Genomic DNA, 57,671 nt, shown 5'->3' on the forward strand with positions numbered 1-57,671 from the left:
GTGGATATAGCTGGAGCAGGCTTCACGGTAATGCGCCAGTTCGACGGGATCGTAGATCGGGTCGAGCAGCTTGAGGCGTGAATTGTCCTTGTATTTGTCGCGCAAGGCGATGCCGTACTCGCTGCGGTCCCAGTTGCCGATGATCGTATAGCGGTGCATGCGCGACGCGAGCACGCCCTTGATCAGCAGCTCGATGTTGTTTTCCGGTTCGATGCGGCAGATCGTCAGCGCGGACCGCGCTTCCATCGGCGTCGGCACGCGCAGCACGTGGTCGCCCGGATAGGCGATGCACGCGGTCTTGCCGGGGAAATGCGCGGGCAGTCCATCGTTATCGATGATCACCTCGTGCGCGAAGCGCTGGCTCAGGTAGTCGATTACGCGCAGGAACAGGCGCTTCGGTTTCGAGAACTTGCCCCGCTTCCATTCGACGCCGTCGACGTTAACCAGCAGCTTCTTGCCGGTCAGCGCGCACAACAGGCGGAACAACGGGAACCACATGCCGCCCGAGACACCGAGCACGACGATGTGGCTGGCGCGCGGGAAGACCGCGAAGAAGGCCAGCAGGTCGTGCAGGATGGAAGCGGCGCCGTTCGCCGGGCAGTTGATGAAGACGCGTTCGACGCCCTGGTACAGGGGGTCCTGGTTCTGGCCCTGGTAGGCCGGACGGGCGCAGGTCACCATCACCGACTCGGTCCGGCCGAGCATGTAGGGCGTGGTGTGTTCCAGGAAAGCTTCGAAGCCGCCGTAGCGGTTCGGGATGCCGACGCTGCCGATGAAGGCGACGCTCGGCTTACGACTCGAGCGCAAGATGATACCCCTTCAATGTCATTTCGGCAGCCTTGTGCCAGGTGTATTCGGAGCGGATCCGTTCCTGCAGGCGCGGCTGGGGCGGCGCCGCCAGCGCGTCCACCAGCGCCTGGCGGATCGAGGCGACCGATTCGGGATCGCAGTAGTGCGCCTCGTCGCCGAAGTAGTCGCGGGTGTCGCCTTTTTCGGTGATCACGAGGTTGCAGCCCATGGCGCCGGCTTCCAGCGAGGACAGGCCGGGCGTCTCCATCCAGCTGACCAGGGCGTGTACTTTCGCCGCCGCATAGTACTGCGCCAGCTCCGCGTGCTGGACCTGGCCCACGAAATGCACGCGGTCGGTCGCTTCGCGCTTGATGGCGTCGTAGTAGGCCGTGTGGTTGGGGGCGGGCTTGCCGATCAGGACCAGGTCGACGTCCAGGTCCTTGACCGCGCGCACCAGCTCGAGCTGGCACTTGCGGCCCTCGATCCTGGCCGCGCTCAGGACGCAGCCTTCGAAACGGCGCATCGACTCGGGCACGACCACCTTAGCGGGATCGAACACCGTCTCGTCGACGGCGTTCGGCACCACCACGAAAGGCTTCGGGCGCGATTGCGGGAAGTCGGAATGCACGCGCCCCATCTCGCTGGCCGAATTCGGCAGGAACACGTCGGACAGGGCCGCGACGCGGCCGCACAGGCGCTTGTAGCCCAGGCCCGCGACCAGCAGACTGCCGCGGCCGAACTCGCCGTTGGCGAGCACGCGCGCCACCACCTTGAGCCGTTCGACTTGCCAGGGCGAGACGTTGCGGCTGACGAAACCCGCCAGGCCGGGACGCGCCTTGCGCTCGTACTCAGTGTACAGGCCATAGATGGTCGACAAGGCCACGCGGCGTCCCTGCCGCTTGGCGTTGGCCGCCTGCATGTACACCTCTTGAGGGCGCATCAGGTTGAACAGGTGGACCAGGTCGTAGTTGTCGAGCTTGGGTTCGAGTTCGGTCGAGATGTCGACCGTGACGCCGAGCGTCCTGAGCAACTCTGCGGTCTTGGTCAGCTGCACCGTATCGCCACCCGGGACACTGAACAGCGTCGAGCGCGACTGGAATAGTACTTTCATTATTTACCTGTGAGATCGGGTTGCGGCTGGATCGCCGCGGCGTGATGGGCTTCGAGTGCCTGACGGATGCGGAAGCTGGCCTTGCCGTCGCCGTAAGGATTGTGGGCGGCGGCCATCCGGGCGTACTGCGCCGGATCGTCGAGCAGTTCGGCGGCGCTGGCGACGATGCGGTCGGCATCGGTGCCGACTAGGCGCACGGTGCCGGCCGCGACCGCTTCCGGGCGCTCGGTATTGTCGCGCATGACCAGCACCGGCTTGCCGAGCGAAGGCGCCTCTTCCTGGATGCCGCCGGAGTCGGTCAGGACCAGGTCGGCGCGCTTCATCAGGTAGGTGAAGGGCACGTATTCGAGCGGATCGATCAGGAGGACGTTGTCGGCGTCGCCGAGCAGGCGGCGCACCGGTTCCTGGACGTTCGGGTTCAAGTGCACCGGATAGACGATTACGGTGTCCTTGCGCTCGGCCAGCCGGCTCAGGGCCAGGCAGATGTTCTCGAAGCCGCCGCCGAAGTTTTCGCGGCGGTGGCCGGTCACCAGGATCATGCGCCTGGACTTGTCGATGAAGCCGAAGCGCGCATCGAGGGCCGCGTTCAGCTCGCGATCGCGCTCGAGCCGGTCGATCACGTCGAACAGGGCGTCGATCACGGTGTTGCCGGTGACATGGATGGACGCGGGTGCCACGCCTTCGGCCAGCAGGCTGGCGCGCGACTGCGCGGTCGGCGCGAAATGCAGGGCCGCCAGGCGTCCGACCATGCGGCGGTTCATCTCTTCCGGCCAGGGCGAATAGATGTCGTTGGTGCGCAGGCCCGCTTCCACGTGTCCGACCGGGATCCGGGCGTAGAACGCGGCCAGGGCGGCCGCCATGGCGGTCGTGGTGTCACCGTGGACCAGTACCATGTCGGGCCGGCAGTCGGCCAGCACCGCGCGCATCTCCAGGATCACGCGCGCTGTAATATCCGACAGGTCCTGGCCGGCGCGCATCAGGTTCAGGTCATAGTCCGGAGTGATCGCAAACAGGCGCAGTACCTGGTCCAGCATCTCGCGGTGCTGGGCGGTGACGCACACCTTGACGTCGAGCATTTCGCTGCGGCGCAGTTCGCTCACCACGGGCGCCATCTTGATGGCTTCAGGCCTGGTGCCAAAAACGATGAGTACAGTTTTCATTTAAAAAGATTTCTTAGTCAACTACATAGATCCGCCCGGCTGCGTCAAGGGCTTAGAGGCTGGGCTCCGCTTGCTGCGCCGTCCCGTGTCGTGCCCGCGTGGTCGGATCCGTGCCGCAGTGATAAAGCAACACCAGCGCAAGCAGGGTTGTCACCTGCGGCGAGAACAGCACATGTCCGGCCATGAATGAGTGGATCAGAATTCCGAAGACAGCCAAGCTGATTTCTGCAGGAAACCGGCGCGGACCCGCCTGCCGCAACAGCATGCCGACCACGCCAGCGTAGATCGCGCATCCAACCAGCCCGTAGGCCCCGAGCATGTCGAACACGTCCATTTCAAACGTCGTGCCGTCGTCCGGTGCAAGCATCATGGGAATCACCGACAAGTCGCGCATGTACACCTCGCCTGCGCCGAACAACAGGAACAGCCAGTTCAGGCTGTGTTCCAGCAGCTGGGGGAAGATCGCGGAGATGTATTCCTCGCGCCCGCGGAAAAGAAACGCGACCAGGCCTTCGTCGAGCAGCGCAGCAAAGAAGGTGCTGCGAGCGAATGTTTCAATCGTTTCGAGATTGTCATATATCAATCGCGTTATGGCAATACAAAGTCCTGCCAACACGGCGAACATGAACATCCTCCCTGCCCTTCCACGGCGCATGAAGGCACGGTATACCGAAAAGGCCGACACCGCGGTCGAGATCAGCGAAGATTTCGTGAACACGTGCAGGCCCGCCAGGACGTATATCAAGAGCTGCAATGCGGCCCCGATTATCAGGCTGCGGGTGTGCCGCACGATGTCGGCGCCGACGAAGGGCGCCGTCAGAATCAGCATCAGACCGACCTCGTTGGCGCCAATCATGAAACCCTTCCCACCGTCCATGTCGGTGCCCCGTCCTCCGATGACGCCGCCCAGGCCAGTCACTTCTCCGACGAACAGGGACGCCAGGATCAGCCAGCCATACACGAGAATGCAGCCGAGCAGCTCGGCGCGACGCAAGCGCCCCTTGTTTATCTGGTCGAGCAAATAGGCGTACAGGAGCGGAAAAAACAGCAGTCTGAGCGTCGACCCGCCCTGCATCGACAACACGCGCTGGTCGAGGAAGATCAGATAATCCACGAGCAGGCGCGCAACAAAATACCCGATGGCGCCAAGCCAGACCAGGCGCGTGCCGACGCTCAATGCCGAGGAAGCGAACAAGTAGATCAAGAAGAATGCCACCACGCCGCTTTTCAACAGCTGGGCCACTGGGAAGCCCTGCGCCAGACCCCCGAACGTGTCTGCGATCGCGAGTAACCAGAGCAGTTGCGGAGCGCGCAAAACGCTTGCGCTTGTGGCTTGCGGGGGTGGGGTAAGGACAAACATGCTCGACTATCGCAAAATCAATGGCGTACGTATTCGACGAAGTGCTGGACGTGATGCTCCAGCGAGTAACGCGCCAGCACCTTGGTGCTGGCCGCAACCTTCGCCGCCATGGACGGCGGATCGGCGTCCAATTCGGCGAATGCGGCGGCAAGTTGCGGGATCGCATTTTCCTCGACGAACAGCGCTTGATCGGTATCCAGCACCTGCCTGTAGATCGGCGAGTCCCAGGCGATTACCAGGCGCCGGGCGCCGATCAGTTCGAGCAGGCCGTTCGACACCCCGCCTCCGCCCGATTCCTTCGAATAGGTCAGGCATACGCCGGCATCGATCGTTTCCAGGTACGTCAGCATGCGTTCGTTCGGCAAGGGCCCGAGATAGCGCACGACTTGGGGAAACCTGGCTGCGGCCTGCTCGGCCAGCGCGCGTAGCGGCCCGTCGCCGACAATGTCGAACACCAGCCGCGACGGTCTGCCGCTCGCGAGGTAGGCCTCGATCGCATCCAGATAGCTTCGCAAACCTTTCTCTTCGCTTAGGCGGCCGATATACGATACGGTCTTGGCATCGGTATCGAACGCTGTGCGCGTAATCGCCGCGTACTTCTGAATGTCCAGGGCGTTCGGGATCGCTTCGACGTGGCGGCCAGTAAATTCTTCATAAAACGCCTTGGTATCGAGCCCGTTCGAAATCACGCGGTCCGCGCAGCGCAGGAACAGTTTTTCGAAGCCGCTGATCGTCCCCTTGACCAGCGGTCCATGGCGATGGTTGATTTCCTTGACCCATACGCCGCGAATCCAGGCGACCAGCATGGGCGGGCGCAGGCAGGTGCCGCGCAGCAGAGCGAGGATCGCGCCTTCGTAGAAGGTCCCGATCGCCAGCACGGTATGTGCGTCGGCGGGCTGTTGCCGCAGGCGGCGTGTGACGTGCAAGCAGAAGACCGCGATTCGCTTAAGCGACACGAGCTTGCCGGCACCGAAAGGAATGCGTGTCTCGATAAAGCGCACGCGCGGATCGGCGACGCAAGGGAGCTTATCATGCCGATCGGTGTCGATGTCTGCCACGTAGTGGACATCGATGTGCCGGTACTCACCCGCCCCAGCCAGGCGGGGCAGAACGTTGTTCAGCCAGGTTTCCCTGCCTCCGCCATGGCTGAGCAAGGCGGAAAACATCACGATGCTGAGCCTGGATTGCCCGGCACCGCCGGCCCGACGCGGGGAATAGGCGTGCGCGGCCGGATTGCGGGCCGACAGCACCTCGCGGTAGATGCCGCTGATGGTGTCGGCAAAAGCCGATGCCGAAAAGCGTGCGAGCGCGTCGGCGCTGATCCGCTTGCGATCAAACCGCATATGCTGCTCGCGCATCGCGCGCAATGCGGCCGCCAGCGCGCCCACCGAATGATCGGGCGTGATCATACCGTTTTCGGCGGTCACGATGTCGGCCGGCCCGCCGCTCGGGGTTGCCACGACAGGCACCCCGAGGGCCAGCGCTTCGATGACGACGACGCCGAAGGTTTCGCGGATGCTGGGCAGGACGAAACAGTCGGCGGAGGCGAGCTCAGCCGCCACCTGGTCGCGGCCGAGGAAACCGAGAAAGTCCACTTGCTGAGCGATACCGAGGGTGCCGGCCAGCTCCTTGAGCTGCGGCCCCAGCGCCCCGGCACCACCGATTCTGAGCGCCACGTCGGCGCCGCGAAAAGCCTCGGCGAAGGCGCGGATCAGCAATGCGTGATTCTTGTTCTCGTCAAGGCGCCCGATGCTCAGGAACGTGAACTTCTCGTGCCTGCCGGCAGGCGGCGGCGGTGCCAGGTCGATCACGTTGGGCACGACGATAAAGGGTTCGGGCAGCGCCTCGAACAGATCGTTCATCCTTTGCGCCAGCGAGCTGCTAACCGCGATGTTCCTCGCACTGTTGCGCAGTGTCTCCTCGAAGCGGGCGTGCAGCTCGCGCGGATAGGTATCGGTGACGAAACTGCTGCTGTGCTCTGTCAGCACGAAAGGGATATTGTGACGCCGCCCGATCTCGGCAGCGGCCAAGCCTGCATATTGCAGGTTGTGCGCATGCAGGCAATCGGGCCGCCCTTTCTCGCGGATATAGGTTTCAGCTGCCTCGACCAGGTTCCTGATGTTGATGCGATGGACTTTTTCCGGCGTTGTGAAACGCAGGGGCAGCCAGCTTTTGCTGAACTTGCGCACCACCATCCCGCTGTCGGTGAGCTCGCGCCCCGGCCGCCCACGGAATGTGAGCACGTCCCGCAAGGGCAGCAGACCACCGCTGACCACCCCCACCGTCGCGCCGTGACGGCTCAACGCCGCGACTTGGTGCTGCTGGAAGATGCCGCCTAGCGGTACTGTCGGGATCAGGTAGGGCTCCGAGCTGAAAACCAGAATATGCATGTCGGGCTTCTGGCTCAAGCGAATGCTTTGCGCAAGCGGCGTAGCACATTGGCGCAGAAGTCCCATAGCGGCTGCTCGGACGGATAGGCGGTGTGCGCGATCTCCGGACGGGCGATGTAGGCTGTCAGGTCGGCTTCGCCCCAACCCATCTTCTTGAGGAAATACTGACGGTCCTCATTCAACTGGGCGAGACTTGGATAAGGAATTTTCTCGAGATCGGCCAATGCAGCCGCCCGGTCCATCTGGCCGGAGGCCACCAATGTGCCCAGATGCAGTTTGCGTTTGTCGACGCCAAACTTGTTCGGCAGGATGTAGCCTTGATAGAAACGGGTGAAGATCGATTCGTAGTGCTTGTAGGGGTAAGGCTTGTAGCCATACTCGTCCTGCAGCTTACGCAAGACCTCCGCTTTGTTATACGGCATCAGATCGAGAATCGAGGTCCAGCGGATACCGTTGACGAAGCGGAAGCGGAAGAAGTCGATGGTACCGATGGCGGGGAAGGTGCTCAGCCGGATGTTGGCGAAGCGTTTCGCGATCGCACGAATATTCTTTTTGTCGAACTTGTTCCAGTTCCAGCCGGTGGGCATGCGCATGCCTTCCGTCGACGAATTGGTGCCTGCCAGAATATAGCGGATACCGTACTTGGCCGCTTCGCGGTAATTCACCGCGACTGCCGCGTTGTCGTACAGGAGTTCGACGTCGAGCACATCCGCATCGAAGAAGGACTGCATCAACTTCCGGTATTCATGCCAGTCGATCACGTGGGTGTGCAAATCCACGCCGAGACGCTGGACGAGCGATGCGATGTTGTGCTGAGCCAGTTCGGAGTTCCAGCCGTTATCCATGTGGACCGCAAGCGGGCGCAGGCCCAGCTCGATCGCACGCACCAGTACCCACGAGCTGTCGACACCTCCCGACACGCCGACGATGCAGTCGTACGGTTTACCAGCGCCGGCCTTTTTGACTTTCGCAACCAGATCCGCAAGCTTGGCGTCCTTGCGGCCGTCGACGTCGTTCAGAATGTGACCGCATTGCGCCAGATACTCGGTGCAGTAGTTGCATACGCCATCCGCATCGAAGCTGATGTGCGGGACGCTGCTGTCCATGATGCAGCGCGAGCAGATTGTTTTTGATTCCGTCATTTCTTTGCTCCAACAATTTTTTCCAGATCCTCGTAGCGAGGATACGTAATCAGTACGGCCCGGTGCGGTCCGTGAAAGACGAACAACGCGCCTGCCGACACGGCCGAGGCGCCCGCTTCGATCGCGGCCTTGAAGTCCTCGAGCTTGCCGGCGCCGCCGGCCGCGATCAGGGGCACTTCGACCAGGCCGCAGGCCTGGCGGATCGAATCGATGTCATAGCCGCCGAGTTCGCCGTCGTTGTCGACCGCGTTGAGCATGACTTCGCCGGCGCCTGCCTCCACGCCGATGCGCATGAATTCGGTCCAGCCGCGCGACTCGTTGGCGCCGGTGCGCGCGTTGTACAGGCGGGTGCGGCGCAGCCAGTCACGCTTGATGTCGACCGACAGGACCACCGCCTGGCTGCCGAAACGGTTGGCAATCTGGGTGATCAGGGCAGGGTTCTCCATGGCCGCCGACTGCAGGCAGATCTTCTCGACGCCGCAATCGAAGATGCGCGCGGCCGCGTCGAGCGTGCGCACGCCGCCGCCATAGCACAGCGGCATGAAGCATTCGCCGGCGATCTCGTTGATCAAGGCGAAATCGGGCTCCCTGCCCTGCTTCGACGCCTGGATATCGAGCACGATCAGCTCGTCGACCTCTTTTTCGTTGAAGATCCGGATGGCGTTGACGGGATCGCCGACGTATTTCGGGTTCTTGAACTTGCGGGTCTTGACCAGGCCGCCGTTCTGCAGCAGCAAGGTCGGGATGACGCGGTTATTCAGCATGGTCCCACTCTAAAAAATTCTTGATCATCGCCATGCCGAATCGGTGGCTTTTTTCGGGATGGAACTGGGCCCCGAACAGGTTGTCCTTGGCGAAAGCGGAGACGAAGCTGCCGCCGTATTCGGTGGTCGCGATCACGTCTTCCGGATTGCTGCAGCTGACGCGGTAGGAATGGACGAAGTAGTAGCGGGTGCGCTCCAGCTCGTTGTCGAGCAGGCCGTTTTCGCGCTTGAGTTCGAGCGTATTCCATCCCATGTGGGGGATGGGCAGGCGGGTTGCCTGGTCAAACTCGAACTTCTTCACTTCCGCATCGATCCAGCCGAGGCCCGGCATCACGCCTTCGTCGCTGCGCTTGCACATCAGCTGCATGCCCAGGCAAATGCCGAGGATCGGGATGCGGCGCACCAGCGCCGCCTCGTTGAGCGCCTCGACCAGGCCCTTTTCGGCCAGCTGGGCCATGCCGTAATCGAAGGCGCCGACGCCCGGCAGGATCGCGATCTGCGCGGCGTCGAGCTCGCGCGCGGTGGAGACCCGCTGGGCCTTGCCGCCGACCTTCTCGATCATCCGGATCACCGAGCCGACGTTGCCTGCGCCATAGTCAATTACTGAAATCATAGGTTTTCTCTCTCTCAATCGGTCTGGGCGGCGGCAGTCTGCTGCACAGGCGGCGCTGCGGGCTTCCTGCCGCGCCGCAAGCCTGCCCCCAGCTCGGCCAGGACGCTACGGTTCAAGACCAGGCAGGCGATGGCGACCAGCTGCCAGGCGCAGGTCCAGAATACGGAAAACTGCTCCCCGCTCAGTGCGAACAGTACCGACACCAGGGTAATCACGCCCAGGGGCAGGTACAGCTTGCTGCGGCGCATCGGGGCCCAGGCGCGCATCGAAATCTCGCTGCGCATGACCAGCATCGCGAAGAATGCGATCGCCGTGGATACCGCGGCGCCGGTGGCGCCGAGCGGCGGGACCAGCAGCAGGTTCCCGCCCAGGTTGATCGCGCCAGCCAGCAGTGCGCTGAACATCACTGGCACGTTCTTGCGCACGATGCCGGCCCCGATGCCGCTCACTTCGGCGGTCGCGTACAGAACCGGCGGCACCATGCAGGCGCACAGCAGGTACTGGACCGCGCCATAGTGGGCGGGCAGCAGGAAGCGCAATGTCCAGCTGAACGCGCCGGCAAGCGCGATTAGGGTGCTGCCGAGCGCCACCAGCTTGTGCGCGACCGCCTCGATCCGCGGGCCGCAATCGGGTTCGTCCGCCCACCGGTAGGCGGTCGGTATCCAGATCGTGGTGAACAGAACCGACAGCGTGCCGGCCACGGAGGCGATGCCGACGGCGATCGAATAATTGCCCAGCTCCGTGAAGCTGCTGAGGAAGCGTAGCGAGACCTTGTCGAGCGCTTCCACGCCCCAGAACGCGAGTCCCGACACCATCAGCGGCATTCCGTAGCGCAGCAGGTCGCCAGCGCCAAAGACATTGCCCCCGGCGGCGGCGCGGCCGAGCCAGACGTGGCGCGTATTGAAGGCGAAGATCAGCATCGCCGCGACGATGCCGGCCACATGGGCCGACAGCAGCTGAGGCAGCCCGCGCTCGCCGCCCGCCAGATAGATGAACAGCAAAATGCCCAGGAAGATCAGCTTGGGCAGGAGCTGGCTCATCGAGAACGCGAGCCCGCGCTCTTCCATCCTCAGGATCAGCGAAAAATAGCGCGAGCAAAAGGCGGTGGCGATGGTGAGGACGATCACCCCGGCCAGGCCGGCGCTGTCCACTCCGACGACGGCTCGGGCCAGGCCCTGCGGGTCCAGCGCCAGCGCGGCGGCCGCCCCCAGGGCGAGCAGCAGGAGGCCCGGGCCGATCGCCATGCGGAACAGGGCGCGGCCATCCTTCGCCTGATGGTACTCGCGCAGATAGCTCTGGTCCAGGCCGAGGCCGAAGACGATGATCGCCAGGCTGGTGACGGTCTGAAGCATGGCGATACGGCCGATATCGGCCGCACCGAACATCCAGGTCGACACGGGCAGGCTGACGGCGCCAAGCACTGCGGCGCCGACCGGACCGACCGCAAACCCGAGTATTTTGCTTCGCTTCATCTCGTCTTCAGGAAGTGGATACCTTCGCCAGGCGCCGGCCTTACTTGGTGCTCGCCACCAGCGTCTTGACGATCAGCGCCATCGTGGCCTCGTCCAGGTCCGGCGACATCGGCAAGCTCATCACTTTCTGAGCGAGCTTGCGGGTGACCGGCGTGTCGCCGACGACCGACATGTCCTTGTAGGCCGGCTGCTCGTTGAGCGGAATCGGATAGTGGACCGCGGTCGGTACGCCGCACTCGCTCAGCGCAGCCTGGACCTGGTCGCGGTTCTCCACGAACACCGAGTACTGCGCGAACACGCTGGTGCGGTCGGCGCGCTGCTGCACGCGGCTGATGCCTGCCTCGTCGAGCATGCGGTTGTAGAGCGCGCCGAGTGCCAGGCGCTGTTCGACCTCCCACTCGAAGCGTTCGAGCTTGGCCAGCACAATGGCGCACTGCAGCGTGTCCATGCGGCCGCCGACGCCGACGCGGGTATGGACGTAGCGGCGCTCCTGGCCATGCACGCGGATCTCGCGGCAAGCCTTGGCGATCGCGTCGTCGTTCGTGAAGATGGCGCCGCCGTCGCCGTAACAGCCCAGCGGCTTGCTCGGGAAGAAGCTGGTGCAACCGATCGACGACAGGTTGCACGATTTGCGACCCTTGTAGTCGGCGCCGAAGCTCTGGGCCGCGTCTTCGATGACCGGCAGGTTGCCGTGGCGCGCAGCGATCGCGTTAAGTTCGTCCATGTCGGCAGGCTGGCCGTACAGGCTGACCGGCATGATGGCCTTCGTGCGCGGCGTGATCGCCTGCTCGACCAGGGTCACATCGATATTGCCGGTATCGGCCTCGACATCGACGAACACCGGGGTGGCGCCGACCAGGGCGATCACCTCCGCGGTGGCGGCGAAAGTAAAGGCCGTAGTGATGACTTCATCGCCGCGGCCGATACCCAAGGCCATCAGGCTGATCAGCAGCGCCTCGGTGCCGCTGGAGACGGTGATGCAGTGCTTGGAGCCCGTGTAGTCCTGCAGCTTCGCTTCGAGTTCCTTCACTTCCGGGCCCATGATGTACTGGCCGTGCTCGAGCACCGCGTTGATGCGTTCCTGGATCCGCGGCTTGAGCGCCTCGTACTGGCTCTTCAGGTCGATGAAGGGAATTACTGGGCTTGGCATGTGCAGGCTCCGTTGTCGAGTTTATAGAGATTTCCGGTTTGCGGGCAGCGCGCCTCGGCCGTGCCGGTCAGCGGCAGCTCGAGGCGCTCGCCGTGCTGGCTCATCCAGCCGACCTGCCGCGCTGGCACGCCAACCATCAGCGCATAGGGCTTGACGTCCCGGTTGACCACCGCGCCGGCGCCGATAAATGCATACTCGCCGACGGTGACACCGCAGACGATAGTGCTGTTAGCGCCCAGGGTCGCGCCGCGCTTGACCACGGTACGGCGGTACTCATGCTTGCGGCTGACGGCCGAACGCGGGTTGTAAACATTGGTGAACACCATGCTCGGCCCGCAGAACACGTCGTCCTCGAGAGTCACGGCGTCGTAGATGCTGACGTTGTTCTGCACCTTGCAGTTGTTGCCGATAACGACATCATCGCCAACGAAGACGTTTTGGCCGAAGGAGCAGGCAGCGCCAATACGGGCCTTGCCGCTGATGTGTACCCAATGCCAGATCCGGCTGCCCGCGCCGATCTGGGCGCCTTCGTCGACGATCGCGGTCGGGTGGACGGTATAGTCGCTCATACTCAGAACTCCAGCGGCAGCGACACGGTCTTGCCGTCGCGTGCGGACAGGTAGGCGGCGATCAGCAGTTCCAGCGACTTCAAGCCTTCGCGGCCGTCGGTTTCCGGCTCGGCATTGCCGCGCATAACGTCGATCACATTGCTGTAGTACAGCGGGTGGCCGAAACCATAGACCGATGTGGTCTCGTAGTTGGCGTCGTTGATCTGCTGGTCGTAGTCGCAGGGTTCGGCGAACTCCCACAACTGGATGTCGTTAACCGCCACGCCGCCAACACGCACCGTGCCCTTTTCGCCGAGGATGGTGATGCTGCCTTCGAGGTTCTTGGGATAGGTCAGCATGGTCACGCTCATCGAACCGAGCGCGCCGTTGCGCCACTTGACGTTGAGGACGCCCGTGTCTTCGACTTCGATGTCGCGGGTCGTGCTCATCATCGCCTGCACCTTCTCGACCGGCCCGATCAGCCAATCGAGCAGGTCGACGTAGTGGCTGGCCTGGTTCATGAAGGCGCCGCCGTCGAATTCCCAGGTGCCGCGCCAGCCGCCCTGGTCGTAGTAAGACTGGGGGCGGGTCCAGAACACGTTCAGGTGGACCATGTGGATCTTGCCGAATCGTTTTTCTGCTACGGCGCGCTTGAGCAGTTGCAGCGTGGTGTTGCGGCGGTTCTGCTTGACCACGAACAGGCGCACGCCGGCTTCGTCGCAGGCGCGCACCATACGCAGCCCATCGTGCCAGCGGGTCGCCATCGGCTTTTCGGTCATCACGTGCACCTTGTGGCGCGCGGCGATGACGGCTTGCTCAGGATGGGCGCCGCTCGGTGTGCACAGCACCACCATGTCGAGCTTTTCCTCCGTCAGCATGTCTTCAAGGTCGCCATAACCCGGGACGCCGTATTTATCGACGTGCGCGGCCAGCGTCTTCGGATCGATGTCGCAGACGGCGGCCAGCTCGACGTGCTCGGCGTGTTTTTCGAGGGAGGCGAAGTGATTCGACGAGATCCGGCCGCAGCCAACGATGGCAATACGGATCTTCCGGCCGACGATCGGCGTGTAATGGCGCATGGGAGGTACCTTGAACTGATGTTATTTAAAGACGGAAAACAGTAAAGCCGGCATCGGCTGCAGCTTCCTGGTTGTAAAGGGCCTTCACGTCGGCCAACACTGGCTTGTCGCCACGGCAATAGCGGCGCAAGGTGGCGGGCGTGAGCACACGGAAATCGTCGTGGCCAACCGCGACGACCAGTGAGTCGACCGGCCGGTCGGCATCCACCGTCCCCAGTTCCAGGCCATATTCATGCCGGACCTCGGCGGCGTCGGCCCATGGATCCATTGCGACGACCTCGACGTTCCACTTCTTCAGCTCGTTGATCAGATCGATGACCTTGCTGTTACGGATGTCGGGGCAGTTTTCCTTGAAAGTGACGCCGAGAACGCCGACAGTGCTGCGCGCGACATCGATGCCGTTCTTGAGCATCAGCTTGATCACGTTGCGGGCGGCGTAACGTGCCATGTTGTCGTTGATACGGCGGCCGGCAAGAATCACTTGCGGGTGGTAACCCACTTCCTCTGCCTTGTGGGTCAGGTAGTATGGATCGACACCAATACAATGTCCACCGACCATGCCCGGCCGGAAAGGCAGGAAATTCCACTTGCTGCCCGCAGCTTCGAGGACCTGAGTCGTGTCGATGCCGAGCCGCTCGAAGATCACAGAGAGCTCGTTGACGAGTGCAATGTTCAGGTCGCGCTGGGTGTTCTCGATCACCTTGGCCGCTTCCGCCACCTTCAGGCTTGCGGCCGGGAAGGTGCCTGCAGTGATGATGGAAGCGTACAGGCCGTTGACGGCTTTCGCAACTTCCGGGGTCGAGCCGCTGGTGATCTTCTTGATCTTGGTGAGCGTGTTGACCTTGTCGCCAGGATTGATGCGCTCAGGACTATAGCCGCAGAAAAAGTCGCGGTTGAAGCTCAGGCCAGACATCTTCTCGAGCACGGGAACACATACTTCTTCAGTACACCCAGGGAAGACGGTCGATTCGTAGATGACGATCGCGCCCGGGCCGATGGCCTTGCCGACGGTCTCGCTGGCCTTGATCAGCGGTGTCAGGTCGGGGCGATTGACCTTGTCGATCGGCGTCGGAACAGTCACGATGAAGATGCCGCATTCAGTCAGCTCGGCCGGATCGCAGCTGTAGCGCAGTTGGGTCGAGGCGGCCATTTCCTCGGCAGTGACTTCCAGCGTGCTGTCCTTACCCGACTTTAGTTCGTCGATCCTCGCAGGATTGATGTCGAAGCCAAGCACGGGCCGGATCTTGCCGAACTCGACTGCAAGCGGCAGGCCGACATAACCCAGGCCCAGAATCGCGATCTTCTTTTTACTGATGTCCAAAATTTACTACTCCACGTTCACGTATTTTGCTTCTTATCAATGCACATGTGCCAGTCGGGCGGATACATTGCATCTGTCCTTGCGCCAGGCTCAGCTGTTTCGCGCCTGCCTCGCCTCTTCCTTGCCTACTTCCAGCTCGAGCGCGTCGATCTCCGCTTTGAGCGCGTCGTATTCGTCCAGCTTGCGTTTCAAAAACACACTGGCGAGGGCCGCTTTCTGAGCTATCCCATGCGGCGTCAGTATGTACACGTAACCAAACTTGTTCCTGCTGTGGCTGAAGTTCTGCATCTTGACCCAGCCCTTTGCGATCAGCGCTTTAAGGCAATAGTTCAGGCCGCTTACGCTGACACCCAGGCGCTCCGCCAGTTCCCGCTGAGTGAGGTCCGGATCGTCCTGCAAGATGCGCATAACCCGGAAATAGGTATCCTCTTGCCTGCTAGCTTGTCGACTACTCATCGGATGCCTGTGTCTACGGGATAGGCCAGTGCACGAAACACCGCCGCTCAGGGATGCGAGGCCCTGCCGGGCGATAAATATCACGGCGCTCAATGTTTGTTCGAAGTTGAACAATTCTACGCTGTCCACGGCGAACTGAACACTTACAAACGAAATTTATTTATCGGTTACAAGGTTTCACCGCCTTGCAAACGATGGCGCCAGCTTTACTTTCCGCGGAACTGCCGCTTGAATTCTTCCCACTGGCGCGCTGCGCCGGGATCCTGCAGCGCGCGCTGTTTCAGGTCCAGGAACAGCACCGCGAGCATCGTCGCAGCCAGCGCCAGGATGGTCAGCGTGACCACGAAGAGCGCACGCTTCGGTTTGATCTTCCGCTCCGGCTCGATGGCGGCATCGAGCACCTGAATGATGGCTGGATCCTTCGCCTCATCCAGACGCGCGACCTCGTACTGCTTGGCCAGCAGTTCGTAAAGCATCTGGTAATACTTCACGTCCCGCAGTAGCTGGATATTTTCGACACCCTTGCCCTGAATTTCTCCGCCCTCGGCGCCCGGGCGTCCGTTTTCCAGGCTCGACAGTTCTCTGCGCAGGCTGGCCAGTTCTTCCGCGGCGCGCCGGTAGTCCGGATGCGATTCGGTCACGAACGGACGCATGGCGTTCAACTGGATTTCCTTGGCCGATGCCTGGGCCCTGAGCCGCGCCACGGTTTCCACCACAGCCTGGCTTTGCATATCCACACTAACGACGCCGCGCGTGTCGAGCACCGATTTCAGTGCCACCTCCGACTTGGCCAGGTTATTTTTCGCAAGCTCGAGCTGGCGCTCGAAGAACAGGCGGCGCTGCGAGGACTCGGTAACGGCCAGGACCTTTGTCAGGGACAGCAGTTCCTCGACGTAGGCATTCGCCAGCGGAGCGACCAGCTTCTTGTTCTCTCCCTCGACCTGGATGCTGATCATCCCATCCTTGCCGGTCACGATCGCGGTATTTGCCTCAAGTGCCGCGCGAATCAGCTGCGGGGACTCCTCGCCGTATTCCTTCGCCAGGCCGAAACGCGCAATGAGCTTGTCCGCAATCGTACGGCTGCGCAGCATGCCGACATACAGTTCGTTCGGACTCTTCAGTCCCGCCACGCCGGCGGCCGCACCTGCCATGCCGCCCAGTTGCGACAACAAGGCTGCGGCACTGGATTGGGCTTGCTGCGGAGGGAGCAATTTCGTTTCGGCACGATAAATATTGGGCAAGGCGATGCTGATTGCCGCTGCCACCAAGGCGACCACGAACGGGACACCGACGATTAGTTTCCTGGACCGGGCAAGCGCCGTCATAAGACCCAGCGGACCCGATGCGCCTGACTGGTCGGTCTCGCTAGCTTGCGATGCGGCCATTTGAGTTTGATTCATATTCCTGAGTCACTAATTTTCAGCTTGCCGATGTGGAGCCGGCCGCTGGCCGGCGCATCACACGCCTCAATCTTTCAAGGTCTTGATCGCTGCCGCGCCCAGACCGAAGTTGGCGAAGATCTGCGCCCATTCGCGGGTACCCTTCGTGAACTTGGTCCACGCGGTTTCCTTGTCAAATTTTTCAGGGATGACAATGCTATCGCCAGGCATGACCTCCATGCTGCCGACACCCGTGGACAGCCAGCCGCCCGTCGCATTCGTCACCACCGTGCCGTCGACGCGGATGACGAACACGTTATCGATGTCGGCGTCGGCGGTCAGGCCGGCGACACGCAGATAATCCTTCACGCGGCTGTTCGTACGCCACAAGGGCGATGCTTCCGCGTTAACTGCACCGAAGACATGCACGAACTCGGGACGCGAGGGGATGACTAGACGGTCGCCATTAACGAGCTTAATTTGCGGCAGACGCGTGAACGACTTTTCCTGAGGCTCGATACCAAAAGCGATACGGCCAGTCGGCTTGAGCTGGCGGAAGCGGCGGATCGCTTCTTCGGCGATCTGCATTTCCACCTGGCGCTGCGAAGCGGCAGCCGCCGCGTCCGCGGCACTCATAGCCCCAATATTTGCAATGCCCTTCGCCTGCTGCGAACGAAGCTGCGCCTCGAGGCGGATCGCAGCCTTTTCCAAATTGATTTCCTGTTCCTTGCGTACCTGTTCGCGGTAAAACGCCGTACCGAACAAATAAGCATTGGATGTCGGACCACCGGCTTTGGCAAGCAAGGACTGCAAGGTTTCGCCCGCACTCATCTGGTAGACCCCGGGCACATTGACCTCCCCTTCCACGCGCACGAGCACACGCCGCTTGTCCATCGGCACAGCCACGTCATCCTGGGAAAAGATCGTGACAGTATCACCCGGCTGCAGCTGAACATTGTCCGGTCCATTCGGCTGACTAAAGATGTTTCCGAGGTGGAAAGGAATCAGTTTGACCGACAAATCTTGGCGGTTGACACGTTCGACGACAGCATACTCCCAGTTGATTTCGTCGATCAGGTTGCCAATACGCGCAGCGATGGAATCGGAGTGATCGATGTCGATAGGCCGCTCATCCTTCGCCCTGACCGCATTATTCTGGCGGCGCACCGATTCGCGGCTGATGAGGTATTCCTTGCTAGGAATGAGGTCGCTCACGCGCATGCCTTCGCGGAAAGGCGCGCGCACCGGCTGGTCAACATTCCCGCGCAGAACCACTGCATTGGAGAAATCCGGTGTAATCGACGTGACATTCAACAAATCGCCGCTCTTCAGCGTGCGCTTCAGACCTTGCCCATCGAGCGCGAACTGCTCAACGCTGCGTGGACGGTTCCGGTTAGGGTCGATCCGCTCGAGGAACGCGCGGCGCGGGTCAGCCAGCACCGGCAGCCCGCCTGCGATGTCAAGCATGGATTCGACGGATTCGTTGTTCGATTTGAGTTCGTAGATGGCGGGAGCATTCACTTTGCCAACCAGTGCGACAAAGCCTCCAGCTGGAGGGATATAGATAGAGTCGCCATCCTGGAGCAGGATGTCACCGGATTTGTCGCCTTTGGCGATAAACGCATACAGGTCGAGCTCCGCCACCATCTTGCCGGCCCGCTTGACCTGCACGTGACGCATGCTGCCATTGACATTGGGGCCGCCACTAGCGAACAGCCCCGTGACCAGGGTGGACAGACTCGACACGGTGTACGTCCCCGGACGCTTGGCCTGACCGACCACATACACTGTGATGGCTCGCAACTGCCCGAAATTGACGCTGATCGTCACCCCCTTGTACAGGCGAGCAACGGCGCTGCGGATCACGGCTTCAGCGTTGCCGGCCTTGATACCTCCAAGCTCGATCGTGCCGATGGTCGGAATGGTGATGGTCCCATTGCGGTCGATGGTAGTCCGAAAGTCGATATCGATCGTTCCCCAGCCGCGGATCATCAGTTCGTCGCCGGGACCAAGCGGGTGATCAGCCGGAACCGGGGCGTTCGAAATGGGCGCGAAGGTCGAGCGCGTGTTGGCAAAGAACTCGGAGCCGTAAATCGGCAGCACCTTTCCAGTGTTATCGAGAACAAATTTCTGGAAGTCGCTCAACTCATCCCTCTTAAAGCGCATCTGGCCCGGACGCTGGAAGCCACGCTCCCGTTGCTGGAGCAACTCGGACTTCTTGAGGCTCTTGCCCTGCTGCAACCCAGTCTGACGTTCCGCGCGCCCGGTACGATCCAACCTGCCAGACTGGTCGTAGTCCCCACTCCCCACTTCCTCGCCGTACTCGTCGTACTGCTGATACTCATCATACTGACGCGTCCGCCCCTTTTCGTCGACGAAACCCTCACGTCGATCCAGTTGATCCGCTGCGCTGCGGCTGTCGCCTTCGCCGGCCACGCCAGCATTCGTAATGCTTAATTTACGAGACTGCGTCGATACCGATGGCGTGACCGGATAGTCCTGTCCGAACAGATCGCTGGATTGACTCGACTGCTGGGCATGACCCGCAATGGAAGTGATGGCCAGAGCAACGGCCAGGACAGTACGATTGATCTTGGACATCGGTTACCTAGTGAGGAAAGCTGAGGGCGCTACTTTAAGAGAACACGAGATGATACCGCAAAGCCATTAGGGTTTGGAAATAATTTATTACCAAAGTCGCACAGGATTGACGCTCAAGTGACTAGACCAAGCTGTTGTGCTTTCAGCCTCAGTCTTTTCGCGTGAGAATTGGTGATTTTTATAAAAATATGTATAAGAATACACAAGAAAAGCGCTCAGCATTAGGACGAGAATACGCTACAGTTTTATAAAAATCAGCCACTTAGCTCACCACATCTGCTTATGAAAAGATGAAGGGCCAAGAACAGCATTGCGCAAAAAAGGCGAGTATAGACTGTTATTTCTTACCACTTGATTATTCGCTTTTATTCTCGAGGCGCGGCAAACAAGACTAAAATCGGGAACAACTAAAAAACCGCAAAGCCAGCAAAAAAGGGCCTACCCCGGAAAGTCGTATAGATTTTGCAAATCGAAATCATGCGCAGCAAAAGTCGGAGACAATGCAGGCTTTGTCCGCCCGCTCTCCTGCAATTTACCTTGCGGCATGGCGGCTGAGAGGCTTGATATCGAATTCTTCCACTGCGACAGTTGGAGCGACCCGCACGACGCGCGGTTTGATCGATGCTACCCATGCATAGGCGGCACAGTATACGAGGAAACTCGCAGCGGCAGCCCATGCCAGGAACACCGGGGTATCAAAGTACCCTGTCGAAGCCAAAGCTGGGAGCGCGGCCACGCTCCATACGAAAGGCGATACCGAGGCATTGCGCAGCGGCGCAGGTAAGGCACGGAAATAATGCGAAGATATATTTGTCTTGATTAGGCTGTGCAAGTGCCGGCTGTCCGGCATTCCCGGATGATGGCGGCACCACAGCCGGCGCAAAATAGTAAACAGGGTTTCAAAAATCGGATAGGCGCAAGCAAGGAATGGGGCCCACGGCGAGACCGTTGGATTTCGATGGACCAGCATTACCGACATCCAGGCCAGCAAAAAGCCGAGCAGGTAAGCCCCGCCGTCGCCAAGGAATAATTTACCGAACGGGAAATTCACCAGGAAGAAGCCGGCCGTGACGGCGCAGATCAGGAAGCACAGCTGCGCCAGGTGCGCGTCGCCACACCCGAGTGCGATCAGCCCCAGCGCGCCCATGCTGATCATCAGTGTCCCGCTGGCCAGGCCATTGAAACCGTCGATGATGTTGAGCGCATTGGCGACGCCGCCGACCGCGAAGGCCGTGAACAGGACCGAGAACGGCACCCATGCCAACAGGGCATCCAGCGGTCCGACACCGATATGGCGCAGGCTGGCGTCGGTCAGCCACCAGCACAGCACCCCGCTGGCCATCGTGGCCAGCAGGCGCGCCCGCACCGACACGTTGCGCGTCAGGTCTTCGACCAGTCCGAAGCTGAAGGCGGGCAAGCCGGCCACCAGCACCGGAAACAGCAATTCCTGCTGCGGCTCGGGCAGAAGCGCCAGGGCCAGCCACAGGCCGGCGAAGATGGCCGCGCCACCGATGCGCGGTGTCGGGGTGATGTGGAATTTCTGGACGCCGTGGGTGGCGTCGAGCGAGTAACGTCCGTGCCAGCGCTTCGTCCAGACGAGCAGAAGCGAGCAGACCAGGGTCGCGGCGAATCCAATTCCGAAGCTATCGACTGGCAGGGCAAGATTGTTCATAGAATCACTTTTTGTTATCCCATCAATTCTAGCGCAGACTGCGAAAGCAGCAGCCAAATCGTGCGGCGTCGCGCAACACGCCAAGACCTGGATCATCGCCGACGTTGCTGGGGCGTAAGCGGCTGATTCTAGCGAGTTTGCGATCGTACAATCAACGCGCCCGAAACATCTCCTACTATTTACAGACAATTTGTTACATATTTCCACTGGGAAATCTAGGGAATGAGGCAAAAAGGAGACACGATGGGCTCTCTTACCCGCTGTTTGTCACTCTTCTGCCTGGCGGCCAGCATGGCGCCAGTGCCTGCCCTCGCTCAGCAGCCCGCCGGACTGCTCGACGCCCGCGCCCGCCTGCTGGAAGCGGAAACCCGGCAAGCCATTGCCGAGGCCGAGCGCGCCGAGCTGCTGGCGCGGCTCCCGCCGGCGCAAGCCAAGCCCCTGAGCGGCGCCGTCGACACCCGCCAGTTTGGCGCCGCCGGGCTGGCGCGCGCCTTCGACCTGGCCCTCGAGCTGGCGCAAGAGGTCTGCGCCGTCCTGCCGGCGGACCGCCCCACCCTGCTCTACGACCCGGCCACGGCCCAGGGCATGATGGCCGCGCGCGCGGTCGAAGCCGCCCTGGTGCGCCTGAGTGAGGACCTGGCGGCGCGCAACCGCGAACTGGCACTTTATATCGAAGCCCACACGCCGGCCGAGGGTGCGCCGCGCGCCCTGCCGCTGGCCTGGTTGGCCGTGCCGCCGGCCACCCTGCGCGCCGCCGCCGACCTGGCCGCCCTGTTCAAGGGCGACACCACCCTGGCCGGCATCGGCTACGGAGACGGCGCACGCGCCCTGTTCGCCAGCGCCATGGCGCGCAGCTGCCCGGCGCGGCTGGCGGGCCTGGGCGGCGGCTATCTTGGTGAACTCGACTGGTCACGCCACGAGCGCCTGCTGGGAAGGGTGCGCGCCCTCGGCGGCCACCGGGCCACCCTGGCCCAGCATGCGGAAACCCTGGCCCGGCTGGCCGGGGGCGCCAAGGGAGAGCTCAAGAAGGAATTGGCGGCGATGGAGGATGCCGTCCGCGCCCACCTCAAGTCGGTCGACGCCTTCGTCGACTCGCTGAAGGCGGGGGAAGCGAGCGACAAGAGCCCGCTGTTCGTGGCGGCGCGCTACCTGGGGCAGGCGGAGCGCAGCGAAGGAGCGCTGGTGCTGGACGTCGACGTGCGGCTGGAGGGCATGAGCGTGGTGCGCGACAACTTGTTCACGGGGCAGAAGCTGGCGCTGTCGGGGGTCGCTTTCCTCTGGTACCGGCTGCACGAAGCGGACGGGAGGCTGGTGAAGGCGGACGCGCTAAGGCGGATCACGCGGCCGGTGGAGGTGCGCCTCGGTGGGGATCGTGCTGGAGATGGGTTCTGGGCGGCTGCGCCGAACCGGTGATAGCGATTTGCCGGCAAACTTGGATCCCGGCCTTCGCCGGGACGACGCTGTTTTAGAGTGCGGAAATACGGCGTAAACAACTTCGGACACGTTGCTCGGCACGTCGTCCCAGCGCAGGCCACCAGCGCCAATTACTTCTCCAAACGCTTCACCACCTGCTCGATCGCCCCAAAAATCGACTTCCCCTTCTCATCCAGCATCTCGATCCGGATCGTATCGCCAAAGCGCATGAAGGGCGTCGAGCCCGCCCCATCCGCGATCATCTCCAGGCAGCGCTTCTCGGCGATGCACGAATACCCGCGCGATGCGTCCTTGTTCGACACCGTCCCCGAGCCGACGATGCTGCCGGCGCGCACGTTGCGGGTCTTGGCCAGGTGCGCGACCAGCTGCGGAAAGTTGAAGACCATGTCCACGCCCGCATCCGGCTGCCCCACCAGGTGGCCGTTCCACACCGAGCGCAACGGCAAATGCAGCTTGCCGCCGCGCCAGGCCTCGCCCAGCTCGTCCGGCGTCACCGCCAGCGGCGCGAAGCTGGTGGCGGGCTTGGATTGCAGGAAGCCGAAGCCCTTGGCCAGTTCGTCGGGAATCAGGTTGCGCAGCGAGACGTCGTTGGCCAGCATCAGGAGCCGGATCTGCTGGTGCGCTTCGTCCGGCGTCGCGCCCATGGGCACGTCACCCGTGACCACCGCCACCTCGGCCTCGAAGTCGATGCCCCACTCCTCACGCGCCAGCACGATGTCGTCGTGCGGCCCCAGGAAGTCGTCGCTGCCGCCCTGGTACATCAGGGGATCTTCCCAGAACGAGGCCGGCATCTCGGCGCCGCGCGCACGCCGCACCAGCTCGACGTGGTTGACGTAGGCCGAGCCGTCGGCCCACTGGTAGGCGCGCGGCAGCGGCGCCATGCAGCGCGCCGGGTCGAAATCGAAGGGGCGGCGCGCCCTGCCCTCATTCAGCTGGCGCGAGAGTTCGTCGAGCTGCGGACCGATGAAGGCCCAGTCGTCGAGCGCGGCCTGCAGGGTCGGCGCGATGCCGTCGGCGATGTGGGCGGTCTTGAGGTCGCGCGACACCACGGCCAGCTGGCCGTCGCGGGTGCCGTCGTTGAGGGTGGCTAGTTTCATGGGCGCTCCTGTTGGCGGGAGCGCCATTCTACGGGCCTCTTCAGTACTTGACCACTACGCCGGCGCCGACGCTGCGCTGGAAGTAGTTATAGTCGATCATGCTCTGGCCGTAGCCCGAGAACCAGTGCAGGTAGCCCTTGAGCGGGCCGGCCAGCGGGAAAGTCCAGCCCAGCTGAGTGGCGCCTTTGTCGGTGTGGAAGTTGTGGCGCAGCAGAGCCGACACTTCGTGGCCGCCCTCCAGGCGCCAGCTGCCGGCCAGTTCTCCATGCCCCAGGTAGTCGGCGATGTCCGGATTGTTGTCGTCTTCCAGCGATTCGTTCACGCGCTTCCACACCTTGGCGGTGACCGACAGCGGACCGCGCTCCAGCCCGACCTGGGCGTAGAAGCGGTTCCAGCTGCGCGACAAGGTCGAGGACTGGCCATTCGACTGGTGTACGAAACCGAGGTTCAGGAAGCGCAGGTTGGTGCCCAGGATGCCGACGTTCAACGGCATCACCGCCATCACTTCGGGCTGGTAGTTGGTCTCGCGGAAGGGGCTCGATGCTTCGTCGTTGGTCGCCTGCCAGAAGCTGTTCTGGGTATAGCCAAACCAGATGTCGACCGGCTTCTCGAACAAGGACTCGACTACTTTCATCTTGAAGCCGAGCTGAAATTCCAGTTCGGCCTTGGACAGGCCCTTGTTCAGGCCCGAGACGCGCCGAAACGGCAGGTAGGGCGCATCGTTGGGACGGTAAGTGCGCGTACCGATCAGATAGTTCGGATTGTGCGGGCGGAACGCGAAGACGCCGCGCTTGTCCCTGGGATCCAGCTCCCAGTGGCCACTCATCGTGTAACCGTTGGCCGCTTCGACCGTCGGGTCGACCGAGGCCACGGGATCGACCTCGCCCGTGCGCGGCGGCCCAAAGGCCGAGCTGGAGGGCGCGGCGCCGGCAGGACTCGCCGCTGCAGCGGCTTGGGCAGCAGCTGCGGCCGCAGATGCGGAGGACTGTGCCGATGCCAGGCGGTCGAAGCAGGCCAGGCGCTGGGCGTTGTCGAGGAGCGGCGTGCAGTCCGCCATCGACTGCGGCTGGCCCTGGGCCAGGGCGGAACTTGCAAACAGGAGGGAAATCAGGGACAGCGTGGGGCGTTCAAGGTGCATGGATGCTTCTTTTCGATAAGACAATAGCGCGGCGACCCTGTCCGGGCCGCCCTGATCTGTGAGTGTCGCGGAAATTGCTTATCGATGTCGCACGTGTTGCAGCCGTGCATTCACGGCTGCCGGGCCGGCGCCGCTCAGGCGGGCACGAGCATGTCGAGCTGGGCCTGCTCCAGGAAGCACCATTCGCCTTCGCGCAGGCCGAGGGCGTCCAGGGTCAGGCCGCCGATCTGGGAGCGGTGCAGCGCGCTGCAGTGGTTGCCCGCTGCGGCCAGCATGCGCTTGACCTGGTGATACTTGCCCTGCTCCAGCACGATCTCGAGCTGGTGCTCGCCACGCGGGATGCAGGAGACCGCCTTCAGCGGCGCCGGTTCGTCGTGCAGCTGCACGCCGGCCAGCATCTGTTCGACCAGGGCATCCGTGACCGGCTCGGCCGTGGTCGCCTGGTAGACCTTGGGCACGTGGCGCTTGGGCGAGGACTGGGCGTGGATGAAGGGGCCGTCGTCCGACATCAGGAGCAGGCCGGTAGTGTCGTGGTCGAGGCGGCCGACCGGCTGCACTTCACGCCAGGTGAACTGCTCCGGCAGCAGGGTCAGCACGCCGGGATGGTGACTGGGCTTGCGCGAGCACTCGTAGTTGGCCGGCTTGTAGAGGGCGATATAGACGTGCTCGCGGTAGCGCCATTCCTCGTCGAAGACGGTCAGGACCAGGTCCTGGGTGTCGAAAGTGGCTTTGAAATTGTCCTGGATCTCGCCGTTGACGGCGACATCGCCGTCCTCGATCAGGGCGCGGCAGTATTTGCGGGTACCGAAACCCTGGGATTGCAGGATGCGGTCAAGGGAGAGTTTACTCATGGGGCGAGACTTTAACAGAAGGGCTGGGGGTGGGAAAGGCGCTGCTGGGTGAGCAGACACGCGCCCGCCCGGCAGCACGTCGTTCCGGCGTAGGCCGGAACCCAAGCTTGCGTGCATTACTGAGAAATCAAACGTAGCCCCAGTTCACAAAACTTGGGTTCCGGCCTTCGCCGGAACGACGGGCTGGAGACACGGGTGGCCGATGTGCTCACTCGGCTCAACAGCACACCCATCCGCTTTCGCGCACCACTCCCCCGCCCAGCATGCAACCGTTCATTTGATAAGCGTCAAGCACCCCAAATTTCCGGTTGATAGACTTCAAAGCGTTAGGAATTTCCCTAATCGCTCTCCGGAATATTTACTCGACATATAGGAAGGCAATGCGCAAGCAGAGGACCACTACCGTGAACGACAATCTCGACACCGGACACCGACAGCCTTCCGCAGCCGAAGCCCATCAGGTACGGCAGCGCGTGGCGTCCAGCCATGCAGCGCTCTTTCCCACCCGGCTGGCGCTGGCGCGCTGGCGCCGTGGCGGCGATCTTCCCCATCTGCATGAGGGCAGCCCGCCCCTGCGCGCCGCCTGGTATGCGCGCGCGGTCCGCGAGCACCAGGCCTGGCTCGACCGCGGCGGCTTCGCCCAGCATGACGATTTCTGCCCCTTGTCCTCCGCTTCCCCGCAGCCGGAACCGGCACGCCCCGCCCTCGACGGCGACGCCCAGCACCTGGGTACCTGCACCTGACATGCATATAAATGGAAACGACGGCCGAAGCCGTCGTTCCCAATCCCGAGGGGGAATCACAACCATGAGGAATTGAATTCACTCGAAACTGCACGGCAGGTGCAGCGGGTAGCGCTCTTGCGTATCGTCCGATAACGAACAGGCTGGATTTAAGGGTATCGTCCGCCGCGGCAGCAACTACACCCTCACTATAGTCTCTTTGTCACCGGATGCAAGCAAAATCCAGTACAACCGTACTCGGTGTCTCTATTCTTAATGCAACTTCGGCAGGGTCCCGCGGGTCGCCGCCTTGACCGCGTTTTCGCCGACCGCCGCGCCGAATTTCTTCAGCACGCGCTCCGGCAAGCCTTCGTGCGCCGTATAGTCGACGATATCCTCGGCCTTGACGATGTCGCGCGCCACCGTGTCGACGGTGCCGAAGCCGTCCGCCAGTCCCATCTCGACCGCCTTGGCGCCGGTCCAGTACAGGCCGGAGAAGGTTTCCGGCGTTTCCTTCAGGCGCTTGCCGCGGCCGGCGCGCACCACCGAGATGAATTGCTGGTGGATCTCGTTGAGCATGGCCTGGGCATGCGCCTTGTGCTTGTCGGATTGCGGGCTGAAGGGATCCAGGAAGCCCTTGTTTTCGCCCGCCGTCATCAGGCGCCGCTCGACGCCCAGCTTGTCCATGGTGCCGGTAAAGCCGAAGCTGTCCATCAGCACACCCACCGACCCGACGATCGAGGCCTTGTTCACATAGATCCGGTCCGCCGCCGAGGCGATGTAATAGCCGCCCGAGGCGCAGATCTCGTCCACCACCACGTACAGCGGCTTGTCCGGATAGCCGCGCTTGAGGCGCTGGATCTCGTCGACGATGATGCCGGCCTGGACCGGGCTGCCGCCGGGGCTGTCGATGCGCAGCACCACCGCGGCCGAGCCGGAATCGGAGAAGGCCTTGTTCAGCGAGGGAATCACGGTATCGGCCGCGCCGCTGCCTTCCGCTTCGATCTCGCCGTTAATCTCGATGAGCGCCGTGTGGCGGCCCAGGCTTTCGTCGCCGGTGCCGCCGAAGTTGAAATCGTAATAGGCCCACAGCGCCAGCAGCGCCACGAGCAGGAAACTGAGCTTGAAGAAAATACCCCAGCGGCGAGCCGCACGGCGCTCCTGCACGGTGGCGAACACCAGCTTTTCGAGCGTCTCGCGCTCCCAGTTGCTGACCGTCGGGTTGGCGGCAAGGCGGCTGTCGCCCGGGTGATCGTTGCTCGTGTGATCGCTCATAAACTCTGTCGTTGTCTGAAGTTCGCCGCAATATTCTATAGTGGGGCCCGGATCTGCTGATCCGGCTGCCAGAAAATCTTTCCATCCTGCTCGACCACGCCGATCGGCAGCAGCCGTCCGCCGCGGCAGGGGCCGCCGGCGCAGCGTCCGCTTTCCGGCTCGTACACGGCGCCGTGCGTCGCGCACATCAGGTACAGGCCGCTCGATTCGAAGAAGTCGCCCTCTTTCCAGTCGAGTTCGATCGGCACATGGGCACAACGGTTCAGGTAGGCATAGGGTTTACCGGCGAAGCGCACCACGAAGCCGGTCGCCGGCTGGCCATAGACCAGCACCGGAAACCTGATTCCCCTGCCGCCATCGACCAACTGGTCGGCATCGCACACGAACAGGCCCGCTTCCGCGCTCATCGCTACGCGTTTTCCATCAGCCAGCCATGCAGTTCGGGGATCGAGCGCGCCGAATACAAGGGCTTGCAGGCCTGCAGCTGCTGGACCGGATGGGCGCCGAATTCGACCGCGATCCCCGAGGCGCCGGCATTGTTCGCCATCATCAGGTCGTGCGTGGTGTCGCCGATCATAACGGTACGGCGCAGGTCCTGCCCCAGCTCCCTGGTCAGCTCTTGCAGCATCGCAGGGTGCGGCTTGGAAAATGTCTCATCCGCGCAACGGGTAGCGTCGAAGGTCGACAGCAGGCCGGCCGCGTTCAGGGCGCGGTTCAGGCCCACCCGGCTCTTGCCCGTGGCCACGGCCAGGAAATAGCCTTCGCCGGCAAGTTCGCTCAACATCTCGCGAACTCCCTTGAACAGCACCAGTTCATGATCCTTCGTCAGGAAGTGATAGCGATAGCGCTCGACCATGCGCGGGTAGAGCGCCGGCTCGATGTTCGGCATCACCGCCTGCATCGCTTCCGACAGGCCGAGGCCGATCACGTGGGCCGCCGAGGCGTCGCTGGGAACCGGCAGGCCCAGGTCGCGCGCGGCCGACTGGATGCACTTGACGATGGTCGCCGTGCTGTCCATCAGCGTGCCGTCCCAGTCGAACACGATCAGATCAAATTGTTTTCTTGCCATGTCATGCGGCGGCTCGAGGCCGCCGGTCCCTTATAGTGTGTGGTCATCGCAGAGGGATGAAGCTCATGCGATCGGTTGCCCCAAGCTTACCAAGAATTTCTCGCACTCCGCCGGGAGCGGCGCGCGCAGGCTCAGCGGCTTGCCGGTGTCCGGATGGGTGAAGGTGATCTGCCAGGCGTGCAGGAACATACGGCGCAGCGGGCCGCGGCCCTCGCCCGCCTTCTGCAGCTGCTTGTTGAGCGCGAAATCGCCGTACTTCTCGTCGCCCAGGATCGGGAAGCCGGAGGATGCCAGGTGCACGCGGATCTGGTGCGTTCGCCCGGTCTTGAGCTCGGCTTCGAGCAGGGCGACATCCTGCCACTTGCGCTTCAGGTTGAAGATCGTGTGCGCTTCCTGCCCGCCCGACTGCACCACCACGCGGCGCTCGCCGTCCGGGGTGGTGAACTTGTGCAGCGGCAGCTTGACGTGCTGGCGCTTGTTGACCCAGTCGCCATGGACGGCGGTCAGGTAGCGCTTGTCGGTCAGGCCGTCGCGCATCTGCGCATGCAGGTTGGTCAGGGCGGTGCGCTTCTTGGCGATCAGGAGCAGGCCCGAGGTCTCGCGATCGAGGCGGTGCACCAGCTCCAGGAACTTGGCTTCCGGACGCGCGGCGCGCAGCTGCTCGATCACGCCATACGACACGCCCGAGCCGCCGTGCACGGCGATGCCGGCCGGCTTGTCGATGACGAGCAGGTGGCTGTCCTCGTACACGATGGCGAATTCGGCGCCCGGCGCGGCCTGGGTGCTGGCCTTCTCGGCCAGGCGGATCGGCGGAATCCGAACCACGTCGCCCTCGCCCAGGCGGTACATCTGGTCGATACGGCCCTTGTTCACCCGGACTTCGCCCGAGCGCAGGATGCGGTAAATATGGCTCTTGGGTACGCCTTTGCAAACACGCAACAGGAAATTGTCAATTCGCTGACCGGCTTCTTCTTCGGTGATGGTCACGAACTGCGCTTGGAGTGCCGGCTGTGATGAAGGGGGAACAACATCGTTTTGTATTGCCATTCTCTCTGTCTTCCCAGAAATTCTCTCTAAGTCCTTCATTTTGAATATATAATCGACAGGCGGCGGTCAAACCTCTGCTGGTGTAAGAAATAAAACGATATTTTACACAGGGGCGCGTTCCACCGGCCCCGCCAATGGCAAATTCGGTGGAAAAATAGTGTACGCACACCTAGATGGCGGATCAGGGTTGCACCTGCAGTTGTAATCGGGTCGCGCGTCTGGGTGCAGGATTGGATTGTTTGGATTGTTAAGGATAAGTACCGGCAAGCGGCCCGTGGCGGCTCGCCGGATGATGGTGTCGATAACGCTTGTCGTTTTCGCCCGACCCGATGTAAGCCTCATCCTGAAGGCTTGAGTCAAGGCAGATTGATTTGAAAAAGCTGGAAAAACCCTAGCGGGCGGCCACCGATTGGCCGGCACGCAGTCGCGCGAGGAGCGCGGCGGGCATCGCAGGCCGACAAGCGGCAACGCGCAACACGGTTTTTCCGGAGAATTCATCGCCTGAGTATCGAAGTCCAGGTTTGTTCGCTGGCTAAGGTTTGGCTGGTTGTTGCGCACCGCCCTCCCGGCGCTGTGCCAGTCCCGAAGGGATGGCAGGCGTCCTGGTCGAGGTTGCGGAGTGCGAAGGCAATGACGTTCGGCTCCATTCGCGCCCTGTTGCGGGCAGCGACGCATCGCGTCGCCGCGCCGTACGCCCCGGGCATTACTCCCTCCAACGCTCCCATCTTCGCGTATTCCCTGTACTTCGCCGTCCGCAAGGACGGCAATGACACGGCCCCAGGGTCGCGGAGTTTATAAAAATGAAACGTATGTTGTTTAACGCTACGCAGCAAGAGGAGCTGCGCGTAGCGATCGTCGATGGCCAGAAACTGATCGACATCGATATCGAAACGGCCGGACGCGAACAGCGCAAGTCGAATATCTACAAGGGTGTCATCACCCGCATCGAACCCTCCCTCGAAGCCTGCTTCGTCAGCTACGGCGAAGACCGCCACGGTTTCCTCCCCTTCAAAGAAGTTGCCCGCTCTTATTTCCGTGACGGCGTCGACGTCCGCAACTGCACCATCAAGGAAGCGCTGCGCGAAGGCCAGGAAATCATGGTCCAGGTCGAGAAGGAAGAGCGCGGCAACAAAGGCGCGGCGCTGACCTCCTTCATCTCGCTGGCCGGCCGCTACCTGGTGCTTATGCCGAACAATCCGCGTGGCGGCGGCGTCTCGCGCCGCGTCGAAGGCGAAGAACGCCAGGAACTGCGCGAGACCATGGACAAGCTGGACCTGCCGCAGGGCATGTCGGTCATTGCCCGCACCGCCGGCATCGGCCGCACCGTCGAAGAACTGCAGTGGGACCTGAACTACCTGATGCAGCTGTGGCGCGCGATCGAAGGCGCCGGCAAGTCGGCCCCGGGCGCCTTCCTGATCTACCAGGAATCCTCGCTCGTCATCCGCGCCATCCGCGACTACTTCCAGCCGGACATCGGCGAAGTCCTGATCGACACCGACGACATCTACGAGCAGGCCCAGCAGTTCATGAGCCACGTGATGCCCGACATGGCGCACCGCGTGAAGCGCTACAGCGACGACGTGCCGCTGTTCTCCCGTTTCCAGATCGAACACCAGATCGAAACCGCCTACGCGCGCACCGTGCCGCTGCCGTCGGGCGGCGCGATCGTGATCGACCACACCGAAGCCCTGGTTTCCATCGACGTCAACTCGGCCCGCGCCACCCGCGGCTCGGACATCGAGACCACCGCCTTCAACACCAACTGCGAAGCGGCCGACGAAGTCGCCCGCCAGCTGCGCCTGCGCGACCTGGGCGGCCTGATCGTGATCGACTTCATCGACATGGAAGTGGCCAAGAACCAGCGCGAAGTGGAACAGCGCCTGAAGGACGCCCTGCACCATGACCGTGCACGCGTCCAGATGGGCAAGATCTCGCGCTTCGGCCTGATGGAACTGTCGCGCCAGCGCCTGCGTCCGTCGCTGTCGGAAGGCTCCCACGTGACCTGCCCGCGCTGCTCGGGCACCGGCCACATCCGCGATACCGAATCGTCCGCCCTGCAGGTGCTGCGCATCATCCAGGAAGAGGCGATGAAGGAGAACTCGGCCGCGATCCACGTGCAGGTGCCGGTCGACGTCGCCGCCTTCCTGCTGAACGAAAAGCGCGGCGAAGTGCTCAAGATCGAGAACCGCCACCGCATCACCGTGATCCTGATCCCGAACAAGCATCTGGACACCCCGCACTACAAGCTCGAGCGCATCAAGCACGACGACCCGCGCCTGGAAGACGCCGCCGCCAGCTACACCCTTGCCGAGTCGGCCGACACCGACATGGCCTACGCCAAGCGCCAGAAGGAAGAGCAGAAGCCGCGCCAGGAAGCCGTGGTCAAGACCATCACCCCGGCCCAGCCGGCCCCGATGGTGGACCGCAGCGAAACCGCCAAGCCGGCCAAGCCGGTCGAGGCGCCTGCCGCCGCCGCACCGGCGCCGGCCGCCGCGCCGGCAGAACAGGGCTTCTTCGCCCGCCTGCGCAACTTCTTCCTCGGTGCGCCCGCAGCGCCCGCCCCGGCCCCGGCGCCGGTGCTTGCCGAGAAACCCGCCGCTCCGGCTCCTGCCGAGCGTGGCGGCGACCGTGGCGGCCGTGGCCAGCGTTCGCGCAATGGCCGCTCGGGCGGCAAGCAGCGTGAGGAGCGCGAACCGCGCGAGGCACGCGAGACCGTTGCCAAGGGCGCGGTGAGCGAGGACGCCGCCAAGGCGCCGGAAGCCGACACCCGTCCGCCGCGCAAGGAGCGCAAGGAACGCCAGCCGCGTGAACCGCGCGAGCAGGCCGAGGCCACGGCAGGCGCCGAGCAGCGTCCGGAGCGCGCCGAGCGTGGCGAGCGCAAGGAACGCGGCGAACGCCAGGAACGCGCACCGCGCCAGCCGCGTGAGCGTGGCGAACGCGCTGCCGCACCGGCAGCCGAAGCCAAGGTGGAAGAACTGAAGCACCCGGTCGCCGTGCCGGAAAGCGAACTGTCGACCTCGACCCCGCACGGCGACGTGCTGGAGCATGCCGTGAAAGTGGCCGTCACCGGTCCGGACGGCGAGGAGCTGGACGCCGAAGGCGGCGACGAGCCGCGCCGCCGCCGCCGCCGCGGTGGCCGCAACCGTAACCGCCGCGACCGCGACCAGGCCGAGGGCATCGAGACCGCCGAAGGCGCCGCGGAAGCGCCAGCCTTCACGCCGGTAGCGGACGTGGAAGCCGCCAAGGTGGCTGCCGAGTCCAGGAAGCCGGCTGCCGTGAAAGGCGAACCGGGTCCGTGGCCGTTCCCAACCGCCGCATCGATGGCCGCTGCTGCCCAGCCGAAAGCTGACGTGGCGCCGGCACCTGCTCCGGTTGCCGCTGTTCCGGCCCCGGCTCCGGTGGAAGCACCGGCCGCAGCGCCTCAGCACATGTTCCCGACCTCGGCATCGATCGCCGCTGCCCGTGCCGCGGCTGCCGCAGCCGAGCAGGCTGCCGCAGCGCCGGCGCCGGTTGCCGAAGTTGCGCCTGTCGCTGCTCCGGCCCCTGCTCCGGCGCCGGTCGTCGAAGCTGCTCCGGTGGCTGAGCCGGTCGCCGCGCCGGTGGTGGCCCCGGCTCCGGCTCCGGCCGAAGCGCCGATGGACCTGAACGACCTGCTGTCCAAGGCTGGCCTGCAGCTGGCCTCGACCGATCCGGAAAAACTGCGCGCTGCGCAGGAAGCTGCCGCCCAGGCCCCGGAACCAGTGCGTCCACGCCGCGTGCGCAAGCCGCTGCCGCCGCCGGTGGATGAGCCGCTGATCCAGGTGGATACGCGTCAGTGATGCTGATGTGATTTAAAAAGGGAAGCTTCGGCTTCCCTTTTTATTTTGAGCTGGGGGTGTGCGAGAGAACTTGGGTCCCCGCGAAGGCGGGGACCCAAGTTCGCACCGCAGCCCGTCACCCTACCGAAATACCAACACGCTAATATACCCGGATGCCCTCCCCCATCCCCTTCCGCACCGCCCTGCTCTACTGGCTCAAACTCGGCTTCATCAGCTTCGGCGGCCCCGCCGGCCAGATCGCGCTGATGCACAGCGAACTGGTCGAACGCCGCCGCTGGATCTCCGAACAGCGCTTCCTGCACGCCCTGAACTACTGCATGCTGCTTCCCGGCCCCGAAGCCACCCAGCTGGCCGTCTACATCGGCTGGCTGCTGCACCGGACCGCCGGCGGGATCGCGGCCGGCCTGCTGTTCATCCTGCCCTCGCTGCTGCTGCTGATCGCCCTGTCCTGGATCTACCTCGCCTTCGGCCACCTGCCCGCGATCGCCGGCGTCATGGACGGCATCAAGCCCGCCGTGGTCGCGATCGTGATCGGCGCCGCCTGGCGCATCGGCAGCCGCACCCTGCGCAACGGGGCATTGAGCGCCATCGCCGTCGCCGCCTTCATCGCCATCGCCCTGCTCGACCTGCCATTTCCCCTGATCGTGCTGGGCGCCGCGCTGCTGGGCCTGGCCGGCGGACGCCTGTGGCCGCACCGCTTCCAGCCGGGCGGCGCCCACCCGGGCGAAAGCAGGCACTACGGCCCGGCCGTGCTCGACGACGACACGCCCACGCCCGAGCACGCGCGCTTCAGCCTGCGCCGCCTGGCAACCAGCGCGGCCATCGGCTGCCTGCTCGCGCTCGCGTCCTGGCTGCTGCTGGCCCTGCTGTTCGGCCCCCAGGGCACGCTGGCGCGAATGGGCTGGTTCTTCACCAAGGCCGCCCTGATGAGCTTCGGCGGCGCCTATGCCGTGCTGCCCTACGTGGTGCAGGGCGCGGTCGACCAGTACGGCTGGCTCAGCGCCCACCAGATGATCGACGGCCTGGCGCTGGGCGAGACCACGCCCGGCCCGCTGATCATGGTCAATGCTTTCGTGGGCTTCGTGGGCGGCTGGACCCACGCGCTGTTCGGTCCGGACGCCCTCGCACTGGGCGGCATCGCGGGCGCGCTGGTGGCGAGCCTGTTCACCTTCCTGCCCTCCTTCGTGTTCATCCTGGCCGGCGGCCCGCTGGTCGAGTCCGGGCGCGGCAACCTGCGCTGGAGCGCCCCGCTCACCGCCATCTCGGCCGCCGTGGTCGGCGTGATCGCCAGCCTGGCGGTGTTCTTCGGCCAGCATGTGTTCTTCGCCGGCGGGACAGCCCAGCCGGCGGCGATCGCCATCGGCGCGGCCGCCAGCGTGGCGCTGCTGCGCTTCAAGGTCGGGCCGATCAAGCTGATTGCCGCCTGTGCATTGGCGGGGCTCGTGCTATCGTATTGGCATGGCTGAAAAAATTGTCCTGATCAACGACCTGCGCTCGCCAGCGCTGGCGGTGCCGGCCGCGCCGGAGGAGCCCAGCGGGTTGCTCCTGGATGCGCTCGGCCGGCCGCTGCACGACCTGCGCATCTCCGTCACCGACCGCTGCAATTTCCGCTGCGTCTACTGCATGCCGAAAGAGGTGTTCGACAAGGACTATGCCTACCTGCCGCACAGCGCCCTGCTTTCTTTTGAAGAAATCGCGCGCGTGGCCAGGGTGTTCGTGGCGCACGGGGTCGAGAAGCTGCGCCTGACCGGCGGCGAGCCGCTGCTGCGCAAGGACCTGGAGCGCCTGATCGCCATGCTGCGCACCATCCCGACGCCCTCTGGCCGCCCGCTCGACCTGACCCTCACCACCAATGGTTCGCTGCTGGGGCGCAAGGCGCGCGCGCTGAAGGATGCGGGCCTGGACCGCGTCACGGTCTCGCTCGACGCGCTCGACGATGCGATGTTCAAGCGCATGAACGACGTCGACTTCTCGGTGTCCGACGTCCTGCACGGCATCGACGCGGCGCACGCCGCGGGCCTCGGCCCGATCAAGGTCAACATGGTGGTCAAGGGCGGCACCAACGACGGCGAGATCCTCCCGATGGCGCGGCACTTCAAGGGCTCGCCCTTCATCCTGCGCTTCATCGAATACATGGACGTGGGCGCCTCGAACGGCTGGAACATGCAGGAAGTCGTGCCCTCCAGCGAAGTGGTGCGCCGCATCTCCAGCGAACTGCCGCTGGCGCCGATCGATCCGAACTACAGCGGCGAAACCGCCGCGCGCTGGCGCTACCTGGACGGCGGCGGCGAGATCGGCGTCATTTCCAGCGTCACCCAGGCCTTCTGCCGCGACTGCACGCGCCTGCGCCTGTCGACCGAGGGCAAGCTCTACACCTGCCTGTTCGCCACCCGTGGCCACGACCTGCGCGCCCTGCTGCGCGAAGGCCGCTCGGACCTCGAGATCGCGGGCGCCATCGCGCAGCTGTGGAAGGTGCGGGCGGACCGCTATTCCGAAACGCGCACCGTGGATACCAGTGGCCTGGCGAACAGCGCGCGCAAAGTCGAAATGTCGTATATCGGCGGATAATACAATGGACAAGAATCTGATCAGCGGCCTGATCCTGGCCGGCGGGCGAGGCTCGCGCATGGGCAACGTCGACAAGGGCCTGCAGCCCTTCCGTGGCTCGACCATGGTGGCGCAGGTGCTGGAGCGTCTGGCCCCGCAAGTCGGCAGCGTGGGCATCAACGCAAACCGCAATCTCGACGCCTACGCCGCGCTGGGCGTGCCCGTATGGGCCGACGAGACGCCCGACTTCGCGGGGCCGGTGGCCGGCCTGGAAGCGGGCCTGCGCCATTGCGCTACGCCCTACCTGCTGGCGGTGCCCTGCGACTCGCCCTTCCTGCCGCATGACCTGGCCGAGCGCCTGTTTGCGGCGCTGAACGAGAACGAAGCCGACGTGGCCTTCGCGGCCACGCAGGAACCCGGCATGCGCCCCCAGCCGCATCCAGTGTTCTGCCTGGTGCGAAGCAGCCGCCTGCCTGTGCTCTCCACCTACCTGGCGGAAGGCGGACGGCGCGTGGACGGCTGGTACAAGGAATTGAAGTCGGTCGAGGTGCTGTTCGAGGATGCGGACGCCTTCCGCAACATCAACACGCTCGACGAGCTGCAGGGCCTGGACGACACCCTGCCCCCGACCCTGGCGAAGGTAGCCAGCTGCATCGACGGCTACGATCCCGACGCCCTCAGCGTGCGCGGCGCCCAGCGCATCATCCGCGACTTCGTGCAGCCGGTGCACTCAAGGGAAATGGTCGCCCTGCGTGCGGCGCTCGGACGGGTGCTGGCGCGCGACCTGGTCTCACCGATCAACGTGCCGGCCCACGACAACTCGGCGATGGATGGCTACGCGCTGCGCGGGAGCGACCTGCCGGGCGAGGGTGTCGCTTCGCTGCGCGTCATTGGCGTCGCTTATGCAGGCAAGCCTTCCGGCCTCGTGCCGGGACCAGGCGAATGCGTGCGCATCATGACGGGCGGCGTCATGCCCGAAGGCTGCGACAGCGTGCTGCCGCAGGAATTCGTCGAACAGGAAAGCGAAGACGCGATCACGCTCCGCGCCGGCGTCATCAAGCCCGGCGACAACCGCCGCTTCGCGGGCGAGGACCTGAAGCTGGGCAGCGCCGCCCTTAAGACGGGCCGCATCATCCGCCCGGCTGACCTGGGACTGATCGCCTCGCTCGGCATCGCCGAAGTGCCGGTGCAGCGCCGCCTGCGCGTGGCCTTCTTCTCGACCGGCGACGAACTGCGCTCGATCGGCGAAGGCCTCGACGAAGGCTGCGTCTACGACAGCAACCGCTACACGATCTACGGCATGCTGCAGCGCCTTGGCTGCGACATCGTCGACATGGGCATCGTGCGCGACGATCCGGACGCGCTCGAAGAAGCGCTGCGCAGCGCCTGCGAGAACGCGGACGCGATCGTCACCTCGGGCGGCGTGTCGGTGGGCGCGGCGGACTACACGAAGCAGGTGATGGCGCGCCTCGGCGACGTCACCTTCTGGAAGATCGGCATGCGGCCCGGACGGCCGCTGGCCTTCGGCCGCGTGAGTTCGAACGGCCGCAGCGCCTTCCTGTTCGGGCTGCCTGGCAATCCGGTGGCGGTGATGGTGTCCTTCTACTTCTTCGCGCGCGAAGCGCTGCTGCGCATGATGGGGGCGGAAGCGCCGCTGCCGCTCCTGAAGGCGCGCTCTGGCGGAGCAATCCGCAAGAAGCCGGGCCGCACCGAATACCAGCGCGGCATCGTCGCGCCGGGCGCCGACGGGATGCCGGAGGTACGCATTACGGGCTCGCAGGGCTCGGGCATCCTGCGCTCGATGTCGGAGGCGAACTGCATGGTGGTGCTGCACGACGAACAGGGGAATGTCGCCACTGGCGACATGGTCGACATCCTCCCGTTCGAAGGCCTCGTTTAAGAGGGCCGCGTCAGCGGCTGCCGCTCGTCACGATCGACAGGTTGTCGACCACGAGATCGTAGCTGGTGAAGCCGTAGAGGAAGCCCGGCACGAAGGTCGTGAACGCGATCTCGTCGACGCCGGCCAGCACGTCGGCGAAGCTGCGTCCCGGCGGCAGCGACACGTCGCCCGAGCCGAGGCCGCCCCAGCCGGCGGGCATGGCGGTGGCGCGCGTATCCGGAATCGTCACCTGCATGCGCTTCCAGGTCCCCTTGTTGCTGATGGTGCCGAGCTTGTACCACACGGCGGTGTAGGGCATGCCGTTATACGGATTGTCGTAGTCGCGCAGTTCGACCACCAGTTCGCGTTCGACTTCGCGTCCACGGAAGCGGATCGAATTCACGTTGATGTCCAGCCCGATCGTCACCGATTGCACCGAGCCGAAATTGCCGACGAAGGCCGGGTTCTCCCGGTTGACCCATTCCAGGCCGAAGGTCTCGGGATGGACCGTGTACAAGGCCGGACCGTATTTATTGCCGGGCGTCGAACTGATGTAGGACGCCGCGCTGCCGGATGGCCCGACCCAGCCCTCGTAGCCTTTCGAAAATGTGACCGTGGTGCTGGACGGTCCGGCCAGGGCCAGGCTGGAAACGAAGGACAACAGGAATGCCGCACATGCTTTGTTCATGGAGTCTCCTTATGGGGTTTCACGCGTAAAGACAATGCCTCTTGGGCAAGCCATACTGCGTTTCCTGCTGAACAGTTGTCAAAGGTGCGAAGGTAAAACTTTGTACCGATATGTATTTCGCAACACGACAAAATTCGGAAAGAATTTTCCGGATTTTTGTCGTATTGGAGGGTGAAATACCTGTCTCACCTCTTCTTTTAGGAAGAGGCGAAAATGGCAAAAAGAGAGGGATGGCGCGGCTGAGCCAGCCTTCAGTCTTCGTGGGACGCGGGATCGCCCAGCATCAGCTGCGCCGCTTCGCTCGGCAGTGCCTCGACGGATTTCAGCTTACGCGCCATCTGGCGGCTGCGCACTTCGGCCGTTTCGATGTTGCGGGCCGCTTTTTCCAGGGTCGCCTTGGTGGTGGCCAGCACGTCGCCGAACTTGGTGAATTCGGTCTTCACCGCGCCCAGCACCTGCCACACCTCGGACGAGCGCTTTTCCAGCGCCAGGGTGCGGAAGCCCATCTGCAGGCTGTTGAGCAGCGCGCTCAAGGTCGACGGCCCGGCGATGGTCACGCGCAGGCTGCGCTGCAGGTCGTCCGCCAGCCCGGGGCGGCGCATCACTTCCGCATACAGGCCCTCGGTCGGCAGGAACAGGATGGCAAAGTCGGTCGTCTGCGGCGGCGACACGTATTTTTCGCAGATGGTCTTGGCCTCGCCGCGCACCGCGCGCTCCAGCTCCGCGCCGGCGCGCGCCACCCCCTCTGCGTCCGCGCATTCGGCCGCTTCCAGCAGGCGTTCGTACTGCTCCTTCGGGAACTTGGCGTCGATCGGCAGCCACAGCGGCGGGCCGCCGTCGACCACGCCCGGCAGCTTGATCGCGAACTCGACGCGCGCATTCGAGCCCGCCACCGTCTCGACGTTCTTGGCGTACTGGTCGACCGTCAGCACCTGCTCGAGCAGCATCTCGAGCTGCACTTCGCCCCAGGTCCCGCGCGTCTTGACGTTGGTGAGCACGCGCTTGAGGTCGCCCACGCCGATGGCCAGCTGCTGCATTTCGCCCAGGCCCTGGTGCACCTTTTCCAGCCTCTCCGACACCTGGCGGAAGGATTCCGTCAGGCGCGTCTCGAGCGTGGCGTGCAGCTTCTCGTCCACGGTCTGGCGCATCTCTTCCAGGCGCTTGGCATTGTCGCTCTGCAGGTCGCGGATCTTGGTTTCCAGCGTGCCGCGCACTTCCAGCATGCGCTGGGCGTTCGACTCGGTCAGGCTGGCCAGGGTCTGCTGCATGGTGTCGGCGAAGCGCTTGAGCGCGCGCGCCTGTTCCTCGCGGCCGCTGGACGAATGCAGCTGCATCTGCTGGCGCATGCTGTCGAGCTGCTGGACGGTGGCGGCGTGGTACTGGCCCATGTGCGATGCCATTTCCTGGCGCGTGCCCTGGGCGCTCGCTTGCAGTTCGAGGCGCAGCTCGCGCTCCACACGTTCGAAGTGGCGGCTGTCGTCGCCACCGCTGCGCGCGCGCAGCAGCAGCATGACCTGCAGGCCTGCGACGATGGCAACGCCCAGCAGGATCAGTAATTCAGCGGTGCTCATGGCGGTCAGTCGGCCTTGTTCCGCATCCAGTCGGCGGTGTGATAGAAAGATTGCATCAGGCGCAGGCGCAGCTCGTCGTCCCAGCCCAGGTCTTCCATCGCCCAGGCCATGGCGCGCAGCCACTGGTCGCGCTCCTTGGTGCCGATCGCGAACGGCAGATGGCGCGCGCGCAGGCGCGGATGACCGTAGCGTTCGATGAAGAGGTCGGGTCCGCCCATCCAGCCGGACAGGAACATGAACAGCTTCTCGCGCGAACTGTCGTTGGGTTGGGGGTGCATCGCGTGGATGCCGGCGAATTCCGGCTCCAGCTCCATCAGGTCGTAAAAGCGGTCGACCAGTTCGCGCAGGCGCTCGGCGCCGCCGATGACTTCGTACAGGGTTTGCGGTTCAGACATGCCGCCATGATAGCGCAGCCGCCGCGGCCCGTGGCCGCGGCAAAACAGTTTGTTGCACTTCGAACCTATCCCAGCAGGGAATGAGTCGCTTTCGGCGCGCCTGACAAGCGCGTGCTGCGTTGCTCGTCGTTGCATGGCTCGCCATGCGGCCTCCTCGCGCCTTGCCCGCACTTGCCATGCATCGCGGACGCGCATGTCGCCGCCCGCTTCCTCTTCCCTACTGAGATAGGTTCTCAGGCTTCGCGCAGGGTCTGCAGCGGCGGATGGCGCAGCACGCCGCGCAGGCCCAGCCAGCCGCCGATGATCGCGCACAGCGCGCCCACCACCAGCCCGGCCAACCACACGCCCGGCTCGAACACCCACGGGAACTTGAACTGGTAGGTCGCCAGCCCCCAGCCCAGCGCCGCCGCGCCGCTCGCCGCCAGCAGGCCGGCCAGGCCGCCCACCAGCACGAACTCGATGCGCTGGGCCTGCGCCAGCTGCTGTCTGGTGGCGCCCAGCGCGCGCAGCAGGCCGGCTTCGCGGGTGCGCTCGGACTGCGATCCCATCAGGGCCGCGTACAGCACCAGCACGCCCGAGGCCAGCGTGAACAGGAACAGGAACTCCACCGCCGTCACCACCTGATCCAGCACTTCCTGCAGCTGGCGGATGATGCCGGAGACATCGATCACGGTCAGGTTCGGATAGGCGCGCGTGAGGCTGTTAGCGAGCCTCGCGCCGTCCTGCTTCAGATGGAAGGCCGTCATGTAGGTGGTCGGCGCATTCGCCATCGCGCTCGGGTTGATGATGACGAAGAAGTTGGCGCGCATCGATCCCCATTCCAGCTTGCGCAGGCTGGTGATCTTCGCGTCCACGACCAGGCCGCCCATGTCGAAGCGCATCACGTCGCCGAGCTTGAGGCCCAGGGTCGTGGCGATGCCCTGCTCCACCGAGGCTTCCGCCACGCCCGGCGCATCCTTGTACCAGCTGCCGGCGACGATCTCGTTCCCGAGCGGTGCGCTCTGCATGGTCGAAAGGTTGAACTCGCGGTTGGCCAGGCCGCGCGCACGGTCCTCCTGGTAGGTCTCGCGCGTGACGAGCTTGCCGTTGATGGCGGTGAGGCGGCCGCGGATCATCGGATACAGCACCGGGTCCTGGACGGCGGCCGCGCGCAGCTGCTGCTCCACGCCCACCTTCTGCTCGGGCAGGATGTTGATGATGAAGCGGTTGGGCGCGTCGGCCGGGGTGGCCAGGCGCCAGGCCTGCATCAGGTCGCCGCGCACCACGGTGAGCAGCAGCAGCGCCATCAGGCCCAGCGCCAGCGACACCACCTGCACCACGGTCGCGCCGGGACGGCGCTGCAGCGAGGTGACGGCGAAGCGCCAGCCCTGGTGGCGGATGCTGCCGCGCAGGCGGCGCAGCAGCAGCAATCCGAGCCAGGCCACCAGCGCGAACACGCCGAAGCCGGCCAGGAAGCCGCCCGCCGTCATCAAGGCCAGCTTGGGATCGCCCGCCTGCCACAGCAGCAGCCCCAGAAATACGCCCACGCCCAGGCCATAGGTGGCCAGCGCGGCCGGCTGCGGCGCGGCCTGCTCGCGGCGGATCACGCGGTTGTGCGGCACGTTGCGCAGCTGCAGGACCGGCGGCAGCGCGAAGCCGACCAGCAGCAGCATGCCGGTGGCGATGCCCTGCAGCGCCGGCAGCGGCGACACCGGCGGCAGCTCGGTCGGGATCATGTTGCCGATCAGTTGCAAGAGCACGAAGTGGGCGCCGAAGCCCACCAGCACGCCGATCAGGCTGCCCGCCAGGCCGACCAGAGCGAATTCGGTGAGGTACATGGCGCCGACCTGGTTCTGGGTCATCCCCAGGCAGCGCAGCATGGCGCAGGCGTCCAGGTGGCGCTGCATGAAGCGGCGCGCGGCCATCGCCACCGCGACCGCCGCCAGCATCGCCGACAGCAGGCCGACCAGCGACAGGAAGCGGTCGGCGCGGTCCAGGGTCGCGTTCATCTCCGGGCGGCCGTTCTCGAGGGTCTCGATGCGCACGCCGCGCACATTGCCTTCCCTGATTTTCGCACGCAGCCAGCCTTCGTAGGCGCGGATCGGCGCCGCGTCGTTGGCGGAGGGAGCTGCGACCTGCATGCGGAAGGTCACGCGCGCGAAATCGTCGACCAGGCCCGTGGCCTTGAGGTCTTCGATCGCGATCATCACGCGCGGTGCGAAGTTGGCGAAGTTGGCGCCCTTGTCCGGTTCGGCGGCGATCAGCTGCGTGATGCGGAAGCGGCTCTCGCCAAGCTGGATGCTGTCGCCGACCTTGGCCTGCAGCGAAGGCAGCAGGTTGGCGTCGACCCAGACGGCGCCGGGTTCCGGCGTGGCGCGCGTCTTCTGGCCGATGGCGGAACCGGCCTTATCGGGATCGGTCGTGATGCTCAGCTGCCCGCGCAGCGGATAGCCGCGCGAGACCGCCTTGATCGAGGCCAGCTGGGCGCGCGAGTCGTCCCCTTCGCCGGCCTGCGCCATGCTGGGGAAGCTCACGGTGTCGGCCAGCAGCAGGCCGCGCCGCACCGCTTCCTCGCGCCAGGCCTGCGGCACCGGGTTGTCGGCATTGACCAAGAGGTCGGCGCCCAGCAGCTGGTGGGCGTCGCGGTTCAAGCCGGTGCGCATGCGGTCGATGAAGAAGCCCACCGACGACAGCGCGGACACGGCGACGATCAGCGCCACCAGCAGGAAGCGCAGCTCTCCGGCGCGCCAGTCGCGCGCCGTCATGCGTAAAGCCTGGAGGAACATGAATGGCCCTTATGCGTTGGCGAAGAAGGCGTCGACCTCGGCCAGCCAGGCGCGCTTGCGCTCCGGCTCGACGAAGGCGGCGGCGAAGCTGTTGCGGGCCAGCTGGCGCGCGTGCGTTTCATCCAGCGGCAAGGCCTCGAAGGCGGCCAGGAAGTTCTGGTTGATATAGCCGCCGAAATAGGCCGGGTCGTCCGAGTTCACGGTGGCCGCCAGGCCGGCGTCGAGCAGGCGGCGCAGGTTGTGGGTGCCCATCACGTCGAACACCCGCAGCTTGATGTTGGACAGCGGGCAGACGGTCAGCGCCATCTGCTCGCGCGCCAGGCGCTCCATCAGTTCCGGGCTTTCCAGGCAGCGCACGCCGTGGTCGATGCGCTCGACGTTCAGCACGTCGAGGGCGCTGTCGATGTAGCTCGGCGGCCCCTCCTCCCCCGCATGGGCCACCAGGTGCAGGCCGAGCTGGCGGGCGCGCTCGAACACGCGCGCGAATTTCTCCGGCGGGTGGCCGACTTCCGACGAATCCAGGCCGACGCCGATGAACTTGTCGCGGAAAGGCAGCGACTCCTCGAGGGTGGCGATGGCTTCGTCCTCGGACAGGTGGCGCAGGAAACACATGATCAGGCTGGCGCTGATCGGGCTGTCCTGACAGGCGCGCCAGATGCCGTTGATCACTGTTTCGAAGGGGACTCCACGCGCGGTGTGGGTTTGCGGGTCGAAGAAGATCTCGGCGTGGCGCACGTTGTCGGCATGGGCGCGCGCCAGGTAGGCGGCGGTCATGTCGTAGAAATCCTGTTCCTTGAGCAGCACGCTCGCACCTGCGTAATAGATATCCAGGAAGGATTGCAGGTCGCTGAAATCGTAGGCCTGGCGCAACGCCTCGACCGAGGGATAGTCCAGCTGCACGCCGTTCCTTTGCGCGAGCGCAAAGATCAGTTCGGGCTCGAGCGAGCCTTCGATATGGATGTGCAGCTCTGCCTTGGGCATCCCGGTCAGGATGGCGCGCAGACGTTGGTCGAGCATGGTGTTCTCCGGCGATCGATTGAATTCGTTGCAGGGCCTGTCAGGACCCGGCCGTCAAGTGTAACGCATGCGCGCCGCCCCCTTCCGTCATAGTGAAAACAGCCCCTTCGCACGCTTGATTCGCGTGCGCCACATGTTGAGTAGTTCGTGCACTATCGGTTCACAGTGTGAGAAAGAAAATGAGGATACAGCGGAGCATGGAATGGCGTTCGATCGTCGTCCCGAACCGCTCTGGCGCAGCGTTCCGGCAGCCCGCGAAAGGCGCTGCCGCAGCACTGTAAATATGTCGATTTAATCTGTTGAATCAAGCACTTGAATCAGCCACACCAGCACGCACGACACTGCTTTGACTTCGGGAACTAATAGGCACATAATAAATTTCACAAACGCAAAAAAAGACGCTCTCCAACCAGCGGGAGACCGGACAGTGCCACTCTGGACGATCCGGGACAACAAATATAAATCGCACCATGCTTCGGCCGCCGGCGATCCCGGCACCGCGCAGGAAGCGACCCACAAGGAGTACGCCAAATAAAGACCGGGGCCTGAGGCAGCCTTCGATGACGGGCTGCCATGACAGTGATCGTTGTTAGCACATTAAAGGACACACAAATGAGCATCTTTGACAACTACGCAGCCCGCTACGAGCGCACCCGGGAAGAGGAATACTCCATGACGGAGTATCTGCAGCTTTGCAAGAAGGACCCGCTGACCTATGCCAGCGCCCCGGAACGCATGCTTGCGGCGATCGGCGATCCGACCCTGGTCGATACCCGCCTCGATCCGCGCCTCTCGCGCATCTTCGCCAACAAAGTCATCAAGATCTATCCTGCCTTCCGCGAGTTCTACGGGATGGAGGAAGTGATCGAACAAGTCGTTTCCTACTTCCGCCATGCGGCCCAGGGACTGGAAGAGCGCAAGCAGATCCTCTACCTGCTGGGTCCCGTCGGCGGCGGCAAATCCTCGATCGCCGAGAAGCTCAAGGCCCTGATGGAGCACGTGCCCTTCTACGCGATCAAGGGCTCGCCCGTGAACGAATCGCCGCTGGGCCTGTTCAACGAGGAAGAGGACGGCACCATCCTCGAAGAGGACTACGGCATCCCGCGCCGCTACCTGCGCAGCATCCCCAGCCCGTGGGCGGTCAAGCGCCTGCACGAGTTCGGCGGCGACATCAACAAGTTCCGCGTCGTCAAGCGCTACCCGTCGATCCTGAAACAGGTCGCGATCTCCAAGACCGAGCCGGGCGACGAGAACAACCAGGACATCTCTTCCCTCGTCGGCAAGGTCGACATCCGCAAGCTCGAGGACTACGCCCAGGACGATCCGGACGCCTACAGCTACTCCGGCGGCCTGTGCCTGGCGAACCAGGGCCTGATGGAATTCGTCGAGATGTTCAAGGCCCCGATCAAGGTCCTGCACCCGCTGCTGACGGCCACCCAGGAAGGCAACTACAAGGGCACCGAAGGCTTCGGTGCGATTCCCTTCGAGGGCATCGTGCTGGCGCACTCCAACGAGTCCGAATGGAAGACCTTCCGCAACAACCGCAACAACGAGGCATTCCTCGACCGTATCTACATCGTCAAGGTGCCCTACTGCCTGCGCGTGTCGGACGAGATCAAGATCTACGACAAGCTGCTGCGCCACTCCTCGCTCGACAAGGCGCCCTGCGCGCCCGGTACCCTGCGCATGATGGCCCAGTTCGCCGTGCTGTCGCGCCTGAAGGATCCGGAGAACTCCAGCATCTATTCCAAGATGCTGGTCTACGACGGCGAGAACCTGAAGGACACCGATCCCAAGGCCAAGTCGCTGCACGAGTACGTCGACTATGCCGGCGTGGACGAAGGCATGAACGGCCTGTCGACCCGCTTCGCCTTCAAGATCCTGTCCAAGGTCTTCAACTTCGACAACACCGAAGTGGCGGCCAATCCGGTGCACCTGCTCTACGTGCTCGAGCAGCAGATCGAGCGCGAGCAGTTCCCGCCGGAGACCGAGCAGCGCTACCTCTCCTATATCAAGGAGCACCTGGCCCAGCGCTACGTCGACTTCATCGGCAAGGAGATCCAGACGGCCTACCTGGAAAGCTATTCCGAGTACGGCCAGAACATCTTCGACCGCTACGTCACCTTCGCCGACTTCTGGATCCAGGACCAGGAGTTCCGCGACCCGGACACCGGCGAGAGCTTCGACCGCGAATCGCTCAACGCCGAACTGGAGAAGATCGAGAAGCCGGCAGGCATCTCGAATCCGAAGGATTTCCGAAACGAAATCGTCAACTTCAGCCTGCGTGCCCGCGCCACCAATGCCGGCAAGAACCCGGCATGGACCAGCTACGAGAAATTCCGTAGCGTGATCGAGAAGAAGATGTTCTCGAATACCGAGGAACTCCTGCCTGTGATTTCGTTCAATGCGAAAGCGAGCGCCGAGGATGCCAACAAGCATGCCGACTTCGTGGCCCGCATGGTCGAGAAAGGCTATACGCCGAAACAGGTGCGGCTCCTGTGCGAATGGTACCTGCGCGTGCGTAAATCCTCGTAAGCCTGCCCTGCTCTTTCATCGTGCGCCGCCTGCCAGCCTGCCGCTGCAGGCTCCGGCGCACAGCAGGACGGCGGCGCGGCGGCAAGGTTCGCAGCGACACTTTGTGGCGTGGCTGATGCAAGCCACGCGTGCCGTGCACGCCCGATTGCGCAGCGTATTAAGATAAGGGTGCACGCCATGTGCGGGCGCCCACGCCGGGACGCAATCCGGTCCCGCGCACTTTCAGCAGGAGGCCTGTTTTGACTTACCTCATCGACCGTCGCTTGCAAGGCAAGAACAAGTCAGCAGTCAACCGCGAACGCTTCCTGCGCCGGTACAAGGCGCAGATCAAGGACGCGGTGGGCCGCGCGATCAAGGGCCGCTCGATCACCGATATCGAGAACGGCGAAAAGGTCTCCATTCCCGTCAAGGACGTGAACGAACCTCATTTTGGCCACGCTCACGGTGGCGTCTGGGAAACGGTCAACCCAGGCAATACCGAATACCAGAAAGGCGACCAGTTCAACCGTCCGCGCGGCGGTGGCGGCGGCTCTGGACGCGGGCGGGCCGGCAACAGCGACCAGACCACCGAGGACGACTTCATCTTCGAGCTCTCGCGCGAAGAATTCATGAATTACTTCTTCGAGGATCTTGAGCTGCCGAACATGGTCAAGACGCAGCTGACCCAGACCATCGAGTACAAGAACCAGCGCGCCGGCTACAACGTGTCGGGCACGCCCTCGAACATCCACGTGCTGCGCTCGCTGCGCGGCGCCCTCGGCCGCCGCATCGCCGTCGGCGGCCCGGCGCGGCGCCAGCTGGCCGAGGCGGAGGCCGAGCTGCAGGCCCTGCTCGACGCAGGCGCGCCCTCGGACGACGAGATGGTGGTCGAGCTGAAGGACCGCATCCACCACCTGCACATCCGGCTGAATGCGATTCCCTTCATCGATCCCTTCGACCTGCGCTACTCGAACCGCATCAAGGTGCCCAAGCCGAGCACCCAGGCCGTGATGTTCTGCATCATGGACGTGTCCGGCTCGATGGACGAGACCCGCAAGGACACGGCCAAGCGCTTCTTCATCCTGCTCTACCTCTTCCTCAAGCGCGTGTACGAGAAGATCGAAGTGGTCTTCATCCGCCACCACACGGCCGCGGCCGAGGTCGACGAGAACGAGTTCTTCCATTCACGCGAATCGGGCGGCACCGTGGTGTCCTCGGCCCTGCACCTGCTGCAGAAGATCCTCGCCGAGCGCTACGGCAGCGCCGACTGGAACGCCTACGTGGCCCAGGCCTCGGACGGCGACAACTGGGACAACGACTCGGTCCTGTGCAAGCAGCTGCTGGGCAGCGGCATCATGCCGCGGGTGCAGTACTACACCTATGTCGAGATCACCGACGGCCCGCCGCAGAACCTGTGGGAGCAGTATTGCGAAGTCGCCGCCCAGCACCGCAACTTCGCGATGCAGAAGATCGTGACCCCGGCCGACATCTACCCGGTATTCCGGGAGCTGTTCAAGAAGCAGGCCAAGTAGAACGGAGGCACGCATGCCAGACGACCGCACCAATAATCCGCGCGCCCTGCCCGACCAGTCGGAGTGGACCTTCGACCTGATCGAGCACGCGCACGAGGAAATCAAGCGGGTGGCCAAGCGCTACGGCCTGGACACCTACCCCAACCAGCTCGAGATCATCACCGCCGAGCAGATGATGGATGCCTACACCTCCGTGGGCATGCCGGTTTCGTACAACCACTGGTCCTTCGGCAAGCATTTCCTCTCCACCGAGAAGAGCTACCGCCGCGGCCAGATGGGCCTGGCCTACGAGATCGTCATCAATTCCAATCCGTGCATCGCCTACCTGATGGAAGAGAACAGCCTGACGATGCAGGCGCTTGTGATCGCCCACGCGGCCTATGGCCACAACTCTTTCTTCAAAGGCAATTACCTGTTCCGCACCTGGACCGATGCGGACGCCATCGTCGACTACATGGTGTTCGCCAAGAACTACATCGCGGAGTGCGAGCAGCGCTACGGCATCGATGCGGTCGAGGAGTTGCTCGACTCCTGCCATGCGCTGCAGAACTATGGCGTGGACCGCTACAAGCGTCCGGCCAAGCTTTCCGTGGCCCAGGAAACGGCGCGCCAGAAAGAGCGCGAGGAATACGCCCAGTCCCAGGTCAATGAATTGTGGCGCACCCTGCCGCGCACCGAGGAGCAGGCGCATGAGGCGGCGCCGGCGCGCTTCCCGCCCGAGCCCGAGGAGAACCTGCTTTACTTCATCGAGAAGTACGCGCCCCTGCTCGAGCCCTGGCAGCGCGAGCTGGTCCGGATCACGCGCAAGATCTCTCAGTATTTTTATCCGCAGCGCCAGACCCAGGTGATGAACGAGGGCTGGGCCACGTTCTGGCACTACACGATCCTGCAGGACTTGTACAAGGAAGGGATCGTCGGCGACGGCTTCATGCTGGAGTTCCTGCAAAGCCATACGAACGTGGTCTACCAGCCGCCCGCGACCAGCCCGTATTACAGCGGCATCAATCCGTATGCGCTGGGCTTCGCCATGATGACCGACATCCGGCGCATCTGCGAAGACCCGACCGACGAGGATCGGGCCTGGTTCCCGGATATCGCCGGCAGTGACTGGCTCAAGACCCTGGACTTTGCCATGCGCAATTTCAAGGACGAAAGCTTCATCGCCCAGTACCTGTCGCCCAAGCTGATCCGCGACTTCCACTTCTTCGCCGTGCTCGACGACGACCGCAGCGACAAGCTGACGATCTCGGCGATCCACGACGACCAAGGCTACCGCTACGTGCGCCATAAGCTGGCCGAGCAGTACAACCTGGGCAGCCGCGAGCCCAACATCCAGGTGTGGCAAGTCAATACACGCGACGACCGCGCCCTGACCCTGCGCCACACGCAGTTCAACCGCAGGCCCTTGAACCAGCAGGCCCAGGAAGTGCTCAAGCACGTCGCGCGCCTGTGGGGCTTCGATGTGAAGCTGGAGACCGTGGACCCGAGCGGCCACGTGGTCAGCTTCCTCGAGTGCCGGCGCGAAAAGCGCGGACGCTGAGCGCAATACTGCCGCGAACCGCGCGGCAGTCCTGCTTCGCCGGCGTCGCCCGCCGGCGTTTTCCCTCGCCGCATGCCTGTCCCAGCTTGACGGTCAGCCAGGCCAGCCTGCGGTCTCGCGTCACTACGCAAGCCTGATGCAGCGAACCCGCCGCCCCTGCTGAACGCACGCTCGCGCGATCGGCCCCGCCGCCCTCCTTCTTATCTTATAGAGATGAAGCCAGCCGATGCATGGCGGCAGCCGAGCGCGTCGACGGCGGCGCAGTTGTGTGGCCTTGCAGGCGCCCGCCCCGACCTGGAGCCACCGCGCTGCGTTCCTGCTCAAGGCTGCCCTGGTCCTGGCCCCGGCAGCGCGCCACCAGCAGGCACAACCGAGCTCTTCGGCGCTCAAGCAGACCCCAGGCATCACTAGCCTTGCCAGGCAATGCGCTTTCCTGAAAGTTCACTACATCCGGGCAGCCGGAATCCTCGTTTGGGGCCTTCGAAACCCACTCTTTCGGCCGCCGCCGACGATCCGCAAGCCCAAATTTCTCCATCCCCACGTCATTCCTTCTTCTACCTAAGAGAAGTTGACACCTCAACACGCTCGCAAGAACAAGTTGAATGAACGCCCGTGCACGTAACATGTGCACCGCAAGGTTCACTTCTCCCCTTTTTGGCGCGTCACTTTCATTTTTGTCAATGCAGAGTGTTGGTTTGACATCAGACTGGCTGATGTCAAGCGATATATCTGCTATCACTTTTATTTATACTCTCTAGGGAAGCACGCTGCGAACGGCGGCAACTCAACTGTACGCACAGCTTTCTGAAAACTGGCTATAGTTTGCAAAAAGACCAGAGTTACATAATAGGAAATTTGCTGAGCACGTGATTTTTCGTGAGAAATTTGGCAAATAGGGTGGATTGACCGGATCTTCTACACCATGAGGAGAATTGCTACACAAAATTACAAAACATTTCTGCTTCGTTCACCACCCGACAGCCTGCTTTGAGCTTGTATAGATGAGCCCGTTTGCCTGCATTTACAGGCAGTTAGGCACCCTTTTGGTGCTGTAAAAATGTATGTGCAAAAAAGAATTCGTAGGTATAATTCTTCGATGTCCCGGATGCGGCTCCTAGCGTTCTGTCGTGTTTTGTGGGTTTGGTAGCAACAAAAAAGAGTTGGTATTGGAGAAATATGGCATGAATTTTACGAATGAGAAGAACCCCGGGAAGAACATGACCGGCTTCATCATCGTTCTCCTGCTGCACGTGCTGGTTGCGTGGGCCATCGTGAATGGTCTGGGCACCCGAATCGTCAGCAAGGTGACGGAAGCGGTCGAAACCAAACTGATCGAAGAAGTGAAGCCGCCGCCGCCGCCGGAAACTCCGCCGCCGCCGCCGCCGCCGGAAATGAAGGCCCCGCCGCCTCCGTTCATCCCGCCGGTCGAAGTGCAGGTGAATACGCCGCCGCCGCCGACCAACGCGATCACCACGGCAACCAATACGCCGCCGCCGACCACCTCGCTGGCTCCGCCGGCACCGCCAGCACCTCCGGCTCCGCCGGCGCCGGCACGTGGTCCGAGCCGCACCGAAGCCGTGGCCGACTTTAATACTTGCGCACGTCCGGAATACCCGCGTTCGTCGCAGCGTAACGAAGAAACCGGTACCACCACCCTTCAGTTCCTGATCGGTGTCGATGGTCGAGTGATGGATTCCAAGCTGGCGAAGTCGAGTGGCTTCCGTGACTTGGACCGGGCCGCACAGTCGGCTCTGAGCAAATGCCGATTCAAGCCAGCCATGGTTGATGGCAAGCCGGAACAGGCGTGGACAGCGGTGCAGTACGTCTGGACGCTGGAATAAAACCGAGGCAGAACACCGTCTCACCTTTTGATTTTCGTTGTCATTAGTTCAGCGAACTGTCTATTTAATATTTTGGAGGAAGCATGTTTAAGAATACCCGTTTGTCCGCTATCCTGGCGGCTGTCCTGTTCTCGGTAACGGCAGCATCGGCCCTGGTGTCCGCACCGGCCTTCGCTGACGCACCGGCAGCACCGGCAGCAGCTCCGGCAGCTGACGCGGCCGCTCCGGCAGCCGACGCCGCTGCACCGGCAGCCGACGCAGCCGCCGCTCCGGCAGGCGACGCAGCCGCCGCCGCTCCGGCCGCTGCAACCGAAGAAGAAGTCCACAACCCGTACGGCATCGGCGCCATGTGGGAAGAAGGCGACTTCGTCAACAAGGGCACCATCATCATCCTGTCGCTGATGTCGATCGGTTCGTGGTACATCATCATCACCAAGCTGATCGACCAGCAGAAGATCATGCGCCAGTCGAAGGAAGTCTCGGCCAAGTTCTGGAAGGCTCCGTCGATCGCCGCTGGCTCGGCAGCCCTGAAAGAAGGTTCGCCGTTCCGCTTCATCGCTGAAACCGGCACCAAGGCAACCCAGCACCACGACGGCGCCCTGCTCGAGCAGATCGACCTGTCGACCTGGGTGACCATGCAGATCCAGCGCGCCGTGGACCGCGTCCAGTCGCGTCTGCAAGACGGCCTGTCGTTCCTGGCAACCGTCGGTTCGACCTCGCCGTTCATCGGTCTGTTCGGTACCGTCTGGGGCATCTACAACGCACTGACCGCTATCGGTATGTCGGGTAACGCTTCGATCGACAAGGTCGCAGGTCCGGTGGGTGAAGCACTGATCATGACCGCCTTCGGTCTGTTCGTGGCAGTTCCGGCCGTTCTGGGCTACAACTGGCTGGTGCGTCGTAACAAGTCGGTCATGGAAGATGTCCGTTCGTTCAGCGCCGACGTGCACTCGGTCCTGATCTCGGGCGCCATGTCGACCTCGAACGCCGCCGCAAGCGCTAAAAAGGCTGGCTAATCATGTCGATGAGTGTCGGCTCCGATAGCGGAGATGATGATGCCGTGATGTCAGAGATCAACACGACGCCGCTTGTCGACATCATGTTGGTTCTCCTGATCATCTTCCTGATCACCAGTCCGGTGGTGCTGAACCTGCAGAAAGTTTCGCTGCCTGCAGAGACGAACCAGGTTACCAAGACCAAACCGGAAGACGTCAATATCACCATCAATAAAGATGGCGAGATGTACTACAACCAGACGCGCATCGCGAACACGGACGAGCTGTTCAAGTTCCTCGCGGAGCAGTCGGTGAAGCAGCCGCAGCCTGCCGTGAAAGTTCGTGGCGACCAGGAGTCCCGCTACGAAGCGATCGGTCGGGTGATCTACACGGCACAGCGTGCTGGGATTCAGAAGGTCGGTTTCGTGATCGAACCGCCTGACAAGATGTAAGAACTCTTGTCCGCGGTGCCCGGTTTTGCCGGGCACCGCGTCCGTTACCCCAACATTTGAAAAGGAAACATCATGGGTATGAACGTAGGTTCGGGCTCCGCAAAAGGAGCCGATCCGGAACCGATGATGGAAATGAACATGACGCCGCTGATCGACGTCTTGCTCGTTCTCATCATTATGATGATTATCACGATTCCGAAACAGAACCACTCGGTTAATCTGAACATGCCGGTCGGGACTCCGCCGCAGACTAATGAGAAACCGATTGTGGTCACGATCGACGTGGACTTCGACGGCACCATCCTCTGGGACGGTGAAGTGATCCCGAATCGTCAGGCGCTGGAAGCGAAAATGAACAGCGTCGCCGCGATGCCAAACCAGCCGGAAGTGCACCTGCGTCCGAACAAGCTGGTAGAGTACAAGGTGGTGGCTGGTGTCATGGCAACCGCCCAGCGTCTCGGCGTCACCAAGATCGGCATGGTCGGTAACGAGCAGTTCCAGTAATCGTTCCATGTTAGACCAACACGGCAGGGGCTCCCTGCCGTGTCCATTTTGAAAAAAGGATTTTTCCGATGATTAAATTCCGTCTCGCACACCTTGGCCTCGCGCTGGCCGCGCTTGGTTTCACTGCGGCTGTTCCTGTCGTGGGCCTGGCCCCCGTGCACGCCGCTGTCTCGCTGCGTCCGGAAGTCGGCAAACCGCTGCAACAGGCGCAGACCCAGATCAAGCAAGGCAATGCCAAAGGCGCGCTGGCGACCCTGCGCGAAGCGGACAAGGCAGCAAAGAGCGACGACGAGCGCTTCCTGATCGAGCGCGTGCGCGCATCGGCAGCCTCGGCCGCCGGCGACTGGGACACCGCCGCCAATTCGTTCGAAAGGCTGCTGGACTCGGGCAAGCTGAGCGCGGGTGAGCGTTCGCAGTTCTCGGAAGGCCTGGTCGGCATCTACATGCGCGCCGGCGACCTGAACAAGGCGAACACCACCATCCTGAACCTGCTGAAGAAAGGCGACGATCCCAAGCTGCGCGCCTACCTGCTGCAGAACTATTACAAGCAAGGCAATGTCGCCGCTCTGGAAGCGGAACTGCGCAAGGCCGAAGCAAGCGGCCGCCTGAGCGAAGACCAGCTCGGCATGCTGGCCAACATCCAGCTGAAGAAGAACGACAAGGCGGGCTACGTCCAGACCATCGAGAAGCTGGCCGCCAGCTATCCGAAGGCCCAGTACTGGAACGACCTGCTGAACCGCGTGCAGGGCAAGCCGGGCTTCTCGGGCCGTCTGGCAGTGGACATCTACCGTCTGAAGCTGGCCAACAACCTGATGAAGAAGCCGAGCGAGTTCATGGAAATGGCCCAGCTGGTGCTGCAGGCGAAAGCCCCGGCCGAAGCGCTGAAGGTCATCGACAAGGGCTACAAGGCCGGCGCCCTGGGCACCGGTCCGGATGCGGGCCGTCACCAGCGCCTGAAGGACCTGGCCGAGAAGAACCTGGCCGAGCAGAACAAGGGCGTCGCCGCCCTGGAAGCCGAATACACCGCCGCCAAGGACAACGATGCCCTCGTCGGCCTCGGTTACGCGCTGGTGCAGGGTGGCCAGGCCGACAAGGGCCTGAAGATGATGGAAGCCGCGATCAAGGCCGGCGGCCTGAAGCGTGTCGACGAAGCCAAGCTGCGCCTGGGCGAAGCCTATGCCGCAGCCGGCAAGAAGTCGCAAGCCATCAGCACGCTCAAGACCGTGGGCGGCAAGGACGGCACCGCCGACCTGGCCCGCTACTGGATCATGGCGATCAATCGTCCGATCGCTTGATTCAAGTCGCTTGACGGAAAGCCGCCTTCGGGCGGCTTTTTTTTCGCCTCAGCGGTGCCGCGCCTGGCAATGCCGATGTTATTTTCCCAATGCACAATGCCCTTCCTCATGGCAGCAATGGGTCTCGCTGCTGTGCAACATCATAGTTACCGTATAATCAGAGTTTTCGTGCCGGACGCCCACCTCCCCGGCTCGTGCAACTGGACCAATTGATGAAGGTATTCCGCGGACTTCCCAACGACAGGGCGCGCGCGCCCTGCGCGCTCACGATCGGCAACTTTGACGGTGTCCACCGTGGACACCAGGCATTGTTGGCGCACGTCCGCAGCGCCAGCGCCTCGCTTGGCCTGGAAGCCGCCGTCATGACCTTCGAACCCCATCCGCGCGAATACTTCGCCCAGCGCAGCGGCGACCTGTCCAAGGCCCCGGCGCGCATCGCCAACCTGCGCGACAAGCTGGACGACCTGGCCAAGGCCGGCATCGACCGCGTCATCGTCGAGCACTTCAACGAACACTTCGCGGCCCAGTCCCCCGAGGACTTCATCGCGCGCGTGCTGGTCGACGGCCTGCACGTCAAATGGCTGATGGTCGGCGACGACTTCCGCTTCGGCGCGCGCCGCGCCGGCGACATCCAGATGCTGCAGGAGGCCGGCCAGCGCTTCGGCTTCCAGGTCGAGACCCTGCCCGCCGTGATGCACGGCGCCCAGCGCATCTCGTCCTCGGCCGTGCGCGCGGCGCTGGCCGAAGGCGACTTCGCCCGCACCAGCGAACTGCTGGGCCACCCCTACACCATGTCGGGCCACGTGATCCACGGTCAGAAGCTGGGCCGTACACTCGGCTTCCCGACCCTGAACCTGCGCGTGGTGCACCGCCCCGCCCTGTCCGGCATCTTCGTGGTCCAGGTCCACGGCCTGGCGGACCAGCCGCTACCGGCGGTGGCCAGCCTGGGCGTGCGCCCGACCGTCGAAGACGCCGGCCGCATGCTGCTGGAAGTGCACCTGTTCGACTTCGCCCGGTCCTGCTACGGGAAGCTGGTGCGCGTCGAATTCCTGGCCAAGCTGCGCGACGAGGAAAAGTACGTCGACCTGCCCACCCTCACCGCCGCGATCGACAAGGACGCGGCCCAGGCGCGCGCCTTCTTCGCCCACCGCAACGGCGCCCTCACCGCGACCGACCGAATTTGACGCGGCCCGCCCGCGTCCGCGGCCGGCGCGTTTCCGGCCTGCGTCTTGAAACATATTCATTATCAGAAGAATCTTATGTCCGACTCTAAACAGAACACGCCCAAGGGCGCCAAGAAGCCTGAAAGCAAATACCCGGTCAACATGACCGACACGCCCTTCCCGATGCGCGGCGACCTCGCCAAGCGCGAGCCGGGCTGGGTCAAGCAGTGGCAAGACAAGAAAATCTATGAGCGCGTCCGCAAGGCGGCCGCCGGCCGCCCGAAGTTCATCCTGCACGACGGTCCGCCGTACGCCAACGGCGACATCCACCTGGGCCACGCCGTCAACAAGATCCTGAAAGACATGGTGGTCAAGTCGCGCACCATCGCCGGCTTCGACGCGCCCTATGTGCCGGGCTGGGACTGCCACGGCATGCCGATCGAGATCCAGATCGAAAAACAGTTCGGCAAGAACCTGCCGACCGCCGAGGTGCTGCAGAAAGCCCGCGCCTACGCGCTCGAGCAGATCGACCGCCAGCGCGCCGGCTTCATCCGCCTGGGCGTGCTGGGCGAATGGGACAACCCCTACATGACCATGGCCTTCAGTAACGAAGCCGACGAGCTGCGCGCCCTCGGCAAGCTGCTGGAGAAAGGCTATGTCTACCGCGGCCTGAAGCCCGTCAACTGGTGCTTCGACTGCGGCTCGGCCCTGGCCGAAGCGGAAGTGGAATACCAGGACAAGCGCGACCCGGCGATCGACGTCGGCTTCCCGTTCGCGGAACCGGAAAAAGTCGCCGCCGCCTTCGGCCTGGCTTCGCTGCCGACCGACTATGGCTTCATCGTGATCTGGACCACCACCCCGTGGACCATCCCGTCGAACCAGGCGCTGAACGTCAACCCGGAAGTCACTTACGCGCTGGTCCAGGCCGAGCGCGACGGCGCCCCGCTGCTGCTGATCCTGGCCGCCGACCTGGTGGAGTCCGTCCTGCAGCGCTACAAGCTGGAAGGCAAAGTCATCGCCACCACCCTGGGCGACAAGCTGGGCGGCCTGCGCTTCAAGCACCCGCTGTTCGCGCAAGACGCATTCTACGACCGCACCTCGCCGGTCTACCTGGCCGACTACGTCACCACCGACAGCGGCACCGGCGTCGTGCACTCGGCCCCGGCCTACGGCCTGGAAGACTTCCAGTCCTGCAAGGCGCACGGCATGAAGGATGACGAGATCCTGAAGCCCGTGATGGGCGACGGCCGCTTCGCGTCCACACTGCCGCTGTTCGGCGGCATGACCATCTGGGAAGCCAGCAAGCCGATCTGCGAAGCCCTGCGCGGCGCGGGCGCCCTGTTCGAGCTGAAGATGTTCGACCACAGCTACATGCACTGCTGGCGCCACAAGACCCCGATCGTCTACCGCGCCACCAGCCAGTGGTTCGCCGGCATGGACGTCACGCCGAAGGACGGCGGCCCGACCCTGCGCCAGACCGCGCTGGCCGGCATCGACGAGACCAAGTTCTTCCCG

45 protein-coding genes (2 of these 45 cut by a window edge) are annotated in these 57,671 nt (G+C 63.5%); 16 read left to right on the forward strand and 29 right to left on the reverse strand.

The features are described 5' to 3' along the window. The 17 genes from J8847_RS06270 to J8847_RS06350 all read right to left on the reverse strand — a co-directional run. Positions 1-807, reverse strand: partial view of a DUF1972 domain-containing protein gene (locus J8847_RS06270; RefSeq protein WP_211523835.1) — the 5' portion only. 246 nt of this gene lie to the left of the window's left edge; the window shows 807 of its 1,053 coding nt (coding positions 1-807); it begins with the start codon at positions 805-807; the stop codon falls past the left edge of the window. Beyond that, positions 791-1,900, reverse strand: a complete 1,110-nt coding sequence (locus J8847_RS06275; protein WP_211523836.1) for a glycosyltransferase family 4 protein — start codon at positions 1,898-1,900, stop codon at positions 791-793. Before J8847_RS06275 ends, J8847_RS06270 begins: the two co-directional genes overlap by 17 nt. Further along, the gene (wecB, locus tag J8847_RS06280; protein ID WP_211523837.1) at positions 1,900-3,060 is read right to left on the reverse strand and encodes a non-hydrolyzing UDP-N-acetylglucosamine 2-epimerase; all 1,161 of its coding nucleotides are present in this window, start codon (positions 3,058-3,060) and stop codon (positions 1,900-1,902) included. The genes J8847_RS06275 and wecB overlap by 1 nt, the downstream gene beginning before the upstream one ends. 52 nt (positions 3,061-3,112) lie before the next feature. After that, entirely contained in the window at positions 3,113-4,420 is a 1,308-nt protein-coding gene (locus J8847_RS06285; protein WP_211523838.1) for a hypothetical protein, read from the reverse strand. 17 nt (positions 4,421-4,437) lie between these two features. Next, the gene (locus J8847_RS06290; RefSeq protein WP_211523839.1) at positions 4,438-6,810 is read right to left on the reverse strand and encodes a glycosyltransferase; all 2,373 of its coding nucleotides are present in this window, start codon (positions 6,808-6,810) and stop codon (positions 4,438-4,440) included. Positions 6,811-6,824: 14 nt separating this feature from the next. Next, positions 6,825-7,952, reverse strand: a complete 1,128-nt coding sequence (locus J8847_RS06295; RefSeq protein WP_267876266.1) for an N-acetyl sugar amidotransferase — start codon at positions 7,950-7,952, stop codon at positions 6,825-6,827. After that, on the reverse strand, positions 7,949-8,716 hold the full coding sequence (locus J8847_RS06300) for an AglZ/HisF2 family acetamidino modification protein (RefSeq protein WP_211523841.1): 768 nt from the start codon (positions 8,714-8,716) through the stop codon (positions 7,949-7,951). The genes J8847_RS06295 and J8847_RS06300 overlap by 4 nt, the downstream gene beginning before the upstream one ends. Further along, entirely contained in the window at positions 8,706-9,329 is a 624-nt protein-coding gene (gene hisH / locus J8847_RS06305) for an imidazole glycerol phosphate synthase subunit HisH (protein ID WP_211523842.1), read from the reverse strand. Before hisH ends, J8847_RS06300 begins: the two co-directional genes overlap by 11 nt. A 14-nt stretch (positions 9,330-9,343) precedes the next feature. After that, the gene (locus J8847_RS06310; RefSeq protein WP_211523843.1) at positions 9,344-10,801 is read right to left on the reverse strand and encodes a lipopolysaccharide biosynthesis protein; all 1,458 of its coding nucleotides are present in this window, start codon (positions 10,799-10,801) and stop codon (positions 9,344-9,346) included. 40 nt (positions 10,802-10,841) lie between these two features. Next, entirely contained in the window at positions 10,842-11,951 is a 1,110-nt protein-coding gene (locus J8847_RS06315; protein WP_229512567.1) for a DegT/DnrJ/EryC1/StrS aminotransferase family protein, read from the reverse strand. Next, the gene (locus J8847_RS06320; protein WP_211523844.1) at positions 11,936-12,520 is read right to left on the reverse strand and encodes an acyltransferase; all 585 of its coding nucleotides are present in this window, start codon (positions 12,518-12,520) and stop codon (positions 11,936-11,938) included. The genes J8847_RS06315 and J8847_RS06320 overlap by 16 nt, the downstream gene beginning before the upstream one ends. A gap of 2 nt (positions 12,521-12,522) precedes the next feature. Beyond that, the gene (locus tag J8847_RS06325) at positions 12,523-13,578 is read right to left on the reverse strand and encodes a Gfo/Idh/MocA family protein (RefSeq protein WP_211523845.1); all 1,056 of its coding nucleotides are present in this window, start codon (positions 13,576-13,578) and stop codon (positions 12,523-12,525) included. 25 nt (positions 13,579-13,603) lie between these two features. After that, positions 13,604-14,899 carry a nucleotide sugar dehydrogenase gene (locus tag J8847_RS06330; RefSeq protein WP_229512577.1) on the reverse strand — a complete coding sequence of 432 codons (1,296 nt, stop codon included), beginning with the start codon at positions 14,897-14,899 and terminating at the stop codon, positions 13,604-13,606. A 90-nt stretch (positions 14,900-14,989) separates the two neighbouring features. Then, positions 14,990-15,355, reverse strand: a complete 366-nt coding sequence (locus tag J8847_RS06335) for a MarR family EPS-associated transcriptional regulator (protein ID WP_211523925.1) — start codon at positions 15,353-15,355, stop codon at positions 14,990-14,992. Between the two features lie 206 nt (positions 15,356-15,561). After that, positions 15,562-16,740 (reverse strand): Wzz/FepE/Etk N-terminal domain-containing protein, encoded by a 1,179-nt coding sequence (locus J8847_RS06340; RefSeq protein ID WP_211523846.1) that lies wholly within the window; start codon positions 16,738-16,740, stop codon positions 15,562-15,564. An 81-nt stretch (positions 16,741-16,821) separates the two neighbouring features. Next, positions 16,822-19,335, reverse strand: a complete 2,514-nt coding sequence (locus J8847_RS06345) for an SLBB domain-containing protein (protein WP_229512581.1) — start codon at positions 19,333-19,335, stop codon at positions 16,822-16,824. A 532-nt stretch (positions 19,336-19,867) separates the two neighbouring features. Further along, entirely contained in the window at positions 19,868-21,007 is a 1,140-nt protein-coding gene (locus tag J8847_RS06350) for a glycosyltransferase (RefSeq protein WP_211523847.1), read from the reverse strand. Positions 21,008-21,250: 243 nt separating this feature from the next. Here J8847_RS06350 and J8847_RS06355 point away from each other — a divergent pair, with 243 nt between their 5' ends. Further along, complete coding sequence (locus J8847_RS06355) at positions 21,251-22,420, forward strand: hypothetical protein (RefSeq protein ID WP_229512583.1); 1,170 nt, start codon at positions 21,251-21,253, stop codon at positions 22,418-22,420. Between the two features lie 131 nt (positions 22,421-22,551). Here the strand turns inward: J8847_RS06355 and J8847_RS06360 are convergent, their stop codons facing one another. From J8847_RS06360 to J8847_RS06370, 3 genes are all read right to left on the reverse strand, one after another. After that, entirely contained in the window at positions 22,552-23,538 is a 987-nt protein-coding gene (locus J8847_RS06360; protein ID WP_211523848.1) for a fumarylacetoacetate hydrolase family protein, read from the reverse strand. A 40-nt stretch (positions 23,539-23,578) separates the two neighbouring features. Continuing rightward, the gene (locus tag J8847_RS06365; RefSeq protein WP_211523849.1) at positions 23,579-24,676 is read right to left on the reverse strand and encodes a phospholipase A; all 1,098 of its coding nucleotides are present in this window, start codon (positions 24,674-24,676) and stop codon (positions 23,579-23,581) included. Positions 24,677-24,810: 134 nt separating this feature from the next. After that, entirely contained in the window at positions 24,811-25,527 is a 717-nt protein-coding gene (locus J8847_RS06370) for a pseudouridine synthase (protein ID WP_211523850.1), read from the reverse strand. Positions 25,528-25,931: 404 nt separating this feature from the next. Here J8847_RS06370 and J8847_RS06375 point away from each other — a divergent pair, with 404 nt between their 5' ends. Next, positions 25,932-26,270 carry a hypothetical protein gene (locus J8847_RS06375; protein WP_211523851.1) on the forward strand — a complete coding sequence of 113 codons (339 nt, stop codon included), beginning with the start codon at positions 25,932-25,934 and terminating at the stop codon, positions 26,268-26,270. A gap of 252 nt (positions 26,271-26,522) precedes the next feature. Here the strand turns inward: J8847_RS06375 and J8847_RS06380 are convergent, their stop codons facing one another. From J8847_RS06380 to J8847_RS06395, 4 genes are all read right to left on the reverse strand, one after another. Next, the gene (locus J8847_RS06380) at positions 26,523-27,524 is read right to left on the reverse strand and encodes a S49 family peptidase (protein WP_211523852.1); all 1,002 of its coding nucleotides are present in this window, start codon (positions 27,522-27,524) and stop codon (positions 26,523-26,525) included. Between the two features lie 35 nt (positions 27,525-27,559). Continuing rightward, positions 27,560-27,931: a Rieske 2Fe-2S domain-containing protein gene (locus tag J8847_RS06385; RefSeq protein ID WP_211523853.1), complete on the reverse strand. Its 372-nt coding sequence runs from the start codon at positions 27,929-27,931 to the stop codon at positions 27,560-27,562. A gap of 2 nt (positions 27,932-27,933) precedes the next feature. Next, positions 27,934-28,593 (reverse strand): HAD-IIIA family hydrolase, encoded by a 660-nt coding sequence (locus J8847_RS06390; RefSeq protein WP_211523854.1) that lies wholly within the window; start codon positions 28,591-28,593, stop codon positions 27,934-27,936. Positions 28,594-28,656: 63 nt separating this feature from the next. Then, a complete protein-coding gene (locus J8847_RS06395) occupies positions 28,657-29,679 on the reverse strand; it encodes an RluA family pseudouridine synthase (protein WP_373999845.1) in 1,023 nt (340 codons plus the stop codon). Positions 29,680-30,440: 761 nt separating this feature from the next. On the opposite strand from J8847_RS06395, the gene J8847_RS06400 reads away from it, so the two are divergent. The 4 genes from J8847_RS06400 to glp all read left to right on the forward strand — a co-directional run bounded on the left by J8847_RS06400 (position 30,441) and on the right by glp (position 37,905). Further along, positions 30,441-33,458: an Rne/Rng family ribonuclease gene (locus J8847_RS06400; protein WP_211523856.1), complete on the forward strand. Its 3,018-nt coding sequence runs from the start codon at positions 30,441-30,443 to the stop codon at positions 33,456-33,458. Between the two features lie 152 nt (positions 33,459-33,610). Further along, entirely contained in the window at positions 33,611-34,924 is a 1,314-nt protein-coding gene (gene chrA / locus J8847_RS06405; RefSeq protein WP_211523857.1) for a chromate efflux transporter, read from the forward strand. Continuing rightward, positions 34,917-36,026 (forward strand): GTP 3',8-cyclase MoaA, encoded by a 1,110-nt coding sequence (gene moaA, locus J8847_RS06410; protein ID WP_211523858.1) that lies wholly within the window; start codon positions 34,917-34,919, stop codon positions 36,024-36,026. The genes chrA and moaA overlap by 8 nt, the downstream gene beginning before the upstream one ends. A 4-nt stretch (positions 36,027-36,030) precedes the next feature. Then, positions 36,031-37,905 (forward strand): gephyrin-like molybdotransferase Glp, encoded by a 1,875-nt coding sequence (gene glp / locus J8847_RS06415; RefSeq protein ID WP_211523859.1) that lies wholly within the window; start codon positions 36,031-36,033, stop codon positions 37,903-37,905. A 10-nt stretch (positions 37,906-37,915) separates the two neighbouring features. On the opposite strand, the gene J8847_RS06420 is transcribed toward glp, so the two are convergent. The 5 genes from J8847_RS06420 to J8847_RS06440 form a co-directional block, all read right to left on the reverse strand. Beyond that, positions 37,916-38,572, reverse strand: a complete 657-nt coding sequence (locus tag J8847_RS06420; RefSeq protein WP_211523860.1) for a PEP-CTERM sorting domain-containing protein — start codon at positions 38,570-38,572, stop codon at positions 37,916-37,918. 251 nt (positions 38,573-38,823) lie between these two features. Next, positions 38,824-40,143: a DNA recombination protein RmuC gene (locus J8847_RS06425; protein WP_211523861.1), complete on the reverse strand. Its 1,320-nt coding sequence runs from the start codon at positions 40,141-40,143 to the stop codon at positions 38,824-38,826. A gap of 5 nt (positions 40,144-40,148) precedes the next feature. Beyond that, entirely contained in the window at positions 40,149-40,538 is a 390-nt protein-coding gene (locus J8847_RS06430) for a group II truncated hemoglobin (RefSeq protein WP_211523862.1), read from the reverse strand. A gap of 233 nt (positions 40,539-40,771) precedes the next feature. Continuing rightward, positions 40,772-43,303, reverse strand: coding sequence for an ABC transporter permease (locus tag J8847_RS06435; RefSeq protein ID WP_211523863.1), 2,532 nt, complete (start codon positions 43,301-43,303; stop codon positions 40,772-40,774). A gap of 9 nt (positions 43,304-43,312) precedes the next feature. Further along, on the reverse strand, positions 43,313-44,320 hold the full coding sequence (locus J8847_RS06440; RefSeq protein ID WP_211523864.1) for an adenosine deaminase: 1,008 nt from the start codon (positions 44,318-44,320) through the stop codon (positions 43,313-43,315). Between the two features lie 612 nt (positions 44,321-44,932). On the opposite strand from J8847_RS06440, the gene J8847_RS06445 reads away from it, so the two are divergent. The 10 genes from J8847_RS06445 to ileS all read left to right on the forward strand — a co-directional run. Beyond that, positions 44,933-46,855 (forward strand): PrkA family serine protein kinase, encoded by a 1,923-nt coding sequence (locus J8847_RS06445; protein WP_211523865.1) that lies wholly within the window; start codon positions 44,933-44,935, stop codon positions 46,853-46,855. A 239-nt stretch (positions 46,856-47,094) separates the two neighbouring features. Further along, positions 47,095-48,366 (forward strand): YeaH/YhbH family protein, encoded by a 1,272-nt coding sequence (locus tag J8847_RS06450; RefSeq protein ID WP_211523866.1) that lies wholly within the window; start codon positions 47,095-47,097, stop codon positions 48,364-48,366. 13 nt (positions 48,367-48,379) lie between these two features. Next, a complete protein-coding gene (locus J8847_RS06455; RefSeq protein WP_211523867.1) occupies positions 48,380-49,906 on the forward strand; it encodes a SpoVR family protein in 1,527 nt (508 codons plus the stop codon). Between the two features lie 1,181 nt (positions 49,907-51,087). Beyond that, entirely contained in the window at positions 51,088-51,747 is a 660-nt protein-coding gene (locus J8847_RS06460; RefSeq protein WP_211523868.1) for an energy transducer TonB, read from the forward strand. 83 nt (positions 51,748-51,830) lie between these two features. Then, the gene (locus J8847_RS06465; protein ID WP_211523869.1) at positions 51,831-52,763 is read left to right on the forward strand and encodes a MotA/TolQ/ExbB proton channel family protein; all 933 of its coding nucleotides are present in this window, start codon (positions 51,831-51,833) and stop codon (positions 52,761-52,763) included. Between the two features lie 2 nt (positions 52,764-52,765). After that, complete coding sequence (locus J8847_RS06470) at positions 52,766-53,194, forward strand: biopolymer transporter ExbD (protein WP_211523870.1); 429 nt, start codon at positions 52,766-52,768, stop codon at positions 53,192-53,194. 72 nt (positions 53,195-53,266) lie between these two features. After that, positions 53,267-53,698 (forward strand): biopolymer transporter ExbD, encoded by a 432-nt coding sequence (locus J8847_RS06475; RefSeq protein ID WP_211523871.1) that lies wholly within the window; start codon positions 53,267-53,269, stop codon positions 53,696-53,698. A 68-nt stretch (positions 53,699-53,766) separates the two neighbouring features. After that, the gene (locus J8847_RS06480; protein WP_211523872.1) at positions 53,767-54,993 is read left to right on the forward strand and encodes a lipopolysaccharide assembly protein LapB; all 1,227 of its coding nucleotides are present in this window, start codon (positions 53,767-53,769) and stop codon (positions 54,991-54,993) included. Positions 54,994-55,205: 212 nt separating this feature from the next. After that, a complete protein-coding gene (locus tag J8847_RS06485; protein WP_211523873.1) occupies positions 55,206-56,177 on the forward strand; it encodes a bifunctional riboflavin kinase/FAD synthetase in 972 nt (323 codons plus the stop codon). A 75-nt stretch (positions 56,178-56,252) separates the two neighbouring features. Continuing rightward, on the forward strand, positions 56,253-57,671 hold the start of the coding sequence (ileS, locus tag J8847_RS06490) for an isoleucine--tRNA ligase (RefSeq protein WP_211523874.1). 1,464 nt of this gene lie beyond the right edge of the window; only the first 1,419 of its 2,883 coding nucleotides appear in the window; the start codon lies at positions 56,253-56,255; its stop codon lies off the right edge, out of view.

The organism is Massilia sp. AB1, from assembly GCF_018119385.1.
GTDB lineage: Bacteria > Pseudomonadota > Gammaproteobacteria > Burkholderiales > Burkholderiaceae_D > Telluria.

What these genes read in the sequence shown, in the direction of transcription:
- J8847_RS06485 (WP_211523873.1), top strand. Translation starts at nt 55,206, where the DNA reads ATGAAGGTATTCCGCGGACTTCCCAACGACAGGGCGCGCGCGCCCTGC.
- J8847_RS06425 (WP_211523861.1), bottom strand. Translation starts at nt 40,143, where the DNA reads ATGAGCACCGCTGAATTACTGATCCTGCTGGGCGTTGCCATCGTCGCA.
- J8847_RS06445 (WP_211523865.1), top strand. Translation starts at nt 44,933, where the DNA reads ATGAGCATCTTTGACAACTACGCAGCCCGCTACGAGCGCACCCGGGAA.
- J8847_RS06460 (WP_211523868.1), top strand. Translation starts at nt 51,088, where the DNA reads ATGAATTTTACGAATGAGAAGAACCCCGGGAAGAACATGACCGGCTTC.
- J8847_RS06320 (WP_211523844.1), bottom strand. Translation starts at nt 12,520, where the DNA reads ATGAGCGACTATACCGTCCACCCGACCGCGATCGTCGACGAAGGCGCC.
- J8847_RS06365 (WP_211523849.1), bottom strand. Translation starts at nt 24,676, where the DNA reads ATGCACCTTGAACGCCCCACGCTGTCCCTGATTTCCCTCCTGTTTGCA.
- J8847_RS06310 (WP_211523843.1), bottom strand. Translation starts at nt 10,801, where the DNA reads ATGAAGCGAAGCAAAATACTCGGGTTTGCGGTCGGTCCGGTCGGCGCC.
- J8847_RS06325 (WP_211523845.1), bottom strand. Translation starts at nt 13,578, where the DNA reads ATGCGCCATTACACGCCGATCGTCGGCCGGAAGATCCGTATTGCCATC.
- J8847_RS06360 (WP_211523848.1), bottom strand. Translation starts at nt 23,538, where the DNA reads ATGAAACTAGCCACCCTCAACGACGGCACCCGCGACGGCCAGCTGGCC.
- J8847_RS06345 (WP_229512581.1), bottom strand. Translation starts at nt 19,335, where the DNA reads ATGTCCAAGATCAATCGTACTGTCCTGGCCGTTGCTCTGGCCATCACT.
- J8847_RS06435 (WP_211523863.1), bottom strand. Translation starts at nt 43,303, where the DNA reads ATGTTCCTCCAGGCTTTACGCATGACGGCGCGCGACTGGCGCGCCGGA.
- J8847_RS06285 (WP_211523838.1), bottom strand. Translation starts at nt 4,420, where the DNA reads ATGTTTGTCCTTACCCCACCCCCGCAAGCCACAAGCGCAAGCGTTTTG.
- J8847_RS06385 (WP_211523853.1), bottom strand. Translation starts at nt 27,931, where the DNA reads ATGAGCGCGGAAGCGGGCCTGTTCGTGTGCGATGCCGACCAGTTGGTC.
- wecB (WP_211523837.1), bottom strand. Translation starts at nt 3,060, where the DNA reads ATGAAAACTGTACTCATCGTTTTTGGCACCAGGCCTGAAGCCATCAAG.
- moaA (WP_211523858.1), top strand. Translation starts at nt 34,917, where the DNA reads ATGGCTGAAAAAATTGTCCTGATCAACGACCTGCGCTCGCCAGCGCTG.
- J8847_RS06480 (WP_211523872.1), top strand. Translation starts at nt 53,767, where the DNA reads ATGATTAAATTCCGTCTCGCACACCTTGGCCTCGCGCTGGCCGCGCTT.
- J8847_RS06395 (WP_373999845.1), bottom strand. Translation starts at nt 29,679, where the DNA reads ATGAAGGACTTAGAGAGAATTTCTGGGAAGACAGAGAGAATGGCAATA.
- J8847_RS06470 (WP_211523870.1), top strand. Translation starts at nt 52,766, where the DNA reads ATGTCGATGAGTGTCGGCTCCGATAGCGGAGATGATGATGCCGTGATG.
- J8847_RS06475 (WP_211523871.1), top strand. Translation starts at nt 53,267, where the DNA reads ATGGGTATGAACGTAGGTTCGGGCTCCGCAAAAGGAGCCGATCCGGAA.
- J8847_RS06465 (WP_211523869.1), top strand. Translation starts at nt 51,831, where the DNA reads ATGTTTAAGAATACCCGTTTGTCCGCTATCCTGGCGGCTGTCCTGTTC.
- J8847_RS06290 (WP_211523839.1), bottom strand. Translation starts at nt 6,810, where the DNA reads ATGCATATTCTGGTTTTCAGCTCGGAGCCCTACCTGATCCCGACAGTA.
- J8847_RS06440 (WP_211523864.1), bottom strand. Translation starts at nt 44,320, where the DNA reads ATGCTCGACCAACGTCTGCGCGCCATCCTGACCGGGATGCCCAAGGCA.
- J8847_RS06380 (WP_211523852.1), bottom strand. Translation starts at nt 27,524, where the DNA reads ATGAGCGATCACACGAGCAACGATCACCCGGGCGACAGCCGCCTTGCC.
- J8847_RS06370 (WP_211523850.1), bottom strand. Translation starts at nt 25,527, where the DNA reads ATGAGTAAACTCTCCCTTGACCGCATCCTGCAATCCCAGGGTTTCGGT.
- J8847_RS06430 (WP_211523862.1), bottom strand. Translation starts at nt 40,538, where the DNA reads ATGTCTGAACCGCAAACCCTGTACGAAGTCATCGGCGGCGCCGAGCGC.
- J8847_RS06315 (WP_229512567.1), bottom strand. Translation starts at nt 11,951, where the DNA reads ATGCCAAGCCCAGTAATTCCCTTCATCGACCTGAAGAGCCAGTACGAG.
- J8847_RS06390 (WP_211523854.1), bottom strand. Translation starts at nt 28,593, where the DNA reads ATGGCAAGAAAACAATTTGATCTGATCGTGTTCGACTGGGACGGCACG.
- J8847_RS06300 (WP_211523841.1), bottom strand. Translation starts at nt 8,716, where the DNA reads ATGCTGAATAACCGCGTCATCCCGACCTTGCTGCTGCAGAACGGCGGC.
- J8847_RS06335 (WP_211523925.1), bottom strand. Translation starts at nt 15,355, where the DNA reads ATGAGTAGTCGACAAGCTAGCAGGCAAGAGGATACCTATTTCCGGGTT.
- J8847_RS06340 (WP_211523846.1), bottom strand. Translation starts at nt 16,740, where the DNA reads ATGGCCGCATCGCAAGCTAGCGAGACCGACCAGTCAGGCGCATCGGGT.
- J8847_RS06355 (WP_229512583.1), top strand. Translation starts at nt 21,251, where the DNA reads ATGGGCTCTCTTACCCGCTGTTTGTCACTCTTCTGCCTGGCGGCCAGC.
- J8847_RS06275 (WP_211523836.1), bottom strand. Translation starts at nt 1,900, where the DNA reads ATGAAAGTACTATTCCAGTCGCGCTCGACGCTGTTCAGTGTCCCGGGT.
- J8847_RS06420 (WP_211523860.1), bottom strand. Translation starts at nt 38,572, where the DNA reads ATGAACAAAGCATGTGCGGCATTCCTGTTGTCCTTCGTTTCCAGCCTG.
- chrA (WP_211523857.1), top strand. Translation starts at nt 33,611, where the DNA reads ATGCCCTCCCCCATCCCCTTCCGCACCGCCCTGCTCTACTGGCTCAAA.
- J8847_RS06400 (WP_211523856.1), top strand. Translation starts at nt 30,441, where the DNA reads ATGAAACGTATGTTGTTTAACGCTACGCAGCAAGAGGAGCTGCGCGTA.
- hisH (WP_211523842.1), bottom strand. Translation starts at nt 9,329, where the DNA reads ATGATTTCAGTAATTGACTATGGCGCAGGCAACGTCGGCTCGGTGATC.
- glp (WP_211523859.1), top strand. Translation starts at nt 36,031, where the DNA reads ATGGACAAGAATCTGATCAGCGGCCTGATCCTGGCCGGCGGGCGAGGC.
- J8847_RS06350 (WP_211523847.1), bottom strand. Translation starts at nt 21,007, where the DNA reads ATGAACAATCTTGCCCTGCCAGTCGATAGCTTCGGAATTGGATTCGCC.
- J8847_RS06455 (WP_211523867.1), top strand. Translation starts at nt 48,380, where the DNA reads ATGCCAGACGACCGCACCAATAATCCGCGCGCCCTGCCCGACCAGTCG.
- J8847_RS06295 (WP_267876266.1), bottom strand. Translation starts at nt 7,952, where the DNA reads ATGACGGAATCAAAAACAATCTGCTCGCGCTGCATCATGGACAGCAGC.